This is a genomic window from Streptomyces sp. NPDC055955 (assembly GCF_042270245.1).
Lineage (GTDB): Bacteria > Actinomycetota > Actinomycetes > Streptomycetales > Streptomycetaceae > Streptomyces.
In genome coordinates, this window is the sequence record NZ_JBHJYS010000013.1 from 102,205 (window position 1) to 159,875 (window position 57,671).

General features: G+C 70.4%; 47 protein-coding genes (1 of these 47 running past the window's edge). 32 read left to right on the top strand and 15 right to left on the bottom strand.

From position 1 onward, the window contains the following. Positions 1-142: 142 nt before the first annotated feature. A complete protein-coding gene (locus ACFC96_RS25590) occupies positions 143-1,822 on the bottom strand; it encodes a fumarate hydratase (RefSeq protein ID WP_376257785.1) in 1,680 nt (559 codons plus the stop codon). A 154-nt stretch (positions 1,823-1,976) separates the two neighbouring features. Here ACFC96_RS25590 and ACFC96_RS25595 point away from each other — a divergent pair, with 154 nt between their 5' ends. Next, positions 1,977-2,645: a DUF1707 domain-containing protein gene (locus ACFC96_RS25595; protein ID WP_376257787.1), complete on the top strand. Its 669-nt coding sequence runs from the start codon at positions 1,977-1,979 to the stop codon at positions 2,643-2,645. Between the two features lie 153 nt (positions 2,646-2,798). After that, positions 2,799-3,176 (top strand): WhiB family transcriptional regulator, encoded by a 378-nt coding sequence (locus tag ACFC96_RS25600; protein WP_266560609.1) that lies wholly within the window; start codon positions 2,799-2,801, stop codon positions 3,174-3,176. A gap of 87 nt (positions 3,177-3,263) precedes the next feature. Here the strand turns inward: ACFC96_RS25600 and glpX are convergent, their stop codons facing one another. Next, entirely contained in the window at positions 3,264-4,298 is a 1,035-nt protein-coding gene (gene glpX, locus ACFC96_RS25605) for a class II fructose-bisphosphatase (RefSeq protein ID WP_375997715.1), read from the bottom strand. A gap of 149 nt (positions 4,299-4,447) precedes the next feature. Between glpX and ACFC96_RS25610 the strand changes: the two genes are divergently transcribed. After that, positions 4,448-4,969, top strand: a complete 522-nt coding sequence (locus tag ACFC96_RS25610; protein ID WP_376257791.1) for a DUF4245 domain-containing protein — start codon at positions 4,448-4,450, stop codon at positions 4,967-4,969. Between the two features lie 132 nt (positions 4,970-5,101). Here the strand turns inward: ACFC96_RS25610 and ACFC96_RS25615 are convergent, their stop codons facing one another. The 4 genes from ACFC96_RS25615 to ACFC96_RS25630 all read right to left on the bottom strand — a co-directional run bounded on the left by ACFC96_RS25615 (position 5,102) and on the right by ACFC96_RS25630 (position 8,873). After that, positions 5,102-5,692, bottom strand: coding sequence for a malonic semialdehyde reductase (locus ACFC96_RS25615; RefSeq protein ID WP_376614280.1), 591 nt, complete (start codon positions 5,690-5,692; stop codon positions 5,102-5,104). A 211-nt stretch (positions 5,693-5,903) separates the two neighbouring features. Beyond that, positions 5,904-6,140: an exodeoxyribonuclease VII small subunit gene (locus tag ACFC96_RS25620; RefSeq protein WP_376257795.1), complete on the bottom strand. Its 237-nt coding sequence runs from the start codon at positions 6,138-6,140 to the stop codon at positions 5,904-5,906. After that, positions 6,137-7,384, bottom strand: a complete 1,248-nt coding sequence (gene xseA / locus ACFC96_RS25625; RefSeq protein WP_376614282.1) for an exodeoxyribonuclease VII large subunit — start codon at positions 7,382-7,384, stop codon at positions 6,137-6,139. The genes ACFC96_RS25620 and xseA overlap by 4 nt, the downstream gene beginning before the upstream one ends. Before the next feature lie 100 nt (positions 7,385-7,484). Continuing rightward, positions 7,485-8,873, bottom strand: coding sequence for an APC family permease (locus ACFC96_RS25630; protein ID WP_376614284.1), 1,389 nt, complete (start codon positions 8,871-8,873; stop codon positions 7,485-7,487). A gap of 98 nt (positions 8,874-8,971) precedes the next feature. Here ACFC96_RS25630 and ACFC96_RS25635 point away from each other — a divergent pair, with 98 nt between their 5' ends. After that, positions 8,972-9,970, top strand: coding sequence for a 4-hydroxy-3-methylbut-2-enyl diphosphate reductase (locus ACFC96_RS25635; RefSeq protein WP_376614286.1), 999 nt, complete (start codon positions 8,972-8,974; stop codon positions 9,968-9,970). Between the two features lie 30 nt (positions 9,971-10,000). Further along, positions 10,001-10,750, top strand: a complete 750-nt coding sequence (gene ppgK / locus ACFC96_RS25640; protein ID WP_376614288.1) for a polyphosphate--glucose phosphotransferase — start codon at positions 10,001-10,003, stop codon at positions 10,748-10,750. Between the two features lie 78 nt (positions 10,751-10,828). Here ppgK and ACFC96_RS25645 read toward each other — a convergent pair whose 3' ends face one another. Next, positions 10,829-11,500, bottom strand: coding sequence for a DUF6542 domain-containing protein (locus tag ACFC96_RS25645; RefSeq protein WP_376614290.1), 672 nt, complete (start codon positions 11,498-11,500; stop codon positions 10,829-10,831). Positions 11,501-11,649: 149 nt separating this feature from the next. On the opposite strand from ACFC96_RS25645, the gene ychF reads away from it, so the two are divergent. The 6 genes from ychF to ACFC96_RS25675 all read left to right on the top strand — a co-directional run bounded on the left by ychF (position 11,650) and on the right by ACFC96_RS25675 (position 17,981). Continuing rightward, positions 11,650-12,738: a redox-regulated ATPase YchF gene (ychF, locus tag ACFC96_RS25650; RefSeq protein WP_100596562.1), complete on the top strand. Its 1,089-nt coding sequence runs from the start codon at positions 11,650-11,652 to the stop codon at positions 12,736-12,738. A 251-nt stretch (positions 12,739-12,989) separates the two neighbouring features. Continuing rightward, positions 12,990-13,388, top strand: a complete 399-nt coding sequence (locus ACFC96_RS25655) for an Imm7 family immunity protein (RefSeq protein ID WP_376614292.1) — start codon at positions 12,990-12,992, stop codon at positions 13,386-13,388. 293 nt (positions 13,389-13,681) lie between these two features. Continuing rightward, positions 13,682-14,674, top strand: coding sequence for an Lrp/AsnC family transcriptional regulator (locus tag ACFC96_RS25660; protein WP_376614294.1), 993 nt, complete (start codon positions 13,682-13,684; stop codon positions 14,672-14,674). Between the two features lie 170 nt (positions 14,675-14,844). Continuing rightward, a complete protein-coding gene (locus ACFC96_RS25665; RefSeq protein ID WP_376614296.1) occupies positions 14,845-16,296 on the top strand; it encodes an amidase in 1,452 nt (483 codons plus the stop codon). A 30-nt stretch (positions 16,297-16,326) separates the two neighbouring features. Next, a complete protein-coding gene (locus ACFC96_RS25670) occupies positions 16,327-16,557 on the top strand; it encodes a hypothetical protein (protein WP_376257813.1) in 231 nt (76 codons plus the stop codon). Further along, positions 16,554-17,981, top strand: a complete 1,428-nt coding sequence (locus ACFC96_RS25675; protein WP_376257815.1) for a sodium:solute symporter — start codon at positions 16,554-16,556, stop codon at positions 17,979-17,981. Before ACFC96_RS25670 ends, ACFC96_RS25675 begins: the two co-directional genes overlap by 4 nt. 81 nt (positions 17,982-18,062) lie before the next feature. Here the strand turns inward: ACFC96_RS25675 and ACFC96_RS25680 are convergent, their stop codons facing one another. Continuing rightward, positions 18,063-20,717 carry a glycosyl hydrolase family 65 protein gene (locus tag ACFC96_RS25680; protein ID WP_376614298.1) on the bottom strand — a complete coding sequence of 885 codons (2,655 nt, stop codon included), beginning with the start codon at positions 20,715-20,717 and terminating at the stop codon, positions 18,063-18,065. 273 nt (positions 20,718-20,990) lie between these two features. Here ACFC96_RS25680 and ACFC96_RS25685 point away from each other — a divergent pair, with 273 nt between their 5' ends. From ACFC96_RS25685 to ACFC96_RS25710, 6 genes are all read left to right on the top strand, one after another. Then, on the top strand, positions 20,991-21,743 hold the full coding sequence (locus ACFC96_RS25685) for a GntR family transcriptional regulator (protein ID WP_376257819.1): 753 nt from the start codon (positions 20,991-20,993) through the stop codon (positions 21,741-21,743). 154 nt (positions 21,744-21,897) lie between these two features. After that, on the top strand, positions 21,898-23,583 hold the full coding sequence (locus ACFC96_RS25690; protein ID WP_376614300.1) for a purine-cytosine permease family protein: 1,686 nt from the start codon (positions 21,898-21,900) through the stop codon (positions 23,581-23,583). Positions 23,584-23,778: 195 nt separating this feature from the next. Beyond that, the gene (locus ACFC96_RS25695) at positions 23,779-23,970 is read left to right on the top strand and encodes an SPOR domain-containing protein (protein WP_376614302.1); all 192 of its coding nucleotides are present in this window, start codon (positions 23,779-23,781) and stop codon (positions 23,968-23,970) included. A gap of 30 nt (positions 23,971-24,000) precedes the next feature. Then, on the top strand, positions 24,001-24,396 hold the full coding sequence (locus tag ACFC96_RS25700) for a (deoxy)nucleoside triphosphate pyrophosphohydrolase (protein ID WP_376257824.1): 396 nt from the start codon (positions 24,001-24,003) through the stop codon (positions 24,394-24,396). A gap of 185 nt (positions 24,397-24,581) precedes the next feature. Continuing rightward, on the top strand, positions 24,582-25,070 hold the full coding sequence (locus ACFC96_RS25705) for an ATP-binding protein (protein WP_376614304.1): 489 nt from the start codon (positions 24,582-24,584) through the stop codon (positions 25,068-25,070). A gap of 300 nt (positions 25,071-25,370) precedes the next feature. Next, positions 25,371-28,079, top strand: a complete 2,709-nt coding sequence (locus ACFC96_RS25710; RefSeq protein WP_376614306.1) for a SpoIIE family protein phosphatase — start codon at positions 25,371-25,373, stop codon at positions 28,077-28,079. Between the two features lie 22 nt (positions 28,080-28,101). Here ACFC96_RS25710 and ACFC96_RS25715 read toward each other — a convergent pair whose 3' ends face one another. Next, on the bottom strand, positions 28,102-28,815 hold the full coding sequence (locus tag ACFC96_RS25715; RefSeq protein WP_376257830.1) for a PspA/IM30 family protein: 714 nt from the start codon (positions 28,813-28,815) through the stop codon (positions 28,102-28,104). 55 nt (positions 28,816-28,870) lie between these two features. Beyond that, entirely contained in the window at positions 28,871-30,970 is a 2,100-nt protein-coding gene (locus tag ACFC96_RS25720; protein WP_376614308.1) for a TPM domain-containing protein, read from the bottom strand. Between the two features lie 124 nt (positions 30,971-31,094). On the opposite strand from ACFC96_RS25720, the gene ACFC96_RS25725 reads away from it, so the two are divergent. Further along, the gene (locus tag ACFC96_RS25725; protein WP_376614309.1) at positions 31,095-31,778 is read left to right on the top strand and encodes a hypothetical protein; all 684 of its coding nucleotides are present in this window, start codon (positions 31,095-31,097) and stop codon (positions 31,776-31,778) included. Positions 31,779-31,790: 12 nt separating this feature from the next. Here ACFC96_RS25725 and ACFC96_RS25730 read toward each other — a convergent pair whose 3' ends face one another. Genes ACFC96_RS25730 through ACFC96_RS25745 form a run of 4 tightly spaced genes read right to left on the bottom strand, consistent with a single transcriptional unit; the run spans position 31,791 to position 35,642 of the window. Further along, entirely contained in the window at positions 31,791-32,564 is a 774-nt protein-coding gene (locus ACFC96_RS25730) for a succinate dehydrogenase/fumarate reductase iron-sulfur subunit (RefSeq protein WP_376257835.1), read from the bottom strand. Further along, on the bottom strand, positions 32,561-34,489 hold the full coding sequence (locus ACFC96_RS25735; RefSeq protein ID WP_376257837.1) for a fumarate reductase/succinate dehydrogenase flavoprotein subunit: 1,929 nt from the start codon (positions 34,487-34,489) through the stop codon (positions 32,561-32,563). Before ACFC96_RS25735 ends, ACFC96_RS25730 begins: the two co-directional genes overlap by 4 nt. 17 nt (positions 34,490-34,506) lie before the next feature. Further along, positions 34,507-35,334 carry a hypothetical protein gene (locus tag ACFC96_RS25740; RefSeq protein ID WP_376614311.1) on the bottom strand — a complete coding sequence of 276 codons (828 nt, stop codon included), beginning with the start codon at positions 35,332-35,334 and terminating at the stop codon, positions 34,507-34,509. A 20-nt stretch (positions 35,335-35,354) separates the two neighbouring features. Beyond that, positions 35,355-35,642 (bottom strand): hypothetical protein, encoded by a 288-nt coding sequence (locus tag ACFC96_RS25745; RefSeq protein WP_376257841.1) that lies wholly within the window; start codon positions 35,640-35,642, stop codon positions 35,355-35,357. Positions 35,643-36,043: 401 nt separating this feature from the next. On the opposite strand from ACFC96_RS25745, the gene ACFC96_RS25750 reads away from it, so the two are divergent. The 13 genes from ACFC96_RS25750 (at position 36,044) to ACFC96_RS25810 (ending at position 55,092) form a co-directional block, all read left to right on the top strand. After that, positions 36,044-38,476 carry an ABC transporter family substrate-binding protein gene (locus tag ACFC96_RS25750; RefSeq protein ID WP_376614313.1) on the top strand — a complete coding sequence of 811 codons (2,433 nt, stop codon included), beginning with the start codon at positions 36,044-36,046 and terminating at the stop codon, positions 38,474-38,476. Between the two features lie 327 nt (positions 38,477-38,803). Further along, positions 38,804-40,711, top strand: coding sequence for a translational GTPase TypA (typA, locus tag ACFC96_RS25755; protein ID WP_376257845.1), 1,908 nt, complete (start codon positions 38,804-38,806; stop codon positions 40,709-40,711). 914 nt (positions 40,712-41,625) lie between these two features. Further along, positions 41,626-42,657 carry an ABC transporter permease gene (locus ACFC96_RS25760; protein WP_376614315.1) on the top strand — a complete coding sequence of 344 codons (1,032 nt, stop codon included), beginning with the start codon at positions 41,626-41,628 and terminating at the stop codon, positions 42,655-42,657. Between the two features lie 102 nt (positions 42,658-42,759). Next, a complete protein-coding gene (locus ACFC96_RS25765) occupies positions 42,760-44,556 on the top strand; it encodes an ABC transporter substrate-binding protein (RefSeq protein ID WP_376257849.1) in 1,797 nt (598 codons plus the stop codon). Positions 44,557-44,665: 109 nt separating this feature from the next. Beyond that, positions 44,666-45,643 carry an ABC transporter permease gene (locus tag ACFC96_RS25770; RefSeq protein WP_376257851.1) on the top strand — a complete coding sequence of 326 codons (978 nt, stop codon included), beginning with the start codon at positions 44,666-44,668 and terminating at the stop codon, positions 45,641-45,643. Positions 45,644-45,653: 10 nt separating this feature from the next. Beyond that, the gene (locus ACFC96_RS25775) at positions 45,654-46,715 is read left to right on the top strand and encodes an ABC transporter ATP-binding protein (RefSeq protein WP_376257853.1); all 1,062 of its coding nucleotides are present in this window, start codon (positions 45,654-45,656) and stop codon (positions 46,713-46,715) included. 27 nt (positions 46,716-46,742) lie between these two features. Then, the gene (locus ACFC96_RS25780; RefSeq protein ID WP_376614317.1) at positions 46,743-47,873 is read left to right on the top strand and encodes an ABC transporter ATP-binding protein; all 1,131 of its coding nucleotides are present in this window, start codon (positions 46,743-46,745) and stop codon (positions 47,871-47,873) included. Between the two features lie 102 nt (positions 47,874-47,975). Beyond that, a complete protein-coding gene (locus tag ACFC96_RS25785; protein ID WP_376614319.1) occupies positions 47,976-49,331 on the top strand; it encodes a serine hydrolase domain-containing protein in 1,356 nt (451 codons plus the stop codon). A gap of 84 nt (positions 49,332-49,415) precedes the next feature. Then, a complete protein-coding gene (locus ACFC96_RS25790) occupies positions 49,416-51,050 on the top strand; it encodes an ABC transporter substrate-binding protein (protein WP_376257859.1) in 1,635 nt (544 codons plus the stop codon). Positions 51,051-51,112: 62 nt separating this feature from the next. Then, the gene (locus tag ACFC96_RS25795) at positions 51,113-52,036 is read left to right on the top strand and encodes an ABC transporter permease (protein ID WP_376257861.1); all 924 of its coding nucleotides are present in this window, start codon (positions 51,113-51,115) and stop codon (positions 52,034-52,036) included. After that, the gene (locus ACFC96_RS25800; protein ID WP_376257863.1) at positions 52,029-53,045 is read left to right on the top strand and encodes an ABC transporter permease; all 1,017 of its coding nucleotides are present in this window, start codon (positions 52,029-52,031) and stop codon (positions 53,043-53,045) included. The genes ACFC96_RS25795 and ACFC96_RS25800 overlap by 8 nt, the downstream gene beginning before the upstream one ends. A 6-nt stretch (positions 53,046-53,051) precedes the next feature. After that, complete coding sequence (locus tag ACFC96_RS25805; protein WP_376257865.1) at positions 53,052-54,026, top strand: ABC transporter ATP-binding protein; 975 nt, start codon at positions 53,052-53,054, stop codon at positions 54,024-54,026. Continuing rightward, positions 54,019-55,092 carry an ABC transporter ATP-binding protein gene (locus tag ACFC96_RS25810; RefSeq protein ID WP_376614321.1) on the top strand — a complete coding sequence of 358 codons (1,074 nt, stop codon included), beginning with the start codon at positions 54,019-54,021 and terminating at the stop codon, positions 55,090-55,092. The genes ACFC96_RS25805 and ACFC96_RS25810 overlap by 8 nt, the downstream gene beginning before the upstream one ends. 159 nt (positions 55,093-55,251) lie before the next feature. Here ACFC96_RS25810 and ACFC96_RS25815 read toward each other — a convergent pair whose 3' ends face one another. Beyond that, positions 55,252-57,384 carry a prolyl oligopeptidase family serine peptidase gene (locus ACFC96_RS25815; protein ID WP_376614323.1) on the bottom strand — a complete coding sequence of 711 codons (2,133 nt, stop codon included), beginning with the start codon at positions 57,382-57,384 and terminating at the stop codon, positions 55,252-55,254. A 165-nt stretch (positions 57,385-57,549) separates the two neighbouring features. Here ACFC96_RS25815 and ACFC96_RS25820 point away from each other — a divergent pair, with 165 nt between their 5' ends. Then, positions 57,550-57,671: the 5' portion of a hypothetical protein gene (locus tag ACFC96_RS25820; protein WP_376257871.1), read on the top strand. The gene runs 73 nt beyond the window's last position; the window shows 122 of its 195 coding nt (coding positions 1-122); it begins with the start codon at positions 57,550-57,552; its stop codon lies beyond the right edge, outside the window.

Here is a 57,671-nt window from a genome sequence, read left to right on the forward strand (position 1 = left end):
GCGCCGCCGCGTAGGACCCGCTACGCCACCCCCCGGGCGCGGGCTCGGCGGGGCAGCGGTTCGCGTGATGTGTTCGGGGCCAGCGCTCAGCCCGCCGGGCGCGGTCCGGCGGCCGGGCGGCCTCTGCGGCGCGCTCCAGGTGTTACGCGAGGCCGGGGCCGCGCACCGGGATGCTGGTGAACGTGGGCGCCGGGGCCGGGTCCTTGAAGAAGTCGTTGCCCTTGTCGTCCACGACGACGAACGCCGGGAAGTCCTCGACCTCGATCTTCCAGACCGCCTCCATGCCGAGCTCCTCGTACTCGACGACCTCGACCTTCTTGATGCAGTCCTGCGCGAGACGGGCGGCCGGGCCGCCGATCGAGCCGAGGTAGAAGCCGCCGTGCGCGTTGCACGCGTCGGTGACCTGCTGTGAGCGGTTGCCCTTGGCCAGCATGACCTTCGAGCCGCCCGCCGCCTGGAACTGCTCGACGTAGGAGTCCATGCGGCCGGCCGTCGTCGGACCGAAGGAACCGGACGCGTAACCCTCCGGGGTCTTCGCCGGGCCCGCGTAGTACACCGGGTGGTCCTTCAGGTACTGCGGCATCTCCTCGCCCGCGTCCAGGCGCTCCTTGATCTTGGCGTGCGCGATGTCGCGGGCCACGACCAGGGGGCCGGTCAGGGAGAGGCGGGTCTTGACCGGGTACTTCGTCAGCGCGGCGAGGATGTCGTCCATCGGCTGGTTCAGGTCGATCTTCACGACGTCGCCGGCCTCGGCGCCCTCGCTGAGGGTCTCCTCCGTCGTGTCCGGCAGGAAGCGCGCCGGGTCCGTCTCCAGCTGCTCCAGGAACACACCCTCGGCGGTGATCTTCGCGACGGCCTGGCGGTCGGCCGAGCAGGACACGGCGATCGCGACCGGGCAGGACGCGCCGTGCCGCGGCAGACGCACCACGCGCACGTCGTGGCAGAAGTACTTGCCGCCGAACTGCGCGCCGATGCCGATCTTCTGCGTCAGCTCGAAGACCTTCTCCTCCAGCTCCTTGTCGCGGAAGCCGTGGCCGAGCTCGGAGCCCTCGGCGGGGATCTCGTCCAGGTAGTGCGCGGAGGCGTACTTCGCGGTCTTCAGCGCGTACTCGGCGGACGTGCCGCCGACGACGATCGCCAGGTGGTACGGCGGGCAGGCCGCCGTGCCGAGCGAACGGATCTTCTCCTCCAGGAACTTCATCATCGAGTCCTCGTTGAGGACCGCCTTCGTCTCCTGGTAGAGGAAGGACTTGTTGGCCGAGCCGCCGCCCTTGGCCATGATCAGGAACTTGTAGGCGCCGCCGTCGGTCGCGTACAGCTCGATCTGCGCCGGCAGGTTCGAGCCGGTGTTCTTCTCGTCCCACATGTTCAGCGGGGCCATCTGCGAGTAGCGCAGGTTCAGGTTCTTGTACGCGTCGTAGATGCCGCGCGAGAGGGCCGCCTCGTCGCCGCCCTCCGTGAGCACGTTCTGGCCGCGCTTGCCCATGACGATCGCCGTGCCGGTGTCCTGGCACATGGGAAGCACGCCGGCCGCCGCGATGTTCGCGTTCTTCAGCAGGTCGAGCGCGACGAACTTGTCGTTGCCCGACGCCTCCGGGTCGTCGATGATGCGGCGCAGCTGGGCGAGGTGGGCCGGGCGCAGGTAGTGCTGGATGTCGTGGATCGCCTCTTCGGCGAGCTTGCGCAGCGCCTCCGGCTCGACCTTGAGGAACGTACGGCCGTCCGGCCCCTCGGCGGTCGAGACACCCTCCGTGGTCACCAGGCGATAGGGGGTGGTGTCCTCGCCCTGGGGGAGCAGATCGGTGTACGCGAACTCAGGCATCTCGCCCATTCCTCTTTCGGCCGTTAGCAGCTGGCATCCATTGGCAGCGCCAACCAGCGTAGAACCTGACGGTGCGGGCGGGCCTGTGAGGTAAGGCTCAGTTCCCACCGTCGCCCCCTAGTCGCGATCTATCGCGTTTGGGTACGCTGACCCGGTGGACCTTGAGAAGCGCCCCGAGCAGCCCGCGCCGCAGACCGATCTGCGTGCCTCCGACGCCGACCGCGACCGCACCGCGGACATCCTGCGCGAGGCCCTCGCCGAGGGCCGGCTCACGGCGGAGGAGCACGCCGAACGGATCGACGGGGTGTACCGCGCCAAGACCCACGCCGAGCTCGAGCCGCTCGTCAGGGACCTGCCCGGTGCCCACACCCAGCCCCGGCCCGCGGCCTTCGAGCCGGCTCCGAACCGCCCCGCCATGGGCGCGGTCCCGCCGGTCGCCGACGAGAACCTGGTCGCCGTCTTCAGCACCTCGGCCCGCAAGGGCCGCTGGCGCGTGGGCCGCAGGACCCACGCGTACGCGGTCTTCGGCAACATCGAGATCGACCTCAGCGAGGCGATCTTCGAGTACCGGCAGGTCGTGATCAAGGCGGTCTCCGTCTTCGGGAACGTGGAGGTCCGCGTCCCGGAGAACGTCTCGCTGCGCGGCAGCGGCGGCGGCGTCCTCGGCAACTTCGAGGTGGACACCCTCGACTCGGCCGACCCGGACGCGCCCGTGGTCTACGTCGACGGCATCGCGGTCCTCGGCAACATCGAGGCCAAGCCCAAGCGCGGCAAGCGCCTGCGCGATCTGCACGACCGCATGCGCAAACACCTCGACGGCTGACCCGCCTTCGGGGCGGCGGACGCACGGCACGGGCGCGGCGGCCCGGGACCGGGGGAACTTCCGTCCTTCGGAACTCAGTGCATAGGCGCGCACACAGCGGGTAGAGGTTGCTGCATCGTCGCTCGCTCGCGAAGCCGTCGTCAGGAGTAGACCGTGCTGCATCCGCCGCATCAGTCCCTGCAGGTCGCCGCCGTCCCCCCGCAGCGGGGGCCAGTGCGAGATCGGGACCAGGACGACCCGTGGCACACGGAGGCCGTGTGCAGGCGCGACGAAGCCGGCCTTTTCTTCGCCCCTTCCAAGGAGCCGACCGCGGCCCGCCTGTCCCGTGAGGAGGCGGCCAAGCGCGTCTGCGCCCGCTGTCCCGTGATGGTCGAGTGCCGCGAGCACGCGCTCCTTCAGCCCGAGCCGTACGGGGTGTGGGGAGGCCTCACCGCCGCCGAGCGCCGCGTGGTCCTCGCCCGCAGGCGCCGGCGCGAGGTCGAGCTCCAGAAGGCGACGAGCTCGGTCGACCAGATCCGCGCGGCCGGCTGACGACCCTCCCGCTACGCGAACGGGGCGCCCCTCCGCACAAAGGGGCGCCCCGTTCGCGTAGCGGGAGAAGAACCTGCCGGCCGCGACCTACTTGGCGCGGTCGAAGTCGATCGCGCTGTACGCGCGCAGCTTCGACAGCCGGTGCTGCGAGTCGATCTGACGGATCGTGCCCGACTTGGAGCGCATCACCAGCGAGGACGTCGTGGCGCTCTCGGCGCGGTAGCGGACGCCGCGCAGCAGCTCGCCGTCCGTGATGCCGGTGGCGACGAAGAACACGTTCTCGCCGGAGACCAGGTCGTTCGTCGACAGGACCCGGTCCAGGTCGTGGCCCGCGTCGATCGCCCGCCGGCGCTCCTCGTCGTCCTTGGGCCACAGCTTGCCCTGGATGACACCGCCCAGGCACTTGATGGCGCACGCCGAGATGATGCCCTCGGGGGTGCCGCCGATGCCCAGGAGCAGGTCGACGCCGCTGTCCTCGCGCACCGCGAGCACGGAGCCCGCGACATCGCCGTCGGAGATCAGCTTGATCCGGGCGCCGGCCTCGCGGACCTCCTTGATGATGCCCTCGTGGCGCGGCCGGTCCAGGATGACGACTGTGACGTCCTCGGGAGCGGCCCTCTTGGCCTTGGCGATACGGCGGATGTTCACCGCGACCGGGGCGTTGATGTCCACGTAGTCGGCGGCCTCGGGGCCCGCGACCAGCTTGTCCATGTAGAAGACGGCGGACGGGTCGAACATGGTGCCGCGGTCGGCGGCGGCCAGGACGGCGATGGCGTTCGGCATGCCCTTGGCGCAGAGCGTCGTGCCGTCGATCGGGTCCACGGCGATGTCGACCTCGGCGCTCGTGCCGTCGCCGACGCGCTCCCCGTTGTAGAGCATCGGGGCTTCGTCCTTCTCGCCCTCGCCGATGACGACGACGCCGTTCATCGAGACGGTGGAGACGAGGGTGCGCATGGCGCGCACGGCGGCGCCGTCCGCCCCGTTCTTGTCGCCGCGGCCGACCCAGCGGCCCGCGGCCATGGCCGCGGCCTCCGTGACGCGGACGAGCTCCAGGGCGAGGTTCCGGTCGGGAGCCTCCGCGGGGACTTCGAGTTCGGACGGAAGCTGGTGATGCTCGGTCATCGAGACGCACCTTTCTGATACGACGACGGCCGGATGAGGGTGATGGCCCCGACTCTATCGTCAGGCCGACAAAATGAGCAGAGGGCCCCACGTATGAGCAGACCGGGCCCACGTGCGGTGATCGCTCACGTACCTGCGACGATGGGGGCGTGGCAGGTACCAAAGGCAAGAAGACCGTGGGCAGTCTGGTCCTCTCGATGGGCGCGACCGTCATCGCGGCGGCAGGCATCTACGTGTTCGTCCCGCACGACGGCTCCGGCACGCCGCCGGTGAAGCGCGTGGACTACCGCGTGGAGCTGCTGACGGCTCGACGCGCCGCTCCGTACCCGGTGGCGGCGCCCGAGGGACTGGCGAAGTCCTGGAAGCCGACGTCGGTGCGATACCAGGACTCGAACTTCGACGCCTGGCACCTCGGCTTCCACGACGCCGACGGCCAGTACGTGGCCGTCGAGCAGTCCACCGAGAAGCCGTCGGCCTTCATCGACCGGTCGAGCCAGGGCGCCACCGAGACCAGCGTGACGCAGCGCATCGGCGGCGAGACCTGGCGGCGCTACAAGGGTGACCAGTACGACGCCCTGGTGCTCAAGGCCGACAAGTCGACAACCGTCGTGACCGGTACGGCGTCGTTCGCGCAGCTGACGAAGATGGCCGAGGCGCTGCGGACGAAGTAGGCGCTTGCGGGATCTCCGCGCAGGAGGTCTCAGGGATTTCGGCGGAGGGATCCCCGGGACTCCGGCGCACGGGAAAGGCCCCCCGGCTGCTGCCGGGGGGCCTTTCTTGTCCCGTGAAGTGTGCGGGAGCGCTCAGATCGTGGTGATGACCTGGTCGTGCTCCAGGCGCGGGGAGCGCGGGAACCAGGCGTCCTCGCCCGGCTTGCCGATGTTGATGACCATCAGCGGGGTGTGGTCGTCGTCCAGGAACTCCTTCTGGACGCCGGCGAAGTCGAGGCCGGTCATCGGGCCCGCGGCCAGGCCGGCGGCGCGGACGCCGATGATGAAGTACGCGGCCTGGAGGGTGGCGTTCAGCGCGGCGGCACCCTCACGGGCGGGGCGCTCGGCGAAGAAGACGTCCTTGGCCTGCGGGAAGTGCGGGAACAGCGCCGGGAGCTCCTCGTGGAACTCGTTGTCGGCGGAGAGGATCGCGACCAGCGGGGCGGACGCCGTCTTCGGGCGGTTGCCCTCGGCCATGTGCTGCACGAGGCGCTCGCGGGCCTCGGGGGAGCGGACCAGTGTGATGCGCAGCGGCGACTGGTTGAACGCCGTCGGGCCGAACTTGACCAGGTCGTAGATCGCCTGGACCTGCTCGTCGGTCACCGGCTCGTCGGTGAAGGTGTTCGCGGTGCGGGCCTCGCGGAACAGCAGGTCCTGGGCGGCGGGGTCAAGAACGAGAGACATGGATCAACCTTCTCGATACGTACGTGCTGGGGGGTGGCCGGTCCGTCGCGACGCTGCGAACGGATCATCCGATGCACACGACAGTACGTCAGTGCCGTTTAACATTCAACCAAAACTGGAAGCTCGTGACCTGCTTCACAAGGTCCGGACTGCTTCCGCCCGGCGCCGATCACCGCTTCTCGCCCCGCCGGGCGTGCGCAGGCCCCGCAGCTCACTCGTCCTCGTCCGCGCCCCCGTCCGGACCTGACTCCGCCAGCGCCGCGTCCAGGCGCGCCCGCGCCCCGTCCAGCCAGCGCCGGCACACCTTCGCCAGCTCCTCGCCCCGCTCCCACAGTGCGAGCGACTCCTCCAGTGACGTGCCGCCCGCCTCGAGCCGCCGGACGACCTCGATCAGCTCGTCCCGCGCCTGCTCGTAGCCGAGCCCGGCCTCGTCGGTCTTCGTGGTCATGCGTTCTCCTGGTTCCCGGTCTCGACCCGTACGTTCCCGTGCTCGACCCGTACGGTGAATTCGCCCTCGGCGACCCGCGCCCGCAGCACCTCGTCCGCCGCCACGTCGTCCGCGGCGCGCACGACGTCCCCGTCGCTCTTCTGCAGCACCGCGTAACCCCGCTTGAGGGTCGCTGCGGGGGACAGGGCCACCACGCGCGCGTGTGTGTGCGACAGCTCCGACTCGGCGCGGTCGAGGAGGTGACCGAGCGTGCGCCGGCCGCGCTCGGCCAGCGACGTCACCTGCTCCTCGCGCACCTCGATCATGCGGTGCGGGTCCTCCATGACCGGCCGGGCGAGGGCATGTCTGAGCCCGCGCTCCTCCCGGTCCACGAACGACTCGACGCTGCGCCGGGCCCGGTCCCGCAGCCACTGCACCCGCTCGTACTCCTCGCCGACGTCCGGCACGACCTTCTTCGCCGCGTCGGTCGGAGTGGAGGCGCGCAGGTCCGCCACGTGGTCGAGGAGCGGGTTGTCCGGCTCGTGGCCGATCGCCGAGACCACCGGCGTGCGGCAGGCGGCGACGGCCCGTACCAACTGTTCGTCCGAGAACGGCAGGAGGTCCTCGACGCTGCCGCCGCCGCGCGCCACGATGATCACGTCGACGTCGTCGAGCGCGTCCAGCTCCTTGACCGCCTGCACCACCTGCGGCACGGCGTGCACGCCCTGGACCGGCACGTTGCGCACCTCGAAGCGGACGGCGGGCCAGCGGTGCCGCGCGTTCTCCAGGACGTCCCGCTCGGCGGCCGAAGCGCGCCCGCACACGAGGCCGATGAGCTGCGGCAGGAACGGCAGCGCCTTCTTGCGCTCGGGCGCGAAGAGTCCTTCGCCGGCCAGGGACTTCTTCAGCTGCTCCAGCCTGGCGAGCAGCTCACCGACGCCCACCGGTCTGATCTCGGAGGCGCGCAGCGACAGCTGGCCGCGCGGCGCGTACCACTCCGGCTTCGCCTGGACGACGACGCGCGCGCCCTCGCTGACGACGTCCGCGACCGCGTCGAACACCTGCCGGTAGCAGGTGACGCCGACCGAGATGTCGTGCGACGGATCGCGCAGCGTCAGGAACACGACGCCGGCACCGGGGCGCCGGGACAGCTGGGTGATCTGTCCCTCGACCCAGACGGCACCGAGCCGGTCGATCCACCGCCCGATGAGCCGCGACACCTCCCCGACGGGCAGCGGGGCGTCCGCGGACGTATTCACAGCCATGCCGGTGAGCGTAGCCGCACCCACCGACAACGCTCCGTGACACGAAGGGGGTACGGGAACGGGGCGTGCGCCGGTGCGTGTGCCGCAGCCGGACGCCCCGTCAGACCGCCCGCCCGCCCCGCCGCCCCCTCTGCGCCACCAGCACCACGAGCCCCACCGCCAACCAGATCGCGCCCACCACCTGGGCCGTGCCCGACGCCTCCACGATCACCGCGACCGTGATGGCCGCGCCGAGCACCGGCACGAGCAGATGCCGCCACCAGCTGAAGGTCCCCCCTCCGCGGCGCACCACGAACCAGCCCACCACGCTCGCGTGCAGCAGCACGAACGCCGTAAGAGCGCCGATGTCCACCACGGAGACCAGATGGTCCAGGCCGTCGGCCCGGCGGGCGGCCCAGACAGCCGCGACCAGCGTCACCACCGCCGCGCACAGCAGCGCGACCCGCGGCACCCCGGAGTCCGTCCGCGCCAGCGCCTTCGGCAGCCGCCGGTCGCGGGCCATCGCGAACAGCAGCCGCCCGGCCGCCGCCTGCCCGGCCAGGGCCGCGAACGCCGCGCCGATCGCCTTGCTGACCGCGACCAGGTCGTGCAGCCACCCGCCGACCGAGACGTCGATCGCGTCGTAGAAGGCCGACCCCTGCTTCGCCGGGTCCGCGGCGAGCTCCGCCGACGGCACCGGTTCGAGGAGCGCCACGAGATACGTCTGGGCGATGAACAGCACACCCGCGAGCGCCAGACAGAAGAGCACCGCCCGCGCCACCTTCGCCGAGCCGCCCGTGACCTCCTCCGCGAACGACACGATCGCGTCGAAGCCCAGATACGAGAGCACGGCCACGGACACCGCGCCGACGACCGCCGACAGCGCGAAAGCGCCCTGCGACCCGTCCCCGGTCAGCGGCGACAGCCAGCCGCGCTCCGCCCCGTCACGCACGAGTACGACGACGGCCGACCCGAGGAACACGAGCAGCACGGCGATCTCCATCGCCAGGACCGCGAAGCCGACCCGGGCCGCCGCCCGCACGCCCCACAGGTTGAGGAGCGTGGTGATGATCACGGCCAGCGCCGTCCACACCCAGCGCGACACGGACGGCACCAGGGCGTTCATCGCGATCCCGGAGAAGAGGTAGGCGACCGCCGGGATGAGGAGGTAGTCGAGCATCGCCATCCACCCGGCGATGAACCCCGGCGCCTCACCGAGCCCCACGCGCGCGTAGGTGAAGACGGAGCCGGCCTGCGGGGCGACCCGCACCATCTGCGCGTAGCTGAACGCGGTGAACGCCATCGCGACCGTCGCGACGACGTACACCAGCGCGACGGCGCCGTGCGACCTGGCGTCGAGCGTGCCGAAGACGCCGACCGGGGCCATCGGGGCGATGAACAGGAGCCCGTAGACGACGAGGTCGCGGAAGCCGAGGCTGCGCCGCAGCGCTTCTTCCCCGGCGGGCGGCGGCCCGTCTTCCCCGGCTGGTGGAGCGGTGTGGGCGGACATCGGGCCTCCGTTTGTCGCGCACGGTGTCGCGCACGGGCCTTCAGTCTCGCCAAGCGGTGGATCTTTGACCTGTTGGACACGGCCTTACGATGGTGGGCATGACTGCTACGACTGGCCCCCGCCGCGTCCTGCTCGCCGCCCCCCGGGGCTACTGCGCCGGTGTGGACCGTGCCGTGATCGCCGTCGAGAAGGCCCTCGAGCAGTACGGGGCCCCGATCTATGTCCGCCACGAGATCGTCCACAACAAGTACGTCGTGCAGACCCTGGAGAAGAAGGGCGCGATCTTCGTCGAGCAGACCCAGGAGGTCCCCGAGGGCTCCATCGTGATGTTCTCGGCGCACGGCGTCGCGCCCGTCGTCCACGACGAGGCCGCGGCGGGCAAGCTCGCCACCATCGACGCGACCTGCCCGCTCGTCACCAAGGTCCACAAGGAAGCCGTCCGCTTCGCCAAGGAGGACTACGACATCCTCCTGATCGGCCACGAGGGCCACGAAGAGGTCATCGGCACCTCGGGCGAGGCCCCCGACCACATCACGCTGGTCGACGGCCCCGAGGACGTGGCGAACGTGGAGGTGCGGGACGAGTCGAAGGTCGTCTGGCTCTCCCAGACCACGCTCTCCGTCGACGAGACCATGGAGACGGTCGACGCCCTCAAGAACAAGTTCCCGAACCTGCTCTCGCCGCCCAGCGACGACATCTGCTACGCCACGCAGAACCGCCAGATCGCGGTGAAGAAGCTGGCCGAGGACGCCGAGCTCGTCATCGTCGTCGGCTCCAAGAACTCCTCCAACTCGATCCGCATGGTCGAGGTCGCCCTGGACGCCGGCGCGCCCGCCGCCCACCTGGTGGACTTTGCCGCCGAGATCGACGAGGCCTGGCTCGAGGGCGTCACCACCGTCGGCCTCACCTCCGGAGCCTCGGTCCCCGACGTCCTGGTGGACGGCGTACTGGAGTGGCTGGCCGAGCGCGGTTACGGCGACGTGGAGACCGTGAAGACCGCCGACGAGTCGATCACCTTCTCGCTGCCGAAGGAACTCCGCCGTGACCTGCGCGCGGAGGCCGCGGCGCTCGCGGGGAACGACTCGTCCGAGAAGTGACGCTGAGCCACTCGTCGTAACGTGGTGCCCATGCAGATCTTCGGCGTGGACATCGGCGGATCAGGGATCAAGGGCGCACCGGTCGACCTGGACCGCGGAGACCTGGCACAGGAGCGGTTCAAGGTCCTCACCCCGCACCCGGCCACGCCCGACGGCGTGGCCGACGGGGTGAAGCAGGTCGTGGAGCACTTCGGCACGCGGCCCGACCGGGTCGGCATCACCTTCCCCGGCGTCGTCACGGGCGGTGCCATGATCCGTACGGCGGCCAACGTCGACAAGTCGTGGATCGACGTCGACGCCCGCGCCCTCCTCGGGGAGCGGCTCGACGGGCTCCCCGTGACGGTCCTCAACGACGCGGACGCGGCCGGCGTCGCCGAGATGCACTTCGGCGCGGGCCGCGGCCGCAAGGGCGTGGTGCTGCTCCTCACCTTCGGCACCGGCATCGGCAGCGCCCTGTTCATCGACGGACAGCTCGTCCCGAACACCGAGCTCGGTCACCTGGAGCTGCACGGCCACGACGCCGAGAAGCACGCCTCGACGAAGGCGAAGGAGGACCACGACCTGAGCTGGGAACACTGGGCACACCGGGTCCGGAAGTACCTGGCGCACGTCGAGATGCTGTTCTCCCCCGAACTGTTCATCATCGGCGGCGGCGTGAGCCGCAAGGCCGACAAGTTCCTGCCCCTGATCAAGGGCATCAAGGCGGAGATCGTCCCGGCGCAGCTGCAGAACAACGCGGGGATCGTGGGGGCGGCGATGGCGGCGGCGCAGCAGAAGTAGCGGCGGCGCCGGGCGCCGGGAACGGACCGTGCGGCGCGGAGAAGGGCGCTCTGAGCCGTACTCCGCCGCAGGAGGCCCTCAGGCCGTACGCCGCCGGGGGCGCGGGGCCGACGTCACCTGTCGTCCTGCCACGCCCGGGGAGCCGGCGCGGGCCTGCGCGAGGGCTCGTCGGCGCGCCGCGCGCCGGGTCATGTGGCGGATGCCGCGCACGGTCACGACGAGTCCGGCGACGAGCGTGCCGCCGTAGAGCCAGCCGGCGTGCATCGCGAGGGCCGTCACCAGCCCCATCACCTGCCCGCCGAACCCGCCCGAGCCCCCGGCCACCGGCAGGATCCCGACGGCGAACCCGATCGGCACGGCGACGGGCGCGCTCACCAGGTCGGCGCGCCGCACCCACATCGCCGTGAGCGCGCTGACCAGCAGGAACAGCACCCCGTACACGGTGACCGAGCCGGTGAACAGCAGCGCGTCCAGGCAGGCGAGCGCGAACATCGTGGCCGTACAGAACAGCCCGCTGCCCAGGCCGGTGAGGCGCGGATCGGGGAAGCGGCGCAGCGCGAGGACGACCGGCGGCACGGGGCGCGGCGCCTTGCCGCCGCCCTTGCCCGACGCCCGGTACACCGTGCCCGAACCGGACCCGGAGGGCCCGTTGCGTCCGTCGCTGCCGCCCTGCGCCTGTGGAGGGAGCGGGGGCGTGCGGCGGGGCCGGTTGTGCGGGGCGCGCGGCGGAGTGCGACTGGGTTGATCCACCACACCAACTTAGGTCGGGTTATGTGTGGAATCAGCTCCGGGACACGCGGTTTCGCCGACCTTGGCCAAGCGTTCGATACGGCGCCGGGGGGTTGCGCGGCACGCCGTAGACTAGGGGTCCTCCATCCTCACGTACGGGAAGTCGCAACGTGTCGCTCACGATCGGAATCGTCGGTCTGCCGAATGTCGGCAAGTCGACCCTGTTCAACGCCCTGACCAAGAACGACGTGCTGGCGGCCAACTACCCGTTCGCCACGATCGAGCCGAACGTGGGCGTGGTCGGTGTCCCCGACCCCCGCCTCGCCAAGCTCGCCGAGGTCTTCAGCTCCCAGAAGACCCTCCCGGCGACGGTCGACTTCGTCGACATCGCGGGCATCGTGCGCGGTGCCTCCGAGGGGGAGGGCCTGGGCAACAAGTTCCTCGCGAACATCCGCGAGTCGGACGCGATCTGCCAGGTCATCCGCGCCTTCAAGGACGAGAACGTCGTACACGTCGACGGCAAGGTCTCGCCCAAGGACGACATCGAGACGATCAACACGGAACTGATCCTCGCGGACCTCCAGTCCGTCGAGAAGCAGGTCCCGCGTCTCCAGAAGGAGTCCCGTCTCCAGAAGGAGAAGGTCGCGGTGCTCGCCGCGGTCGAGGAGGCGCAGAAGATCCTCGAGTCCGGCACGACGCTCTTCGCCGCGGGCATCACCGCCGGCACGGAGAAGGGCCGCCTGCTCCACGAGCTGCACCTCCTCACCACCAAGCCCTTCCTCTACGTGTTCAACGTGGACGAGGACGAGCTGGTCGACGAGGACTTCAAGAACGAGCAGCGCGCCCTGGTCGCCCCCGCCGAGGCGATCTTCCTGAACGCCAAGATCGAGTCGGAGCTGATCGAGCTCGACGACGACGAGGCGCTCGAACTCCTCCAGTCGATGGGCCAGGAAGAGCCCGGCCTGGCCACGCTCGGCCGCGTCGGCTTCGACACCCTCGGCCTCCAGACGTACCTGACGGCAGGTCCGAAGGAAACGCGCGCCTGGACCATCAAGAAGGGCGCCACGGCCCCCGAGGCGGCCGGCGTCATCCACACCGACTTCCAGAAGGGCTTCATCAAGGCGGAGGTCATCTCCTTCGACGACCTGATGGAGACGGGCTCGGTCGCGGAGGCCCGCGCCAAGGGCAAGGCCCGCATGGAGGGCAAGGACTATGTGATGCAGGACGGGGACGTGGTGGAGTTCCGCTTCAACGTCTGAGCGGGGTGAGACAACACCACGTCGAAGACCTGGCGGACATGCAGGTCAAATGGGGTCGGCTCTTGCGGGAGCCGGCCCCTTGCCGTTTCCGTGCCGGGATGGTGTTGGGTGTCCTGATGGGCCGTCATCCATCGGGCTTCGCTGGTGGCGCTGCGAGCGAAGCCGGGGCGGGCTGTGGACGAGGCGTCCGGTATACGGACGCCGGTACGGCGTCGAGCCGGTGATCGACACGACTCCGCTGGAGTGAGGGCATGTACGAGTTCCATGGCTGGTTCGGTATCTCCGAGGACCCGTACGAGGACGACGCACAGTCTCTGAGGTCGGGTGTCGAGGAACTGCGCGCACGGATCGACGCGGTGCAGTGGTCCTCCAGCTGCAAGGTCGTGCTCGACGTCTTCAACGGGCTGCCCGTCGTCACCGCCGCCGGCCAGACCAACCACAAGGGCTACGAAGCCGAGCAGCTGGACGAACTGGTGGCGTACATAGCGCGCCGCTTCCCCGGCGCATGGGGGCTGCTCCACGACCGCTCCGACGAGAACGACATCCCGGACGCAGACAACGCGTTCCGGGTGCGCGTCGTGCGCAGGGGGGCCGTCGAGGAGCGGCTCGATCCCTTCCTGTCGCCGTGCAATCCGGTGATCGAGGACTGAACCCCGCGAGGCGCGCCGGGAGCCTTTCGGGCGAGGGGCCGGACCATCGCACACGGTCCGGCCCCTCACGCTTCTCCGGCGTCCGCGCCTTCTCCGGCGCATGGTCCGCTCCGCCGTCCCGAGGCCGTCCAGCGGCGCAGCGACGTGCTCACCCGCAGGTCGTCCAGGGTCCGCCTCTTCCGGGAGGCGGGCCCTGGTTCGTTGTCCGGGTGGGTGTGAGGGCCGGGCCCCGGCTCCGGTTCGCCGCGCGGTCCCGGCCCGCCTCGTCACCCCCGCTCGTTATGGTCAGTCCTGTGACGCACCCAGTACCGGCCACCCCGACCGCTCCCGCCCCCCTGGACCCCCTCGACCGGCGCATCGTCGCCGCGCTGCAGATCGACGGGCGGGCGTCGTGGCGGCGGATCGCGGCCGCGATCGGGGAGCCCGAGCGGAAGGTGGCGCGGCGGGGGCTGCGGTTGCTGGAGAGCGGGGACGTGGCCGTGCGGGGGCTCGTCGTACGGGGCGAGACCGTGATCCTGCGGATGACCTGCCGGCCGGGGTCGGTGCGCGACGCGGCCGTGGCGGCCGCCCGGCGGGCGGACTGCATCTTCTCGTACGCGCTCGCGGGCCCCGTCGACTGTGTGGCCGAACTCCAGTTTCCGCAAGGGCAGTTGGGGCCGCTGATGCTCGACGAGGTGCCCGCGCTGCCCGGCCTCTTCTCGCAGAGCGTTTCGCCGGTGCTGCGGTACTTCAGGACCGTGCACGAGTGGTCGCCGGGGATCCTCGACGCCGGGGAGATCGAGGCGCTCGGCGGGCCGTCCGGGATCGTCGACGAGATCGGGCTGCCCGAGGTCGAGGTCGGGCCCGAGGAGCGGGCGATCCTGGGGGCGCTCGCCGAGGACGGGCGGCGCACCCACGAGGACCTGGCCGCCGTCGCCGGCGTCTCCGTGGCGACCGCCCGCCGTCGCGTCGAGACGCTGACCCGCGACGGGCACGTGAGCATCCGGGCCGCCGTCGAGCCCGCGCTGCTCGGCCTCCCGGTCGAGGCGCTCCTGTGGATCAGGACCCGGCCCGACGAGGTCGAGAAGGTGGGCCGGCTGCTCGTCGAGTCGCCGCTCGTGCGGTACGCCGCCGTGGTCATGGGTGAGCACCAGCTCCTGGTCGACGTGACGCAGCCGTCGAAGGCCGCGCTGTACCAGTTCCTGACGGCCTCGCCCTGGGTGCGGCATGTGGAGGCCGTGCAGTCGCATCTGGTGGTCGACGCGTTCAAGCGCAGCGGCGTGGAGTTTCCGACGTCCAGTCGCTGACGTTCGTAATGCGACTGAAATCTTCATAGTCGCGAGGATGGCGTCTTAAAAGTTCATACATCTTTAGGTGTTGACTGAAAACGTCAGCACCTTCAGTGTGGTGCAGCACACGCGTCGCCGATTCCGCCCCTGGCCGGCCGCGCCTCTCTGCCCGCTGCCCTAGGACTGCCATGCCCGTTTCCACAGGTCCCGCCGATTCCGCTCCCGCCCGGGACGAGCTCTGCGCCCTCGACGCCGTCGACCTCGCGGCGCGCGTCCGTCGTGGTGAGCTGTCGTCCCGCGAGGTCGTCCAGGCCCACCTCGACCGCATCGAACGCCACAACCCCGCCGTCAACGCGATCGTGACCCTGGACCCCGAGGGCGCCCTCGCCGCGGCCGCCGCCGCGGACGAGCGCCAGGCGCGCGGTGAGGAACTCGGGCCGCTGCACGGCCTGCCCATCGCGTTCAAGGACACCCACCTCACCCGGGGCATGCGCACCACGCACGGCTCGCCCCTCTTCGCCGAGCACGTCCCCGACGAGGACGAGCTGCTCGTGCGGCGCATCCAGGACGCGGGCGCCATCCGCATCGGCAAGACCAACGTCCCCGAGTTCGCGGCCGGTTCGCACACGTTCAACCCCGTCTTCGGCGCGACCAGGAACCCGTACGACACGAAGCGGTCGGCGGGCGGCAGCAGTGGCGGGGCCGCGGCCGCGCTCGCCGCCGGGTTCCAGCCGCTCGCCGACGGCAGCGACATGGGCGGCTCCCTGCGCAACCCGGCGTCCTTCTGCAACGTCGTCGGTCTGCGTCCCACCCCCGGCCGCGTCCCCTCGCACCCGGCCGGCAACCTGTGGGAGACCCTCGCCGTCGCCGGGCCCATGGGGCGCACCGTCGCCGACACCGCGCTGCTGCTGTCCGTCATGGCCGGGCCCGACCCGCGCGTCCCGATCTCCCTGGAGGAGCCGGGCGCCGCCTTCCGCGCGCCGCTCGGGCGGGGCGCGGCCGGGCTGCGGGTGGCATTCGCGCCCGACCTCGGCGGGCGGGTCGCCGTCGACCGTGACGTGCGCGACGTGTTCGAGCGGCAGGCCGAGGTCTTCGAGGACCTCGGCTGCGTCGTCACCGAGGACTGCCCGGACCTGGACGGCGCCGAGGACGTCTTCCGCACGCTGCGCGCCCAGGAGTTCAACCAGGGCCTCGGCGCGCTCCTCGACAGCGACCGCGCCTCTCTGAAGGGCAGCCTCGTCTGGAACATCGAGGAGGGTCGGCGCCTGACCGGCGCCGACCTCGCCCGCGCGACCGCCGAGCACGCCCGCATCCACCTCGCGGCCGTCGGCTTCTTCCAGCGCTACGACGTACTGGTCGCGCCCGTCAGCCAGGTCACCCCCTTCGACGTGGAGGCGGAGTACCCGACCCTCATCGACGGGCAGCCGCAGCACACCTATCTCGACTGGATGCGTTCGGCGTACTTCGTCTCCGTCCTGGGCGCACCCGCCCTCTCCGTACCGGCCGGCTTCACCGGAGCCGGGCTCCCCGTCGGGCTGCAGATCGTCGGCCCGCCCCGCGCCGAGCGGACCGTGCTCGAGGTCGGCGCCGCCTACGAGGCCGCCACCGGGCACGGACGACGTCGCCCCTCCCTCCCGTAGCCGTACCTCCCGCAGCCGTATGGAGCCCTGATGAGAAAACCGCACGTGCTCTGGGCCCTCGTGCCCGTACTGGCTTTCCTCAGCACCCCGTTCCTGCCTTTCGTCAACGGTCCGTACCTCTGGTTCGGCATCCCCTCCGTCCTGGCCTGGTGCCTGCTGTGGACGGCCGGCACGACGGCGTCGCTCGCCCTCGTCGAACACTTCGCGCGCACCGACAACGACCGCGCCGACCGCGACGAGGCCGAGGAGGCCGCCGCATGAACACCACCATGGCCATCACTCTCATCGGCATGGTCTCCATCGCCGTCGTCGGCGTGAGCGGGCGCAGACCGCGCAAGGGGGAACTCGGTGAATGGACCGTGGGGAAACGGAAGTTCTCCACCTTCACCACCTGGTTCCTCCAGGCGGGCGAGGCGTTCACGACCTTCAGCTTCCTCGGCCTCGCCGGCATCGCCTTCGGCGGAGGCGTCGCCGCCGCGTTCGCCCTGTGTTACCTCGCGATCAACTTCGTCCTGCAGTACTTCACGGCGCCCCGGATGCGTGAACTCGGCCGCAAGGGCGGCTATCTGACGCAGGCCGACTTCTTCGCCGACCGCTACCGCAGCCCCCTGCTCGGCAAGGTCGTCGCCGTCGTCGGTGCCGTCTTCCTGCTGCCGTACCTCCAGCTCCAGATCACCGGGCTCGGCATGATCGTCCAGCTCGCCACCGGGAGCCGCACGGGCGGCAACCTCAGCATGGTCCTCGCGACCGTCCTCACCGTCGCCTTCGTCCTGTGGTCCGGGATCCGCGGCATCGCCCGCGTCGCCTACCTCAAGGACGCGCTGATGATCTTGGGGCTCGTGGTGCTGCTCATCGGCGTCGCGGTCTCCGTGCGGGGCGGCATCGGAGGCCTCTTCGAGACCGTACGGGACAGCCACCCGCAGCTTTTGACGTTTCATCAGGAAGGCTATGACGCGACGTTCTTCGTCACCGCCGTCATCATCTCGGGCATCGGCGGCGGGCTCGGCACCATGGCCCACCTGTGGCCGCCGGTCCTCGCCGCCGTCAGCGGGCGCGCCCTGCGCAAGAACGCCATCTGGCTGCCGCTCTACCAGATAGCGCTCGGCATCCCGATCATCGTCGGCTTCGCCGGAATCCTCATGGTGAAGCCGGGCTCGCCCGCGAACTCCGTCGCCCTCACGCTCGCGGGCCAGACCCTTCCCGGCTGGCTCGTCGGCCTCGTCGCGGTCGCCGCGGCCTCGGCCGCCATGGTCCCCTCGGCGGCCATCGTCGTGGGCATCTCCAGCCTGCTGTCCCGCAACCTCCTGAGCGCGCGCAACGAACGTACGCAGCTGCGTACCAACCACCTCTGCGTGGTCGCGGCCGCCGCTCTCGCCCTCGTGCTGGGCCTGACCAGGCCCGGACTCCTGTCCGACCTGCTGCTGCTCACCTACGGCGGCCTCACCCAGCTCGCCCCGGCGATCGTCATGGGCCTGGCCAGGAAGGTGCGTCTGGACGCCGTGCCCGCGCTGCTCGGCATCCTGGCCGGCGTCGGCGTCCTGATCTGGCTCACCTTCGGGGGCGTGGACGTCGGCACGGTCGACACCGGGCTCATCGCGCTCGTCCCGAACCTGGTGGTGACGGCGGTCGCCCAGCTCGTGGTGCGGTCCCGCTCCCTGGCTGCCGTGCCGGCCGAGGCCAACTGACCGGCCGCCGGGCGCCGTCGCGCGGTGTGGGGCCGCGCGCGGCGCCCGGCGGTCCGGGGCCTGCCGGTCGGGCGGCAGGCCCTACCTCACTCTCAACTCCTGCAGGGGCTCCGGCTTTTCGCCGTTCTCGGTGATACGGACGTACCGGGCCGTTCGCCCCGGCGCGAAGGCCCGCCAGGACGCCCCGTCGGCCGACGTCGTCACCGCGTACGCGCGCGTGCCGGTGACGTCCACCCCGGAGACCTGCACCGTCCGGCCGAGGTCGACCGTGAGGGAGGCGTGTGCGGTCGCCGGCTGCCAGGGGGTGACGGGATTGCCGTCCACCGCCGCCTCCGCGTACAGGCCGGGCTCCTCGGACGTCGCCGTCGCGGTGCGGCAGCGGGCCAGGTCCGAGGTGGGTTCGAGGTCGGGGCGCCGGGTGCGCAGGACGAGCCCGCCGCGGTCGACCGTGGCGCGCCCGGCGGGCGAGACGACGGGGAACGGCTCGCCCGCGGTCAGCCTGACCGTCGTACGCTCCGGCCCGATCGCGATGTCGTACGTGCGTCCGCGCCAGGTCAGTCCGCGCAGCGTCACGCCCCTGCCGAGCTGCGGCGGCAGCGACGGGTCCAGGCGCAGGGCGTCCTCCTCCAGCCGCAGGCCGGTCAGGCCGTGCGTGAACACCTGGAGGAAGCCCCCCTTCCCGGTCAGGAAGTCCTGCGCGGGCGTGCCCGCGAGCGGGTCGCTGGACCCCGCCTTCGTGCCGCGCGCCTCCGAGAAGAGCCCGAACGGCTCCCGGAAGAACGGCTTCGAGGCGCGCCGCAGGAACGTGTACGTGGCGCAGCCCGGCTCCCCGATCGACGCGGCGGCCACCGCGTTCACGGAGTCCGTCATCGCGGGCCCGTCCGGGTCGGTGTGCGCGACGTAGTAGTCCAGGGTCGCCGCCGCCGCGCCCTTCGGCATCGGCTGCCAGTCCAGCGGATACAGCAGCAGGACGGCGTCGGCCTGTTTGATCGTCGAGCCGTTGTATCCCTCGTACTGGAGGAAGATCTTGCGCCTGGGGTCGTACGGGATGCGGAGTCCGCCCGCGATCGCCGTCCACGCGGCCGGGGGTGCGGCGCCCACGAGCCGGGCGGCGCGGGCGGCGGAGCGCAGGGCCGTGGCCGCGACGGCGTTCGTGTAGACGCCGTCATCGACGCCGTTGCTGTACTCGTCGGGGCCCGCGACGTCCTTGATGGAGTACGAGCCGTCGGCGTTCTTCGTGACGCGTGAAGTCCAGTACTGCGCAAGGCCCTTGAGCAGCGGCCAGCCGCGTGAGCGCAGCCAGGCGCGGTCGCCCGTGGCCAGGTAGTACTGCCAGGCGGCGAGCGCGATGTCGCCCTGGAGGTGGTTCTGGGTGACGCAGTGCGGCGGGTACCAGCTCTGGCACTCCGTCCACAGGGCGCCGCGGCTCGCGCTGGTCCACGGGTACATGAGGCCCTCGACCGACGTCTTGAGGGCGTTGTCGGCGGCCGCCTCGCGTGTGCGGTAGCGGTATTCGAGGACGGGTCGCGCCAGTTCGGGCCGGTCGGCGAGCAGCGCGGGGAACATCCACGTCTCGGCGTCCCAGAAGATCATGCCCGCGTAGGCGTCGCCGGTGAGCCCGGCGGGCGCGACGCTGTCGCGACCGCCGGCGCGCACCGCGGTGAGGAGCCCGTACCGCGCGGCCCGCACCTGCTGCTGGAGCTCGGGCCGGTCGGGCACCTCGATGTCCGAGGTCCACAACTTCCGCCAGGAAGCGGAGTGTCGGCGGAACACCGCGTCCCATCCGGCGCCGGCCGCCTGCTGCGCGGCGCCGACGGCCGAGTCGTGCGGGGTGCGGGAGGTGAGAGCCGTGTCCACGCCGACGTACTTGGTGACGGTGTACGTGCTGCCCGTGGCGACGGAGAAAGTGGCGGACTGACTGTTCGTCAACGTATCGGTGCGGCCCGCCGCGCGGGTGCGGCCGGGGGCGCGCAGGGTGGAGGCGACGACGCCGTCCTCGCGGGTGCCGTCGGTGCGGAAGCCCACCGCCATCGTGCGCTTGCCCGCGGGGCCGCCGCCGGTGGGCGCGATCCGGCGGGCGCCGCGGCCGTCGATCCGGTCGGTGACGGTCGCCTCGCCGCTCCAGTGCGGCGTGACCCGCAGCCGCACGGCTCCGGTGTGCGGGTGGGAGCGGTCGGTCAGCACGTCGTACGTCAGGTCGGTGCGCCGGCCGTCCCTGTGCGTCCAGGTCAGCGACGTGCGGACGAACCCGCACCGCAGGCTGAGGGTCTGCCGGTAGTGCGAGATCCGGCTGCCGGGGCCGTACGTCTCGTCGCCCACCGTCAGATCGAGCGCCGTCCAGTTCGGCAGTGCGGCGACGGCCTCGCGGCGCGCGGTGTTCTCGGGGCCGCGCGCGTAGAGCCCGGCGGCGAACGCCCCGTCGTAGCGCGGTGTGTAGAGCGGCCAGCCGGTCCTGTCGCCGGGTTCGGCGTAGCCGGCGCCGGACGGCGGGACGCGCACGCCGAGATATCCGTTGCCGGTGTACGCGTGATAGGTGTTCGCGGGGTCGACGCGGGTGGTGGCCGGGGCCCAGGCGGGGTCGCCGGCGCAGGCCGCGGAGGCCCGGGCGGGGGAGCCCGCGCGCACGGGGGCGGGCGCGGGGGCGGGCGCCGCCAGGGCTGCACCCGGTGAGGCACCGAGCACCGCGAGCGCGAGGAGGGCGGTGAGGCGGGCGGGGGATCGGCGGGGTCGGGTCACGATCCGACGATGCGGGCGGTTGCGGACGGGAGCCGGGCAACCCGCGCCGGGGGTCCCACGGATGGCGGGGGTGTCCCCGCCGCCACCGGTCTCGACGGCCTGGCGTAAGGATTCCCTTACCCGGGAAAAGTCCCTGCGTGAAGGCGTGCGCTCGCGCATGTCATCACTTCGAGTGATTCTCTGGCCCTCGCTTGCGGCACACAACCCAGGGTTGCGACGCTGTTGCTGTCTGTCAATCTGACGGGTCGCCATGGGTCTGAGGGAGTGCAGCCAGTGACATTCGGTGAGCAGCCGGCGTATCTGCGCGTCGCGGGTGATCTTCGCAGGAAGATCGTCAATGGATCGCTGCCTCCGCACACCCGGCTCCCGTCACAGGCCAGGATCCGCGAGGAGTACGGCGTCTCGGACACCGTCGCCCTCGAAGCCCGCAAGGTGCTGATGGCCGAAGGGCTCGTCGAGGGGCGCTCGGGCTCGGGCACGTATGTGCGCGAGACGCCGGTGCCGCGCCGTGTCGCCCGCTCCGGCTACCGGCCGAGCAGCGGCTCCACCCCTTTCAAGCAGGAGCAGGCCGACGAGACGGCGCGCGGCACGTGGGACTCCCGCAGCGAGCAGGTCGAGGCGAGCAGCGTCATCGCCGAGCGCCTCGGTGTCCGCGCCGGTGACCGCGTGATGTGCACGAAGTACGTCTACCGGGACGCGGGGGAGGCCATGATGCTCTCCACTTCCTGGGAACCTCTCGCGGTCACGGGACGCACCCCCGTGATGCTCCCGGAGGAGGGCCCCCTCGGCGGCTGCGGTGTCGTCGAGCGCATGGCCGCGATCGACGTGATCGTGGACAACGTGACGGAGGAGGTCGGCGCCCGCCCCGGCCTCGCCGAGGAGCTCATGGCGCTCGGCGGAGTGCCCGGCCATGTCGTCCTCGTCATCCAGCGCACGTACTTCGCGTCGGGCAGACCGGTCGAGACGGCGGACGTCGTCGTCCCCGCCGACCGGTACCGGATCGCATACCACCTGCCCGTGAGGTGACCGATACGCGAACGCTCTGTCCGGGGCGCGTGACGGCGACTTAACCCCCGGCCGCCTCCCGTAACGCCGGGGCAATCACCGGCGGCCCCGCATTGTCATGCACGGCTCCTAACTTCCGTCCGTACCCGCAATCGGCCGGACGACAGGAACCCTCATGACGGACACGGTCACCCGTGACACAGAGGCAGCCCCGCCGCGGCGCAGCTACGCCAAGCTCGCCGCGGACGAGAGCCGCGAGGACTTCTCGCTGCGCTACGCGCCCCACTCCTACCGGCGCTGGTCCCCGACCATGGTCGCGTCCACCGCGCTCGGCGGCATCGCCTACCTCGCCGACTTCGCGATCGGCGCCTCCATCGTCTTCACCTACGGCTTCACGAGCGGGCTCGCCTCGATCCTGTGCGCGGCGACGATCATCTTCCTGACCGGCATCCCCATCGCCCGCGCCTGCGCCAAGTACGGCCTGGACATGGACCTCATCACCCGGGGCGCGGGCTTCGGCTACTTCGGCTCGACGCTCACGTCGCTCATCTACGCCTCGTTCACCTTCATCTTCTTCGCGCTCGAAGGCTCGATCATGGCGCAGGCCATGCACGAGGTCGTCGGACTGCCGCTGCCCGTCGGCTACTTGCTGACCACACTCATCGTCATCCCGATCGTCTTCCGCGGCATGGGAGCCCTCGCCAAGGTGCAGGCGTGGACACAGCCGGTCTGGCTCATCGGACTCGTGCTGCCCTTCGTGATCCTGGCCTTCCACTCGCCGGGCTCCTTCGGCGACTTCACCCACTTCGGCGGCACGGAGGGTGCGGGCAGCGGCTTCTCCTGGCTCGGCTTCGGTCTGGGCACCGGCGTCGCGCTCTCCCTCATCGCGCAGATCGGCGAGCAGGCCGACTACCTCCGCTTCATGCCGGCCAGGACCGAGGCGAACCGGAAGCGGTGGAATCTGGCCGTTCTCGCGGCGGGCCCCGGCTGGGTGATCATCGGCGCGGCCAAGCAGCTCGGCGGCGCGCTCCTCGCCTTCGTGGCCCTCGAAGCCGTCGGCAGGACCCATGCCCTGGAGCCCATCGCCCCGCAGGTCGAGGCGCTCAAGCCGTGGCTCGGCTCGGTTGCCCTGCCCGCCGCCGCGCTCTTCGTGGTCGTTTCCCAGATCAAGATCAACGTGACCAACGCCTACAGCGGCTCGCTGTCCTGGTCGAACTTCTTCTCCCGCATCACCCACCGCCACCCGGGGCGTGTCTGGTACATCTTCCTCAACCTCGCCATCGCGCTGACGCTGATGGAGATGAACATGTTCGCGGCCCTGAACAAGCTGCTGGGCTTCTACTCGAACGTGGGCATCGCCTGGATCGCGGCCGTCGCCGCCGACCTCGTCATCAACAAGCGGATCGGCTGGAGCCCGAAGTACATCGAGTTCAAGCGGGCCTATCTGTACGCCGTGAACCCGGCCGGTTTCGGCGCCATGGTGATCGCGTCGGCCGTCTCGATCGTCGCGTTCTTCGGGGTGTTCGGTGACTACGCGGAGGCCTTCTCGACGTTCATCGCGGCCGGACTCGCCCTGACGCTCTGCCCGTTGATCGCCTGGGCCACCAAGGGCAAGTACTACCTGGCCAGGCCCAACCCGGTGAACGGCCCCGGTGTCGAGATCGCCGACATCGCGGCGACCCACACGTGCAGTGTCTGCGAGACGGCGTACGAACTCCCGGACATCGCGGACTGTCCCGTCCTGTCGGGCCCGATCTGCTCGCTGTGCTGCTCGCTCGACGCGGGGTGCGGCGACGTCTGCCGCAAGGAGCCGCAGGCGGGTCCGGTGCTGATGCCCGTGCCGACGGTGCGTACCGGCTGACCGCCCGGGCCGGCGAACGTCCAGGGGGCGCACTCTTCACAGTGCGCCCCCTGCGTATTGGCTGGTTGCGTATCTCTTTGTGCCAATGCGTATCCGCTGCGTGAAGGTCAGGCGTACGCTCGGGCATATGCGGAGTGGGGTTTCCTCAGAAAGCGGGGCGCTGTGCGAGCCGGGGTCGGGGAGTGGAGGGGCGCGATGAACGAGGGCACGACCACACTTGTGTGGCTCGTCATACGCCAGGACGACAACGGCAACCGCTATCGCGTCGGCAGGTACGCGACCAGGGCGGAAGCCCAGAAGATCGCCGACAGTCTCGACGACCGCGGCCACAAGCAGCTCTACTGGGTCGAGCGCCTCGGCCAGGCGCAGAACGGCACCGGGCGCTGACGTTCCCGCCCGCGCCGTAGGCTCCGGCACATGACTGAACCGACCGTCGTCGTCGCCGCGGCCCTTCACGAGGGCGGCCGTCTGCTCGCCGCGCGACGCAGTGCGCCCCCCGAGCTCGCGGGCCGCTGGGAACTCCCCGGCGGCAAGGTCGAGCCCGGTGAGGACCCGCAGCGCGCTCTCGTACGGGAGCTGCGCGAGGAACTCGGGATCGGCGCGGAGCTCGTGGCGCCCGTCCCGGGGGAGTGGCCCCTGAAGCCCGGATATGTGCTGCGGGTGTGGACCGCGCGCCTGCTGTCCGGCCGCCCCCGCCCCCTGGAGGACCACGACGAGCTGCGCTGGCTCGGGCCGGACGAGGTCTGGTCCGTGGACTGGCTCGACCAGGACGTCCCCGCGGTGAAGGCGGTGCTCGCGGCGCAGCGGCCGTGATCCGTCCGCCGGCGGTCCTGTCCGCGGCGCCGGTCGTCGTGCCGCGGGTCGCCGCCGCCGTGCCGTCGGCCGGCGCCGTCGTGCTGCCGGTTGTGTCACCCGTCCCCTCGTCCGAAGTGCTCCGTTCGTGCCGCCCTTCGCGGAGTGTGCGTGTGAGACGGTAGCGCTCATGGCCGCCCGGGTATATGCCGATTAACCCTATGAAATCGGACGTGATCCGAAGGGGTGGACGGGGTTCTACTGCTGCCTGGGAAGTGATCGGCGTGTTCGACACCGACGGCGACGGGGAGTGCGCCGAGTGGGTCTTCCCCGAGGAACCGGGCACAGTCCGTTCCGCTCGCGCCGCGGTCCGCGGCCAGCTCGGTGTCTGGGACCTCGATTCGCTCGGAGATGTCACCGAACTGCTCGTCAGTGAGCTGGTGACCAACGCGCTCCGGCACGCTTCCGGCCCCATCGGTGTACGTCTCCTGCGGTCGGCGGAGCCGGCCGACACCCTGCGGGTGGAGGTCTCCGATCCCCTTCCGGATCCGCCGTTGGAGCGCGTCGCGGGTCCGGAGGAGGAAAGCGGGCGGGGGCTCCAGCTGGTCGCGGGGGCGGCGCGGCGATGGGGCACGCGGCCCGGTGACGCGGGCAAGACGGTCTGGTTCGAACTCTCGCTGCCGGGACAGCACTGACCGCGGCCGTCAGGGGTGGCCGGAACCTGCGGCCGGAACCGGTGGCATCGCGCCGGTTAAGAGCAACCCTCCCTGGTTAGGAGACAGGGAGCATGCTGATCGGCGAAGGGGCCGACCAGGAAAAGGCGCGGGACAGCCGCGGATCTGGTTGTCGTCCTGTTACGTGAGGACGGGCCAAAAAGCGTCGGGACCGTGGTGTGATCGTGAACACCGTGTTGCGCGGCTCCGTAGTGCTGGATACTGCGGGCAGCCGCTCCGGTGACCGGTGCCGGACGCGGTGAGCTGGAGGGGACGGTTCGCGTGAGCGAGATACCAGCGAAGGCCACGTCGTCCGAGGACACCTCGGGCGGGACGGCCGCGCGCGATGCGGCAGGCCCGCTCCGGGCCGAGACGTGGCAGAGCAGTCCGCCCGGCTCCATGTACGACTACATCAAGGTCGCCTCCTTCTCCATCGGACCGGACGGGCTGGTCGACCAGTGGAGCCGGCGCGCGGAGCAGCTCTTCGGTGTCCGTGCGCAGGAGGCCGTGGGCAAGGACCCCATCGAGGCCTTCGTCTCCACGGAACTGCGCGAGCGCGGCCACCGCAAGATGGCGGAGATCCTCGACGGCCGCGAGTGGACGGGCGTCGTCCCCTTCCGGATGCCCAGGGACCGGACGGCGGACGCGGGCGGAGCGGCGCCCGGCGAGCGCGATCCGCACGCCCCCGATCAGTCCGTCCCCGGTCAGCGGGGCCCCGCTCCGTATACGGAGGGCATAGCCGAGGTCTACGTCATGCCGACGGAGACGGAGTCCGGCGAGCGCGCCGCCGTCTGCATCGTCGTCGACGTCCGCGCCCTGCGCCGCATCGAGACGGACCTCGCCGCGTCGCAGGCCATTTTCGGCCAATCTCCTTTCGGCTTCCTGCTGTTCGGCACCGATCTGAAGGTGCAGCGGGCCAACCGGCCCTTCGCCGCCGTCTTCGGCGGCCGGGCCGACGACCACCGCGGCCGCACCGTCCACGACTATCTGCCCCGGGGCGAGGCCGAGCGCGTACAGGCAGCGCTGCGCCGCGTCCTGGAGAGCGGCGAGTCCGTCACCGACATGCAACTGGTCGGGCCCGCGCCCGACTCCGCCGAGCGCCGGCACTGGTCGATCAACCTCTACCGCGTGCACAGCGGCAGCGGCCGGCCCATCGGCGTCGCCGGGCTCGCCACCGACGTCACCCGGCGGCACGCCGCCGCCCGCGAGGCCGCTCACGCCCGCCGCAACCTCGCCCTCCTCAACGAGGCGGGGTCCCGCATAGGCAACTCGCTCGACCTGGAGACCACCGCCCGCGAGCTCCTCGACGTCGTCGTCCCCGGCTTCTGCGACCTCGCCTCCGTGGACCTCTACCAGGGGCTCCTCGCGGGCGACGAGTCGGCGCTCAACAGCCGCAGCCTCGCCGACGGCAGCGCCGAGCTGCGCAGGGTCGCCGCCGCGAGCGCCGTCGCCGACGTGCCGTACCTCGAAGCATCCGGTGGCGACGGGGTCGTCGAGGTCGGAGCCGTCCACCGCTACTCCTTCAACTCGCCCTGCGCGGACGCCCTGCGCACCGCCCGCCCCCAGTTCGTCCCCGCTGCGTCCGGCGGCCTCATCCAGTCGACGCTGGCCGTGCCGATGGTCGCCCACGACACCGTCGTCGGCCTCGCGCGCTTCGCCCGCACGAAGGGCAGCGAGCCCTTCAACGACCGCGACCGCGCCCTCGCCGTCGAACTCGCCGCCCGCGCCGCCGTCTGCATCGACAACGCCCGCCTCTACCGGCGCGAGCACGAGCGCGCCCTGATACTCCAGCGGTCGCTGCTCCCGCCGGACGACCCCGAGGCGTCCGGCCTCGACATCGCCTGCCGGTATCTGCCGGGCAACGCGGCCACCGAGGTCGGCGGCGACTGGTTCGACGTCATCGAGCTGCCGGGGCACAGGACCGCGCTCGTCGTCGGCGACGTCATGGGCCGTGGCCTGCGCGCCGCCGTCGCCATGGGCGAACTGCGCACCGCCGTAAGGACCCTGGCCCTCCTCGACCTCGAACCCGCGGAGGTCCTCTCCGCGCTCGACGAGATCGCCCGCGGCCTCGGCGCGCCCGGCAGCCCGTCGTCCCCGGCGCCCGGCCCCGGCCGCGGCGTCCAGCAGGCCACCCGCGCCGCCCGCAGAACCGGCGACGCCGACCTCTCCGAGGTCTACCTCGCCACCTGCGTGTACGCGGTCTACGACGCCGTGACCCGGCGCTGCACCTTCGCCAACGCGGGTCATCTGCCGCCCGTCCTGGTCGAGCCCGGCGAAGGGGCGCTCATGCTCGACGTACCCCCGGGCATGCCGCTCGGCGTCGGCGGGGAACCCTTCGAGGAGGTCGAGGTCGAACTGCCCGAGGGCTCACTCCTCGCCCTCTACACCGACGGGCTCGTCGAGTCCCGCGACCATCCCCTCGACGAGGGCCTCTCCGCGTTCCGCAGGGCCCTGGACGATCCCTCGCCCGCGCTCGAAGACGTCTGCGACCACGTGCTGACCACGCTCGACACCCACCACGGCGAGGACGACATCGCGCTGCTGATGGCCCGCGTGCAGGGCCTGCCGGCCGACGCCGTGGGCGACTGGACGCTGCCGCGCGAGCCGCGCTCGGTGGGCCGCGCCCGCGAGTTCGCCCGTGCCCAGCTGACCCAATGGGACCTGGAGCCGCTCGTCGACACGACGGAACTGCTGGTCAGCGAGCTGGTCACCAATGCCCTGCGGTACGGCGAGGGCGAGATCAGGCTGCGCCTGCTGCTCGACCGCACCCTCGTGTGCGAGGTGTGGGACGCGGGCCTCGTCCAGCCGCGCCGCCGCCGCGCGCGCGACACGGACGAGGGTGGCCGCGGGCTTCAGCTCGTCGGCCTGCTCAGCGCCTCCTGGGGCTCGCGCAGGACGCCGCGCGGCAAGACCGTCTGGTTCGAACTCCCGCTGCCGGACGGCGACTCGGCGGCCGTGGACCCGACGGAGGCGCTGCTCAGCCTGTACTGACCGGGCACGCCGCCTCCTCGCTCTAGGCGGACGTCTTGAGCGCCGCCAGGCGCGCCTCGATCTCCGCCGTGTCGCCGAGGCCCTCCAGCCGCTCGAACTGGGCGTCGAGCGACGAGTCGGCGAGCTCCTGCTTGCCCAGCGCCTTGGCCTCCTCGCGGCGCACCTTCTCCTCGAAGCGGCTCAGCTCGCTCGTCGGGTCGAGGACGTCGATGTTCCTGGCGGCGTCCAGCATCTGGTTCTGGGCCTGCGCCGTCTTGGCGCGCGCCACCAACTGGTCCCGCTTCGAACGGAGTTCGACCAGCTTCGTCCTCATCTGGTCGAGGCCGGACTTCAGCTTTCCGACGACCTCGCTCTGCGCGGCGATCGTCGGCTCGGCGTCCTTCGCCTCCTTCTCCGCGTTCAGCTGCCGCCCGAGCGCCACCTTGGCGAGGTTGTCGAACCTGTCGGCCTCCGCGGCACCGCCCGCCGCCCGCAGTTCGTCGGCCTTCTTGCTCGCGGCGAGCGCCTTGCCGCCCCACTCGGCGGCCGCCTCGACGTCCTCCTTGTGGTCCTGCTCCATCATCCGCAGATTGCCGATGGTCGTCGCGACGGCCTGCTCGGCCTCGGTGATGTTGTTCGAGTAGTCGCGGATCAGCTGGTCGAGCATCTTCTGCGGGTCCTCGGCTCCGTCCAGAAGGGCGTTGATGTTCGCCTTCGCCAGCTGGGTGACGCGGCCGAGAACGGTCTGCTTGGTCATGAGAGTGCTCCTTGTACGAGGGAGATACGTGGGGAACCGGGTGGATGCCGCCGGGTCAGAACCGTCCGCCGCCGCCCCTGCGGCCACGGGTGTCGCCCCCGCCGAAACTCCCCGGACCGCCGCCGCCGAACCCGCCCCCGAAGCCACCGCCCCCGCCGAACCCCCCGCCGGACCGCCCGCCGCCCAGGAGTTCGCCGAGGATGATCCCGCCGAGCACGGCGCCGCCCACGCCCCCTCCGCCGCGCCCGCCCCCGCCGCCGTACGGATTCCCGAAGGACCGCACGTCCTGCTCGGCGAGCTGCTGTGCCTGCCGGGCCAGCGCGTCGGCCCGCTGGGCGCCGGCCAGGGCGGCGGCGGGATCGGCCTGCGCCGCCGTCCGCACGTACTCCAGATGCCGCTGGGCCTCGGCCAGGCGCGTGCGGGCCTGGCTGCCCACCGCCCCGCGGTGCGTGGTGATGAAGTCCGACGCGGCGCCGACGCTGCTGCGGGCCGTGAGTTCCGTCTGGTCGAGCAGGGAGCGCGCGCGGGCGGTGCCGGACTCGCGTGCGCGGGCCTCGGCCAGGGACGCGTCGAGCGCCGAGTCGGCCTCCTCCACACGGCGCAGCGCGTCGATCGGGTCGTAGGGGCCGGCGGCCATCTCCTTGCGCACGCCGGCGGTGACGGTCTCCACGCGCGCGACGCGCCCGCGCAGACCGGCCGTGGACGCGCCCTCGGTCATGCTCATGCCGTCCAGGAGTCCGTGCGCGTCCGCGAGGTCGGTGTCGGACTCGGTGAGCGCGGCCGGCAGTTTCCCGGCGGCCTCGGCCAGTTCCCGGCCGCGCCGGTCGACCGCGTCCACGAAGGTGCCCGCCTGGTCGACGGCCGACTCGGCGGCCCGCAGGAACACCGCGGCCCTGCCGTTGTCGCCCGCGTCGACGCAGCTTCGCGCCTGTCCGAGGTTCGTCGTGGCGAACACCAGCCGGTCCTTGGCCTGCTCGATGTGGCCCGCCACGGGAAGCAGGGCGGACGGCGCGTAGCGGGAGCCGAGCGCCGCCAGCGTCTCTTCGGCCGTCGTCGTGCGGGCGGCCAGGTCGCGGGAGGTGAGCTCCACGTGCGCGAGGGCCTCGGGCGCGGTGCGCTCCAGGGCCCGCAGCCGGTCGAAGCCCGCGGCCTCGGCGTCGAGCCTGCGCCCCGCCTCGGTGCAGCGGGTGATGATCTCGTCCAGCATCTGCCGCTTCGTCGCGTCGTCCTCGGGGCGCTCGTCGTCGAGCTGCTGGCGTAGCCGGAAGGCCGCCGTCAACTCCGACCGGGCATACTCCACCGCCTCGGTGAACGGCTTGACGGCCTCGTCGCCGAACTGTGCGGTGGCGAAGCCGAGTTCCTCCGTACTCGTGCGGATCGCGTCGTCGCTCTCCACCAGCATCTGCCGGGCCCGCCTGTCCAGCTCGGGCAGCGGCGTGACCTTCGGTCCCGTGCGCCCGCCCCAGCCGCCGCCGGGCGTGGTCCGGGTCCGCGCACGCCTCTTGCGACGGGTGTACGTGAACGCCGCGAGGGCGCCCGCGCCGCCGACCGCGATGAGGGGCAGGGCGAGGTCGGCCGCGCTGGGCCTGGTGTCCGAGCCGCCGGGGTCGGCCGGACCCGGGGTGACGGTGGGGACGGGGACGGGGCGGCCCGCGAGCGTGGCGGCGATGCCGTCGGCCGCTCCGATCCCGGCGCCCGCCCAGTCGTTCCTGCGCAGCGGCGGTTCGATCGCGGTCTGCGCGACATTCTTGAGCTGCGCGTCGGTGAGCTGGGAGTCCTGGTCGACGGAGTAGGCGTACTGCCGGTCGTGCGTGGCGACGGCGAGGAGCACGTCGTCGAGGCCGAGGCCGTTCTTGGCGGAAGTGTCATCGGCCCAGTCCTGGGGGGAGCGGCCGGAGAAGTCGCGTACGTAGACCACGAAGAGCTGAGTGTGGTGCCGGCTGTCGAGCGAGTCGAGGGCCGAGGCGACGTCGGGCTCACGGTCGCGCAGAGCATCCACCTTGTCGGTGATCTGGCCGGTCCTCGACAGAGTGACGGGGTCGTCGGCCCCGGCGGTCGTGGCGGGCAGAAGCGCCCAGCAGAGCGCGAGCACGGCGGCCACGGCCGGCCGCGCGGCTATCCGTACCGGACGGGGGCGACTCGGAGGCGGCGTCACAGTTGGGAGCGTATGACCGGATCTGGGGTACCGCGACCGGGATCGACACGATCCGGTTGTGCCGAATCCGCATTGTTATCGCCGGGCCTTCCGGCAAAACCGCTGCTCACCATAGGTTTCCGGGATGGAGAACGGACCCTGGGCCGCAGGCGGAGCGATCAGCGAACCGGAGCTTGTCGGGTCCGGCCCCGCGGCCGCCGCGCACCGCCCCGAGCTCCTGCCCGTCTCACGGCGGCGGCGCCCCCTCGGCGCGCTGCTCGTCGGCGCGCTCGCCGCGTCCGCCGTCTGGGGCGCCGGACTGTACGCGTTCGGCGCGCAGGGCCCCGACCTGAGGGGCTACCGGGTCAGCGACCGCCTGTGCTCCCTCCTCGCGATGCCCCACCTCGCCACGGTCTTCGACCGCGGATCGCGCTGGCAGTCCACGCGGAGCAGCAGTGGGGCGGTGGACACGGCGGACTGTTCGGGGGAGCTGGAACGGAAGGAGGGCACCGGGCGGGCCGCCACGATCACGGTGTCCATGGTCCTGCACAAGCGGACGGACCCCGGCGCGGAGTTCGACGCGGCGCGCACGACGGCCGCCGAGCGGATCCCGGGCCGCACCGAGGTGCGGACGGCGAAGGGCCTGGGCGACCGGGCGTACACGGTCGTCCACGGCCGGACGGCCACGGTCCATGTCCTGGACGGCGACGCGGAGTTCACTCTGAGCGTCAGCACCGCACCGGCCGGCGGTCGCGTCACACCGGAGCGGCTGCGGCCGCTCGTGGCGGGCGACATGGGCGCGCTGATGCGCCGGGTGAGCGCTCCGTAGCGCCGCGCGGTCTCACGAGGGCGACCTGCGCCGGATCTTGTTCCCCAGCCACACCACCGGGTCGTACTTGCGGTCGACCGCCCGTTCCTTCAAGGGGATCAGGGCGTTGTCGGTGATGTGGATGCCCTCCGGGCAGACCTCCGTGCAGCACTTCGTGATGTTGCAGTAGCCGAGCCCGTGGTCCTCCTGGGCCGTGCGCTTGCGGTCGAGGCCGGAGTCCGAGGCCGCGTCGAGGGGGTGCATGTCCAGCTCGGCGACCCGCATCAGGAAGCGCGGGCCCGCGAAGGCCGCCTTGTTCTCCTCGTGGTCGCGCACCGCGTGGCACGTGTCCTGGCACAGGAAGCACTCGATGCACTTACGGAACTCCTGCGAGCGGTCCACGTCCTCCTGCTGCATGCGGTACTCGCCCGGGCCGACCCCCGCCGGCGGGACGAACGCGGGGATCTCGCGGGCCTTCGTGTAGTTGAAGCCGACGTCCGTGACCAGGTCGCGGACCACGGGGAAGGCGCGCAGCGGCGTCACCGTGATGACGTCCTCACGGTCGAAGACCGACATGCGGGTCATGCACATCAGGCGGGGCCGGCCGTTGATCTCCGCCGAGCACGAACCGCACTTGCCCGCCTTGCAGTTCCAGCGGACCGCGAGGTCGGAGGCCTGGGTCGCCTGGATCCTGTGGATGATGTCGAGGACGACCTCGCCGTCGTTCACCTCCACGGAGAAGTCCGTCAGGTCGCCGCCCTCGGCGTCCCCGCGCCAGACCCTGAATCGCGCTTCGTACGAACTCACTCGTACAGCTCCTCTTCGGCGAGGTACTTGACCAGCTCTTCCTTCTCGAAGAGGGCGAGCAGGTCCGGGCGGATGGGCTCGGTGGTGTCGCGCACGAGGTCGATCTGGCCCCGGACCGGGTCCGTGGCCGCGAGGCCGCCGGTCGGATCGACGAGGCGGCACAGCAGGTTCGTCCGGCGCCAGCGGCGGTCCATCGTCGGATGGTCCTCGCGTGTGTGACCGCCGCGCGACTCCGTGCGCTCCAGGGCGGCCCGCGCGATGCACTCGCTGACGAGCAGCATGTTGCGCAGGTCGAGCGAGAGGTGCCAGCCGGGGTTGAACTGGCGGTGCCCCTCCACCCCGGCCCGCCGCGCCCGCGTCCGCAGCCCGGCGAGCCGGTCGAGCGCCTCGGCCATCTCCTCCTCGCGGCGGATGATGCCGACCAGGTCGTTCATCGCCTGCTGGAGTTCCTGGTGGAGCGTGTACGGGTTCTCGGCGACGCCCCCGTCCGCGGGACCCTCCGCGGAGAACGGCCGCAGTGCCTCCGCCGCCGCCGTGTCGACCTGGTCCGCGTCGATGGCCGGGCGCTCGTCGAGCCCGGCCGCGTACTCGGCCGCGTGCAGCCCGGCGCGGCGGCCGAAGACGAGGAGGTCGGAGAGCGAGTTGCCGCCGAGACGGTTCGAGCCGTGCATGCCGCCCGCCACCTCGCCGGCCGCGAACAGGCCGGGGACACCGCGCGCCGCCGCCGTGTCCGAGTCGACGGCGATGCCGCCCATCACGTAGTGGCAGGTCGGACCGACCTCCATCGGCTCGGCCGTGATGTCGACGTCCGCCAGCTCCTTGAACTGGTGGTACATCGACGGCAGCCGGCGCCGGATGCGCTCGGCCGGCATGCGCGTGGAGACGTCGAGGAAGACACCGCCGTGCGGGGAGCCGCGGCCCGCCTTCACCTCGGAGTTGATGGCGCGCGCCACCTCGTCGCGGGGCAGCAGCTCCGGCGGGCGCCGGTTGTGGTCCGGGTCGTCGTACCAGCGGTCGCCCTCGTCCTCCGACTCGGCGTACTTCTCCTTGAAGACGTCGGGGACGTAGTCGAACATGAACCGCTTGCCCTCGGAGTTGCGCAGGACCCCGCCGTCGCCGCGCACCGACTCCGTGACGAGGATGCCCTTCACCGACGGCGGCCAGACCATTCCCGTCGGATGGAACTGCACGAACTCCATGTTCAGCAGCGGCGCCCCGGCGAGCAGCGCCAGCGCGTGGCCGTCGCCCGTGTACTCCCACGAGTTCGACGTCACCTTGAACGACTTGCCGATCCCGCCCGTCGCCAGCACCACGCTCGGCGCCTCCAGGACGAAGAAGCGGCCGCTCTCGCGCTCGTAGCAGAACGCGCCGGAGACGCGGTCACCGTCCTTGAGCACGCGGGTGACCGTGCACTCCTGGAAGACCTTGAGGCGCGCCTCGTAGTCGCCGAACTCCTTGTGGTCCTCCTGCTGGAGCGCCACGATCTTCTGCTGGAGCGTGCGGATCAGCTCCAGGCCCGTGCGGTCACCGACGTGCGCGAGGCGCGGGTACTCGTGGCCTCCGAAGTTGCGCTGCGAGATCCGGCCGTCCGCCGTCCGGTCGAACAGGGCGCCCCAGGTCTCCAACTCCCATACGCGGTCCGGTGCTTCGCGTGCGTGCAGCTCGGCCATCCGCCACTGGTTGAGGAACTTGCCACCGCGCAGCGTGTCGCGGAAGTGGACCTGCCAGCTGTCGCCGGAGTTCACGTTCCCCATGGCCGCGGCGATGCCGCCCTCGGCCATCACGGTGTGCGCCTTGCCGAAGAGGGACTTGCAGATCACGGCCGTACGCGCGCCGCGCTCGCGCGCCTCGATCGCCGCGCGCAGGCCGGCGCCACCCGCCCCCACCACGACGACGTCCCACTGCTGCCGCTCCACTTGAGACATCAGAAGTGCCACCCCATCTAGAAGAAGCGCGGATCGTCGAAGGCGCCGGACGCCAGCAGGAACACGTAGAAGTCGGCGAGCGCGACGCTAATCAACGACGCCCAGGCGAGCAGCATGTGACGGCTGTTCAATTTTCCGACCCACTGCCACATCCGGTAGCGCACCGGATGCTTGGAGAAGTGCTTGAGCTTGCCGCCGACGATGTGCCGGCACGAGTGGCAGGACAGGGTGTACGCCCAGATCAGCGTGATGTTCAGAAGGAAGACGAGCGTGCCGAGACCCATGTGACCCCACTCGTACTGCTCGTTGCGGAACGAGAGCACCGTGTCGTAGGTCAGGATTCCCGCCACGAGGATCGCCGCGTAGAAGAAGTAGCGGTGGATGTTCTGCAGGATCAGCGGGAAGCGGGTCTCGCCCGTGTACTTCTTGTGCGGCTCGGCGACCGCGCAGGCGGGCGGTGACGCCCAGAACCCGCGGTAGTAGGCCTTCCGGTAGTAGTAGCAGGTCAGCCGGAAGCCGAGCGGGAAGATCAGGATGAGCAGCGCGGGGGACAGGCCCCACCAGCTGCCGAATATCTCCCAGTTGGGGCCCGCGTGCATCGGCTTGCAGTTCTCCGCGATGCACGGGGAGTAGAACGGCGAGACGTACGGCGCGTGGTAGTAGTCCGCGTTCGCGAAGGCCCGCCACGTCGAGTAGACGATGAAGGCGAGCAGCCCCGCGGCGGTACTGGCGGGCGCCAGCCACCAGCGGTCGGTGCGCAGGTGCCCGGACGCGATCGCGGCGCGCGTCCTGTCCCGGACGCCGTGCGCGCCCGCTTGGTGATGGGGTTCCGTGCCGGTGGCCAACGAAGCCTCCGCTCAGAGGGTCAGGGGGCGTGCCGGTCCCGGGCGCCGAGTCCTTCGTCGTCCGAGTCGGTCCAGAGCGTGCTGTCGTACGGGGTGTCGGGGACGGGCACGAGTTCGGGGCGGCGCGGTGGCGGCGGAGCGGCGGCGGCCGACCGCAGCAGCGCGACGCTCTCGCGCAGATGGTCGGCGTCGGTGCGTACGCGCCGTACGTCGAGGCCGCCGTCGAGCTGCCGCTCCAGGCGCCCCACGGTCCGGCACAGCTCGTCGAGGCAGCGCTCGGCTGCCGCCAAGTCGTCGTTCAGGGACATGACTTGCCCTCGCTTCCGCTGGTGCGGCGGAGATGCTCATGCGCCTGCGAGTGTCGCGCGTCACATCACGCCTTGTGAAGGGATCTGCGCGGATTGCTGGAGTGCGGGGCTCCGTGCGCCCCCCTTCGGGGGTGGCGCATCGGAGGGTGGGGCGCTGGGGTTTCGCCGCCGGGCGCGGGGCCGTGAGGCCTGTCGCGCGGTTCCCCGCGCCCCTGACGGGGCCGTCATTGGGCCGCACGAGTGGGGTTCCGGCACCGCAGCGCCGTGTCTGCGACCGCCTGCTCGCCCCGTCCCCTTCAGTGGGGCGATAGATGTGATCAGCTCCATATACCGCCATACGTGATCAAACCCGGCCCGGTCCTGGCAAGCGGGCGGCCGGGCTAGCCCCGGAGGTACCCGTGATGTCCCATGACGGCGCCACATCTCGCCCCGCCAGGCGTCCGGCGCGGCGTCCCGTCCTGCGCTCGGCCGCGTTCCTCGTCTCGGGGGCGCTCGCGGTGACGGCCCTGGCCGGCTGCAGCTCGGACGACGACCAAGCAGAGTCCAGCAGTCCGGCCGCCGCCCAGGACATCGCACCCGCGGCCCGCGGCGACATCGCCGACGGCGGAACTCTGCGCTGGGCGCTGGACACGCTGCCGGGGACTCTCAACTCCTTCCAGGCCGACGCCGACGCGGGCACGTCCCGCGTCGCCGGCGCCGTGCTGCCCTCGATGTACCGGCTCGACAACCAGGGCAGGGCGGTGCGCGACCCGGACTTCCTGGAGAAGGCCGAGGTCATCCAGCGCGAGCCCAAGCAGGTCGTCCTGTACAAGCTGAACCAGCAGGCGGTGTGGAGCGACGGCCGCGAGATCGGCGCCGCCGACTTCGCCGCCCAGTGGCGCGCGCTGTCCGGCAAGAACTCCGCGTACTGGACGGCCCACAACGCGGGCTACGACCGCATCGAGAAGATCGAGCGGGGCAAGAACAACCTGGAGGTGCGGGTCACCTTCGCGAAGCCGTACGCGGACTGGCGCTCGCTGTTCTCGCCGCTGTACCCCAAGGAGGTCATGGGGACTCCGGACGCCTTCAACGAGGAGGCCAGGCGCACGCTCAAGGTCACCGCCGGTCCCTTCTCGATCAAGGGGATCGACCGCGGCGCCAAGGACATCACGCTGGTGCGCAACCCGCGCTGGTGGGGCCGCCAGGCCAAGCTGGAGCAGCTCGTCCTGCGGGCCGTGCCCCGCGAGGACCGCGCCGACGCGCTCGTCGCGGGGAAGGTCGACCTCGCCGCCGTCGACCCGGAAGAGGCCTCCCGCATCACCCTCGCCGACCGTGACAAGGGTGCCTCGGGCCCGCTCGCCCACGGCCCCGGCGCGCTCACGCCCGCCCAGGCGATGCGGTCCTGGGCCGTCGCGCACGGCGAGGACGAGGACGCGGCCGACGCGGAACTCGACGCCCGCGCGAAGACCCGCAAGGCCGCGGGCAAGTACGAGAAGGAACAGTCGCGCCTGGAGGGCTACGTCCTCCGCAAGTCCCTCGAGCCCGCGTTCACGCAGCTCGCGCTGAACGGCTCCGTAGGTCCCCTGGCCGACGAGCGGGTGCGTCGCGCCGTCGCCCGCGCCATCGACCGCAAGAAGCTCGCCGAGGTCGTCCTCAAGCCGCTCGGACTGCCCGCGAACCCCGTCGGCAGCCACCTCGCCCTCGCCGGGCAGCAGGCGTACGCCGACAGCAGTGGTGCGCTCGGCAGCCAGGACACCAACGAGGCCCGGGCGCTGCTCGCGGACGCGGGCTGGGTGTCGGGCGGTCCCCTGAAGAAGGAGACCGCGACGACCAAGCCGAAGACGGCCGGCAGCGAGGCCGACAGCGAGGCCGGCAGCGAGGGCGAGAAGAGCAGGACGGGCGCGGAGGACAAGAAGGCCGAGGACAAGAAGGGCGCCGGCTCCGACTCGGACGACGGCACGTACATCGTCGGCGAGAGCGACCAGAAGCCGGGCGACCGGCAGCCCCCGCTGCTCGACCCCGGGCGCACCGCCGCCTACCAGTACGCCGCGCTCCTGCGCCAGGCCGACGCGCGGAAGCTGCGCGGGGCCGACAAGGAGAGGAAGCACGCGGATCAGTACGCGAAGGAGGCCGCTCGGGGTGGCGCCCCGGGCGCGTACGCCCCGAAGGGGACGGCCGCGCCCGCCGGCGCCCCCGCCGGGCCGCTCGCCAAGGACGGCAAGCCGCTGACGCTGCGCTTCGTGCTCCCGTCGGGCCCCGGCTCGGACTCGCTGCGCGCGGTCGCCGACCGGATCTCGCAGATGCTGGAGAAGATCGGTATCCGCACGGAGACGTCGAAGGTCACCGACGCCAGCTACTTCAAGGACCACATCGCGTCCGGGCAGTACGACATGGCGCTCTACTCGTGGCCCGCGTCGGCCTTCCCGGCCACCGACGCCCGCCCGATCTACGCCAAGCCGGTGCCGGCGGCGGACGGCACGCTCACGGTCGAGCAGAACTACACCCGGGTCGGTACGGACCACATCGACCAGCTCTTCGACCAGGCGATCGGTGAGCTCGACGAGGGGGAGGAGCGCTCCCTGGTCAAGCAGGCCGACGCCCGTATCTGGGCCGCAGCAGGATCGATTCCTCTCTACCAGCGCCCGGAGCTCGTGGCCGCCCGTCGCAACATCGCCAACGCGGGAGCCTTCGGCTTCCAGACGCCCGACTACGAGGACATCGGCTTCCTGAAGGCGGGTGCGCGGCCGGGAGCCGAGCCGAACGCCTCCGGCAAGGCGCACTCCTCCGCGAGCCCGGCCGGGAAATCGTCCGAGGAGCCGTCCGGGAAGCCGTCCGAGGAGACGTCCGACGAGTGACGCACATCGCACCCTGAGCGACTCCGAGAGCCCCTGGGGGATCGCGTGGAAGATCACCCAGCTCAGATCTCGCTCAAGTCCCTTGCCCGCCGCTCCCTCCGGCGGGCAAGGTTCGTACCACCACTGACCTGCGGTTTCTCAGAGGCGCCCCCCACGCCTCTCCGCGACGTTCACTCACTGTGCATCCTTGACCCCAGGGCCCCAGAAGGCCTACCCGGCCGAAGCCACGTACGATGGGGTGAGGCCGTGGCGTGTCCAGCCCGGCAGGGCGCGTGTACGAAGAGACGTACGCGCAGCCGTCCACTCACTCCGGGAGTACGCCGCAATATGGCCACGCGCCACGACATCCGAAACGTCGCCATCGTCGCTCACGTCGACCACGGCAAGACGACCATCGTCGACGCCATGCTCAAGCAGGCCGGCTCGTTCGCCGCGCACGCCGCCGAGTCGCTCGACGATCGCATGATGGACTCGAATGACCTGGAGCGTGAGAAGGGCATCACGATCCTGGCCAAGAACACGGCGGTGAAGTACCACCCGAAGGATGGCGGCGACGTCATCACGATCAACATCATCGACACCCCGGGCCACGCCGACTTCGGTGGCGAGGTCGAGCGTGGTCTGTCGATGGTCGACGCCGTGGTCCTGCTCGTGGACGCCTCCGAGGGCCCGCTCCCGCAGACCCGCTTCGTGCTGCGCAAGGCCCTCCAGCAGCGCCTGCCCGTCATCCTGTGCATCAACAAGACGGACCGTCCCGACTCGCGCATCGACGAGGTCGTCAACGAGACGTACGACCTCTTCCTCGACCTGGACGCCGACGAGGACCAGATCGAGTTCCCGATCGTCTACGCGTGCGGCCGTGACGGCATCGCCTCGCTGACCAAGCCGGAGAACGGCACTGTCCCCTCGGACTCCACCAACCTGGAGCCGTTCTTCTCCACGATCCTGGAGCACGTCCCGGCTCCGACGTACGAGGAGGAGGCCCCCCTCCAGGCGCACGTCACCAACCTGGACGCCGACAACTTCCTCGGCCGTATCGCGCTGCTGCGCGTCGAGCAGGGCGAGCTGCGCAAGGGCCAGACCGTGGCCTGGATCAAGCGCGACGGCACGATCTCGAACGTCCGCATCACCGAGCTGATGATGACCGAGGCGCTCACCCGCAAGCCCGCCGAGGTCGCGGGCCCCGGTGACATCTGCGCCGTCGCCGGTATCCCCGACATCATGATCGGCGAGACCCTGGCCGACCCGGAGAACCCGGTCGCGCTGCCGCTCATCACGGTGGACGAGCCGGCCATCTCCATGGTCATCGGCACGAACACCTCGCCGCTGGTCGGCCGTGGCGGCACCGGCAAGGGCGCCCAGGCCAAGTCCGCGGTCAAGGACCGCAAGGTCACCGCCCGCCAGGTGAAGGACCGCCTGGACCGCGAGCTGATCGGTAACGTCTCGCTCCGCGTCCTCGACACCGAGCGTCCCGACGCCTGGGAGGTCCAGGGCCGTGGTGAGCTCGCGCTCGCCATCCTGGTCGAGCAGATGCGCCGCGAGGGCTTCGAGCTGACCATCGGCAAGCCGCAGGTCGTCACCCGTGAGGTCGACGGCAAGACGCACGAGCCGGTCGAGCGCCTCACGGTCGACGTGCCCGAGGAGCACATGGGCGCGGTCACGCAGCTCATGGGCGTCCGCAAGGGCCGCATGGACAACATGTCGAACCACGGCTCCGGCTGGGTCCGCATGGAGTTCGTCGTGCCGTCGCGCGGTCTCATCGGCTTCCGTACGGAGTTCCTGACGAACACCCGCGGTACGGGTATCGCCCACTCCATCCACGAGGGCCACGAGCCGTGGTTCGGCACGCTGACGACCCGTAACAACGGCTCGCTGGTCGCCGACCGCGCCGGTGCCGTCACCGCGTTCGCGATGACGAACCTGCAGGAGCGTGGCGTGCTGTTCACCGACCCCGGCACCGAGGTGTACGAGGGCATGATCGTCGGCGAGAACTCGCGCGCCGACGACATGGACGTGAACATCACCAAGGAGAAGAAGCTCACCAACATGCGCTCCTCCTCCGCCGACTCCTTCGAGGCGATCGTCCCGCCGCGCAAGCTCTCCCTGGAGCAGTCCCTGGAGTTCTGCCGCGACGACGAGTGCGTCGAGGTGACCCCGGAGGCCGTCCGCATCCGCAAGGTCGTCCTGGACCAGAAGGAGCGCGGCCGCACGGCCTCGCGCGCCAAGCACGGCTGATCCCGAGACAGTTGGGCCCGGGCTCCCCTTCAGGGGGGCCCGGGCCTTTGTCGTATGTCCTGCGCCGGGAGGTCCCCGCAGGAGTTTTTACAGGATCGTCGCCCGCACCAGGTGGTACTTCACTACCCTCGTGGCATCCTGGACGCGTTCCCGCGCGATCCACGCGCGTTGATCCGCCTGCCGAGAGTCTTCCCACAGCCCTGCGCAAGGGCTCGTGATGTGCAACTCGTTTTCCCGAGGCGACGTCCGGAATCCGGACACCTCTGACCGATAGATGTGTAACGAGTCCGTTTCGCAGGGATCTATCTAGGATCAGTTTGTCCGGATTTTGGGCTAAGTACGCATCAGGTGTGATCGAACCGAGACCAAAAGACTGTGGTCGGTCCGATTCTGATGCCAGATAGTTGAGCGCGTAGAGCTCGGGTCAATGGGTCACGCACTGTGGGGAGTGCCGACTCGCGAGCACACTGAGGCACTTTCAATCCTCGCCGTCAGGGGTGTCGGCCAGGTGGCATGTGCCTCCACTTGTAGTGAACAAAAGTGGACTCATGAGGAGGAACCCATGCGAGGTGCCACAAGCGCCATATGGGTCGCGTCGCCCCGGATGGCAGGTACAGGACTCGCGGGCAGTGGCTCCGTGGTCGGCACGGCGCTCAAGCGCCGCGACAGTCTCTGACGGCACGGCCTGCCCGGTCGGGTCAGGTTCCCCCGGGGTGAGTTCACCCCAGTCGTAGCTCAACCGCGCGCATCCGGCCTCGGGTTGCCGTGTACCGCCCGTAGGTCGTCGTACCCCCTGGTGGCAATCCAGCTGGAGTGGCGTACGCCGTGCGACGGCCGTCGGTCCGGTGCTCCGTCCCACAGGGAGGAGCCCGCCGTGTGCCGACGACCTCCAACACCTGTGAAATGGACGAATCATGACGAGTCCAATCGAGATTGAGGGCGCCGAGACCTCTTCCGCCTTGGACAAGGACAGCGCGCCGCAGGCTGACGCGAAGGAGCCCAAGAAGCTCGAGGGGCGCAGCCCCGGACAGCTGATGTGGCGTCGCTTCAAACGGGACAAGACGGGCGTCGTCTCCGCCTTCGTCGTCCTGTTCTTCTTCCTGATAGCCGCGCTCGCGCCGGTCATCGCGAAGGTGTACGGCAAGGACCCGTACACCTTCTACGGGCAGGACGACCCCACACTCCTCAACGAGTTCAACCTGCCGGCCGGTCCCAACGGCGGTATCTCGCCCGAGCATTGGTTCGGCATCGACCCGAACTACGGCCGCGACGTGTTCTCGTACCTGCTCTACGGCATGCGTACGTCGCTCTACACGGCGCTGCTGGCCACGATCGGCATCGTCATCGTGGGCGTGCTCATCGGTCTCGTCTCCGGGTACTTCGGCGGCAAGATCGACTACTGGCTCGGGCGGCTGACCGACTTCATGCTCGCCCTGCCCAGCCAGCTGTTCATGGTCGCGGTGATGCCCGTCGTGGTCACGGTGTTCGTGGCGCCCGACGAGGAGACCCCGGTCTACATCCGCTTCCTCGCCATCCTCGGCGTGATGTGGCTCCTCACCTGGATGAGCCTGTCCCGTCTGGTGCGCGCCGTCACGCTCTCGCTGCGTGAGCGCGAGTTCGTGGAGGCGGCGAAGGTCGCGGGCGCCTCGCCCTGGCGGATCATCCGCAAGGAGCTGCTGCCCAACCTGATCACGCCGATCATCGTGCAGGGCACGTACCTGCTCCCCAGCACCATCCTCTCGGTCGCCTTCCTGTCCTTCGTCGGCGTCGGGTATCAGGACCCGACCCCCGACTGGGGCCTGATGTTCGCCACCGGCGCGAACATCTACGAGCAGGACCCGACCTACATGTTCTTCCCGGGTGTCGCCATGGTCGTCTTCTTCGTGGCGTTCAACCTCCTCGGGGACTCCGTCCGGGATGCGTTCGATCCCAAGACGGGTCGCTGAACCCAGCCCCCGAGGGGGAGCTGCCACCCGGGCGCCGGCCCACACCGGATGCGCCAGGCAGCACCAAAGGATCACTACTCACAGGCAGGTGGATCTAACTCCATGAGCATCCTTCGTACGCGCACGGCGCAGGCAACGGTCGTCGCGGTGACCGCCGGCGCGCTGGCACTCACCGGCTGCAGCAGTGGCAGCAAGAGCTCCGACAAGCCCGCGGGCAAGTCCCAGAAGGACGCCCTCGCGCAGGCCAAGCCGGTCGTCATGGGCACCGCCCAGCAGTCCGTCGGCCCCGCCAAGGAGGTCCCGGGCGCCCGTAAGGGCGGCACGATCCAGGTCTACCAGGAGACGGACTTCTCCCACCTGGACCCGGGGCAGATCTACGTCTCCGACGGTGGTCTCCTGTCCAAGCTCCTCTACCGTGGCCTGACCACGTACGTCGAGGACGACAAGGGCAACTCGACGGTCGTCGGTGACCTCGCCACCGACGCCGGCAAGTCCTCGGACGGCGGCAAGACCTGGACCTACACGCTGAAGGACGGCGTGAAGGACCAGAACGGCAACGTCATCACGTCGGGCGACATCCGCCACACGTTCGAGCGCCTGTACGCCTCCTTCGAGACGGACGGCCCGACCTACGTCCAGCAGTGGCTGTCCGGCACGGGCACCAAGTACCGCAAGGCGTACGCCGGTCCGTACAAGGGCAAGCACCTGCCGGACTCGGTCATCGCGACCCCGGACGACAAGACGATCGTCTTCCACTTCCTGAAGCCGCAGACGGACACGCCGCAGGCGATGGCGATGGCCGCCTACTCGGTCGTTCCCGAGAAGACGGACACCAAGGAGAAGTACGACCAGGCGCCCGTCGCGACCGGTCCGTACAAGATCTCGGACTACAAGTCCGGCAAGAGCATGAAGCTGGTCCGCAACACCAACTGGGACCCGAAGACGGACCCGATGCGTCACCAGTACGTCGATGGCTTCAACATCGACTACAACCAGGACAAGGCCACGCAGACCAAGACGATCCTGGCCGACCGTGCCGAGGCCAAGAACGCCATCATGTTCACCGGCCAGATCGACGCCACCCAGCTGCAGAAGATCACCACCGACAAGGCGGTCATGAAGCGCACGGTGCAGGGCTACGCCCCGTACGTGTGGCAGCTGAACTTCAACATGGACCGCGTGAAGGACAAGCGCATCCGTGACGCCATCGCCCTGGCGATGCCGGCCACCGCGGCCGGCCGCGCCGACGGTGGTGCCTACGGCGGCGAGCCCGCGACCAGCCTCATGTCGCCCACCACGCCGGGCTACGACAAGACCTTCGACCCGTTCAACCGGATCAAGAAGCCGAACGGTGACATCGCCGCGGCGAAGAAGCTGATCGACGAGGCCGGCGCCAAGGGCAAGAAGCTCGTCTACGCGTACGCCAACACCCCGGTGCGTACCACCCAGGCGAACCTCATCATCAACAACCTGAAGCGCATCGGTCTCGACATCCAGAAGAAGGAAGTCGACGCCGCGACCTGGTACGAGCAGATGGGCAAGGTCAAGAACGGCTTTGACCTCTACATGACCGGCTGGGGTCAGGACTGGGCGTCCGGCAACACCGTCTTCCCGCCGTCCTTCGACGGTGCGCAGATCCAGGACGGCGCGTCGAACTACTCGCACACGAACGACAAGCACGTGAACGCCGAGATCGCGCGCATCCAGACGATCACGGACACGGCCGAGGCGGCCAAGGAGTGGGAGAAGCTCTCCCAGTACATCAGCACCAAGATCAACCCGGCTGCCCCGATCTACTACACCAAGGTGTTCCAGATCGCCGGCTCCAACGTCGGTGGCCTGCGGTACTCGACGGTGACGAGCTACACCGACCCGACCGCGGTCTACCTCAAGAAGTAGTCAGTACAAGGCAGTTCCCGGGGATGAGGGCGCGGCGGTGCCCTCATCCCCGGGTCGCCGGCTCCCTCCTGGCCTCCCACCGCCGCCGTCCTGAGAGCAGCTCATTGCCATGCTTCGATTTCTCATACGCCGGACGCTCGGCGCAGCACTCATCCTCCTGCTGATCAGCGCCTTCACGTACTTCATGTACTTCGCCATCCCACAGGACCCGGCGACGCTCGCATGTGGCAAGAACTGCACCCCGGATGCGCTGGCGCTCATTCACAAGAACCTCGGCCTCGACAAGCCGGTCCCCGTGCAGTACTGGGACTACCTCACCGGCATCTTCGCCGGACGTGACTTCGCGGTGGGCCACTGCTCCGCGCCCTGCTTCGGCGTCTCGTTCCGCAACAACCAGATGGTGTGGGACACCATGATGGACCGTCTCCCGCTGACGGTCTCCCTCACCTTCGGCTCCCTCATCGTCTTCCTGGTCGCCGGTCTCGGCGCCGGCCTGCTGGCCGCCCGCTTCCGCGGCACCTGGCTCGACAAGACCTTCAGCGGCGCCTCGCTGGTCACCAGCTCGTTCCAGATCTACTTCATCGGCCCGGTCGTCATGGGCCTCCTGGTCTTCAGCACCGGCTGGCTGGACAAGCCCAAGTACGTGCCGATCAGCGAGAATCCGTGGGGCTGGTTCATGGGCCTGCTGATCCCCTGGATCGTCATGGCGACCATCTTCACGGCCAACTACACCCGTATGGCCCGCTCCTCGATGATCGAGCAGTTGCAGGAAGAGCACGTCCGAGCTGCCAAGGCCAAGGGCATGAGCAGCCGTTACGCCTTCTTCCGCTACGCCTGGCGCGGCTCGCTCATCCCGATCATCACCATCCTGGGCATGGACATCGGCGGTCTGCTCAGCGGTGGCATGGTCACCGAGCTGACCTTCGGCCTCGCCGGCATCGGCCGTCTCGCCCGTGACTCGGTGATCGGCAAGGACCTTCCCGTCCTCATGGGCGTCATGATCCTCAGCGCCGCTTTCATCATCGTCTGCAACATCGTCGTGGACGCTCTGTACGCCGTCGTCGACCCGCGCGTGCGTCTGTCCTAGGAGAACGACCGTGACCACACACACCAAGACCGAGGACGCCCCGGCCACCACCGGCGGCGACGCGTTCCTCTCGGTACGCGACCTGAAGGTGCAGTTCTCCACCGAGGACGGCATCGTCAAGGCTGTGGACGGGCTCTCCTTCGACATCGAGCGCGGCAAGACGCTCGGCATCGTCGGCGAGTCGGGCTCCGGCAAGTCGGTGACGAACCTGACCGTGCTCGGCCTGCACAACCGCAAGAGCACCCACGTCGAGGGCGAGATCCTCCTCGACGGCAAGGAACTGATCACCGCCACCGAGCCCGAGCTCGAACAGCTCCGCGGCAACAAGATGGCGATGATCTTCCAGGACTCGCTGACCGCCCTGTCCCCGTACTACACGGTGGGCCGGCAGATCTCCGAGCCGTTCCGCAAGCACACCGGGGCCAGCAAGAAGGAGGCCCGGGACCGGGCCATCCAGATGCTGGAGAAGGTGGGCATCCCCCACCCCAAGCAGCGGGTGGACGACTACCCGCACCAGTTCTCCGGCGGTATGCGCCAGCGCGCCATGATCGCCATGTCCCTGGTCTGCAACCCCGACCTGCTGATCGCCGACGAGCCGACCACCGCGCTCGACGTGACCGTCCAGGCGCAGATCCTCGACCTGCTCAAGGACCTCCAGCAGGAGTTCGGCTCCGCGATCATCATGATCACCCACGACCTCGGCGTCGTGGCGAACATGGCCGACGACCTGCTCGTGATGTACGCGGGCCGGGCCGTGGAGCGCGGCTCCGTGCGCGAGGTGCTCAAGTCGCCCGAACACCCCTACACCTGGGGGCTGCTCGGCTCCATGCCGCGCCTCAACTCGGACGTCGACGAACCGCTGCTGCCGATTCCCGGCTCGCCGCCGTCGCTGCTGAACCCGCCGAGCGGCTGCCCCTTCCACCCCCGGTGCGCGTTCACCGACAAGGTGGCGGGCGGCAAGTGCAAGGGCGACAGGCCCACGCTGCCGGCCGACCGCGGCTCTGCCTGCCACCTGACGGCAGATCAGAAGCAGCAGGTGTTCATCGAGACGATTCAGCCCCGGCTGGGCTGAGCTGAAACCGGCGACTGGGGCATGACCATGAGCGAGAACAACCAGACCACCACGGCGGTCGCGGAAGCGATCCCGCAGCAGCGGGACGCGGACAGCGCACCGCTCCTCCAGGTCAAGGACCTGACGAAGCACTTCCCGATCAAGGGCGGCTTCCCGATCCGGCGGACCATCGGCGCCGTCAAGGCCGTCGACGGCGTCTCCTTCGACGTCTTCCGGGGCGAGGCCCTCGGTCTCGTCGGCGAGTCCGGCTGCGGCAAGTCGACGACGGGCCGTCTGCTGACCCGCCTGTACGAGCCGACCAACGGCACGATCACGTACAACGGCCAGGACATCAGCACGGCCAACCGCAAGCAGCTGGCGCCCATCAGGTCCGAGATCCAGATGATCTTCCAGGACCCGTACGCGTCGCTGAACCCGCGTCAGACGGTCGGCTCGATCATCTCCGGGCCGATGGAGATCAACGGCATCAACCCGCCCGGCGGCCGCGAGGCGCGCGTGCGGGAGCTGCTGGAGATCGTCGGCCTGAACCCGGAGCACTACAACCGCTTCCCGCACGAGTTCTCGGGCGGCCAGCGGCAGCGCATCGGCGTGGCCAGGGCCGTGGCCCTCGAGCCGAAGCTGATCGTCGCGGACGAGCCGGTCTCCGCGCTCGACGTGTCGATCCAGGCCCAGGTCGTCAACCTGCTGCAGAAGGTGCAGCGGGAGATGGGCATCGCGTTCGTCTTCATCGCCCACGACCTGGCCATCGTGCGGCACTTCTCGCAGCGCGTCGCGGTGATGTACCTGGGCAAGATCGTGGAGATCGCCGACCGCGACTCGCTCTACAACCGCCCCCGTCACCCGTACACGCACGCGCTGATGTCGGCCGTGCCGGACGCGGACATCGACGCGGCGAAGAAGGAGCGGATCCGCCTGGAGGGCGACGTCCCCTCGCCGATCTCGCCGCCGTCCGGCTGCCGCTTCCGCACCCGGTGCTGGAAGGCGCAGGACAAGTGCGCCACGGAGGAGCCGCCGCTCGTCCAGATCTCCGGCAGCCGAGAGGGCCACCTCACGGCCTGCCACTTCCCGGAGGACCCGACGACCGAGGACCGCGGCGAGGACATCGTGCTCGACCCGGCCCTCGCGGCCCTCGAGGACGAGTCCGGCCAGGACGCCTGACCGTCCGCGCCACAGCCGACCACGGCCCGTCACCGGTGACACACCGGTGACGGGCCGTCGGCGTGTTCCGGGCCGGTGGCCGTGGCGGTCACGGCGTGGGCGATGATCCAGGAACGAGCGGGCGAGGGAGAGGGGCGGCACATGCTGGACGACCTCGGTGAGCGGTGCGCACGGGCGATGGCGGAGCACGGGTGCCCGTCCGTCTCGGTCGCGGTCGCGGTGCGCGGCGAGGTGATCCTCGCCCAGGCGTACGGGCTTGCCGACACCGGCGGCACGGGGATCCCCGCCACCGCGCACACCCCGTACGCCCTCGCCTCCGTCACCAAGCCGGTCACGGCCGCGGCGGTCTGCGTCGCGGCCGACGAGGGGCTGCTCGGACTGGACACACCGGGACCGCTCGGCGCGACCCCTCGTCAGCTCCTGCGGCACCGGGGCGGGCTCGGCGCGCACTACGACTTCCACTACGGCGAGGAGGGCGAGCCGACCGTGGACGCGGAGCCGTACACGAGGCTCCACCGCGCGCCCGGCTCCGGCTTCGAGTACGCGAACCTCGGCTACCGGCTCCTCGGCCGGCTCCTGGAGGAAGCCACCGGACAGGACCTCGCGACATACGCCCGGGAGCGGGTCCTCGGGCCGCTCGGGCTCGACGGCTTCCGCATCGCCACGGCCTGTCCGGCAGCCGCGACCCGCTACACCTCCGACGGGCGCCCGTACCCGGAAGGCCTGCGCACCAGCCATCCCGGCGCCACGCTCGGCTGGGCGACGGCCCCTCAGCTCGCCCTCTTCGCCCAGTCGTGGCCGCGGCTCCTGAAGCGGGGGACGGCCGCCGAGGTCCTCGACGCCGTCCCGATCGGCGAGCACCTCGGCTACGGCCTCGGCTGGTGCGTCTCGCGCGGCGAAGGACCCCTGCTGGTCAGCCACGGCGGCGGCATGGGCGGCGTGGCGGCGATGGCGGTGTCCGCGCCGGAACTCGGTCTGTCCGTGGCGGTCCTGACGAACACGACGGCGAAGGCGGCCCGCGACGCGGTCGTCGACCACGTCCTCGGCGAGCTGGTGCCCGGCTTCGCTCCCGAACTGATCTCCCCGGTGTTCTCCGTGCCCGCGCTCCCCTTGACCCTGGAGGAGGGGGAGTGGGCGGGCCACGCCTCGACTCCGGAGGGCGAGGTCCCGCTGCGGCTGCGGATCCTGCCGGGCGCCCGCGCCGCACTCACCACCGGTGGGGAGAGCGCCACCGCGCCCGTCGAAGCCACGGCCACGCTCGCGCTGCGCGGCTCCTTCCCCGTGCAACTGCCGACCGCCGACGCCCGGGTCGGCAGTCCCGTGCTCGGTCTGGAACTGCGTCCGGACGGGCAGCGGCTGACCGGAGTGGCCCGCGCATACAAGGAGGGTGACCGAGAGGGACTGCTCGGCAATCTGCTGACCCACCCGTGCGAACTGGGGCTCGTACGGGCGGGCTGAAAGTGCGTTATGTCTCCGTACGGACGATATTTGGGCCTAAGTGTCGTAAGGCGCCGACCCAGAAGCACTCCGAGGAGGCACTCCATGCGTGGAGCCACGCACGCCAAGTGGGCCGTATGCGCGGTGGCCGTCGCTCTCGCCGCGACGGCCTGTGGCGGTGGGGGCGGCAGTGGCGGCGGTGGCGGCGACGGCTCGGGGGTCGTCCGTTCGTCCTGGGGTGACCCGCAGAACCCGCTGGAGCCCGCGAACACGAACGAGGTCCAGGGCGGCAAGGTCATGGACATGATCTTCCGTGGCCTGAAGCGCTACAACTCGAAGACGGGCGCCGCCGAGAACATGCTCGCGGACAAGATCGAGACCACGGACTCGGTCAACTTCAAGATCACGATCAAGGACGGCTGGACGTTCTCCAACGGGGAGAAGGTCACCGCGCAGTCCTTCGTGGACGCCTGGAACTACGGCGCGAACCTGAGGAACAACCAGAAGAACGCCTACTTCTTCGGCCAGATCGACGGTTACGACAAGGTCCACCCCGACTCCGGCAGCCCGAGCGCCACCAACCTGTCCGGGCTCAAGGTCACCGGCCCCCTCACCTTCTCGGTCAAGCTCAACCAGAAGTTCTCGCTGTGGCCCGACACGCTCGGCTACGCGGCCTTCGCCCCGCTCCCCAAGGCCTTCTTCGAGCACCACGACGCGTGGGTGAGCAAGCCGGTCGGCAACGGCCCGTACACGATCGAGAACTACACCAAGGGTTCCCAGATGTCCCTGCGCAAGTGGGACGCCTACCCGGGCACCGACAAGGCGCAGAACGGCGGCGTGGACCTGAAGGTCTACACCGACAACAACACGGCGTACACCGACCTGACGGCCGGCAACCTCGACCTCGTCGACGACGTCCCGGCCTCGCAGCTCAAGAACGTCAACGCCGACCTCAGCGGCCGGTACATCAACACCCCCGCCGGCATCATCCAGACGCTCGCCTTCCCCTTCTACGACCCCGCGTGGAACAAGGCGGACAGCGACAAGGTCCGCAAGGGCCTGTCGATGGCGATCAACCGCAAGCAGATCACCGAGACGATCTTCCAGAAGACCCGCACCCCGGCCACGGACTGGACCTCGCCGGTCCTCGGCAAGGACGGCGGCTTCCAGGACGGCCTGTGCGGCGCCGGCTGCGACTACAACCCCACCGAGGCCAAGAAGCTGATCCAGGAGGGCGGCGGCATCCCCGGCGGCCAGGTGAAGATCGGCTACAACGCCGACACCGGCAGCCACAAGGAGTGGGTCGACGCCGTCTGCAACAGCATCAACAACGCGCTGGGCAACGACAAGGCCTGCGTCGGCCTGCCCACCGGCACCTTCGCCGACTTCCGCAACAAGATCACGCAGAAGAAGATGACGGGCCCCTTCCGCGCCGGCTGGCAGATGGACTACCCGCTCATCCAGAACTTCCTGCAGCCGCTGTACTACACCAACGCCTCGTCCAACGACGGCAAGTGGTCCAACAAGGAGTTCGACAAGCTCGTCGACCAGGCCAACGCCGAGTCCGACCGCGCCAAGGCCGTCAAGATCTTCCAGCAGGCCGAAGGCGTCGTCAGGGACAACATGGCGGCCATCCCGCTCTGGTACCAGAACGGCAGCGCCGGCTACTCCGACAGGGTCTCCCACGTCGCCCTCAACCCGTTCAGCGTTCCGGTCTACAACGAGATCAAGGTCAGCTGACGCCCGGGGAGCGGCGGTCCGGCGCCTGAAGGGCGGCCGCTCCCCCCGATTCGGGAGCCCGTATGGGACGTTATGTGATCAGGCGTCTGCTGCAGATGATCCCCGTCTTCTTCGGCGCGACGCTGCTCATCTTCCTGATGGTCAACGTGATGGGCGACCCCATCGCGGGACTGTGCGGCGACAAGCAGTGCGACCCCGCCACGGCCGCCCAGCTGGAGAAGGAGTTCGGCCTCGACAAGCCCGTCTGGCAGCAATACCTGACCTACATGGGGAACGTCTTCACCGGCGACTTCGGCACCGCGTTCAACGGCCAGAAGGTCACCGAACTGATGGCGACCGCCTTCCCCGTGACGATCCGCCTGACCATCGTGGCGATCCTCTTCGAGATCGTCATCGGCATCTCGCTCGGCGTCGTCACCGGCCTGCGCCGCGGACGTCCCGTCGACACCACCGTGCTGCTGCTCACCCTGGTCGTCATCTCCGTCCCGACCTTCGTCACCGGTCTGCTCCTCCAGCTCCTGCTCGGCGTCGAGTGGGGGATCATCAAACCCGCGGTGTCCACGGAGGCGACGTTCTCCGAGCTGATCGTCCCCGGCCTCGTGCTCGCCTCGGTCTCCCTCGCGTACGTCACCCGGCTCACCAGGACCTCGATCGCCGAGAACCGCCGCGCCGACTACGTCCGTACGGCCATCGCCAAGGGCCTGCCGCGCCGTCGCGTCATCGTCCGGCACCTGCTGCGCAACTCGCTGATCCCGGTCGTCACCTTCATCGGCACCGACATCGGGGCCCTGATGGGAGGCGCCATCGTCACGGAGCGGATCTTCAACATCCACGGCGTCGGCTACCAGCTCTACCAGGGCATCGTCCGGCAGAACACCCAGACCGTCGTCGGCTTCGTGACCGTGCTCGTCCTCGTCTTCCTGGCGGCCAACCTGATCGTCGACCTCCTGTACGCCGTACTCGACCCGAGGATCCGCTATGCCTGAACCCGAGCCGCCGGAGCCCTACACATCCGGCGGGGGACGTGTCCCGGAGGACGGAGGAGCCATCGCCGCGACGGGCGCGGGCGGCGCCATGGACCTCGCCACCAGTGAGGGGACGACCTTGGAGAAGACTCCGGGCGGCCCCGAAGGCACGGGACCCGCGGGCAGGCCGAGAAGCCTCTGGTCGGACGCCTGGCGCGATCTGCGGCGCAACCCCGTCTTCATCATCTCGGGCCTGGTCATCGTCTTCCTCGTGATCATCTCGATCTGGCCCTCGCTGATCGCCTCCGGCAACCCGCTCTCCTGCGATCTCGCCAAGGCCCAGGAGGGCTCCCAGCCCGGCCATCCGTTCGGCTTCAACGGCCAGGGCTGCGACGTCTACACGCGCACCGTGTACGGCGCCCGCGCCTCCGTCACCGTCGGCGTCTGCGCCACCGTCGGCGTCGCCCTGCTCGGCAGCGTCCTCGGCGGACTCGCCGGGTTCTTCGGCGGGGCGTGGGACGCGATCCTGTCCCGCATCACCGACATCTTCTTCGCCATCCCCGTCGTCCTCGGTGGCCTGGTGCTCCTGTCCGTGGTCACCAGTTCCACCGTCTGGCCGGTCATCGGGTTCATGGTGCTGCTCGGCTGGCCGCAGCTCTCCCGCATCGCCCGCGGCTCCGTCATCACGGCCAAACAGAACGACTACGTGCAGGCGGCGCGGGCGCTCGGCGCCTCCAACTCCCGGATGATGCTGCGGCACATCCTGCCCAACGCGATCGCGCCGGTCATCGTCGTCGCCACCATCGCGCTCGGCACGTACATCTCCCTCGAAGCGACGCTCTCGTACCTCGGCGTCGGTCTGAAGCCGCCCACCGTGAGCTGGGGCATCGACATCTCCTCGGCGTCGCAGTACATCCGCAACGCCCCGCACATGCTGCTCTGGCCCGCCGGCGCCCTCGCGATCACCGTGCTCGCGTTCATCATGCTCGGCGACGCGGTGCGCGACGCCCTCGACCCCAAGCTGAGGTAGGCGCCCATGCTGCTCGAAGTGCGCGATCTGCACGTGGAGTTCCGGATGCGGGACGGGGTCGCCAACGCCGTCAACGGCGTCAGCTACACCGTCGACGAGGGCGAGACCCTGGCCGTGCTCGGTGAGTCGGGGTCCGGCAAGTCCGTGACCGCGCAGGCGATCATGGGCATCCTCGACGTCCCGCCCGGAAAGATCACCGGCGGCGAGATCCTCTTCCAGGGCGCGGACCTCCTCAAGCTCAAGGAGGACGAGCGGCGCAAGGTCCGCGGCGCGAAGATGGCGATGATCTTCCAGGACGCGCTCAGCTCCCTCAACCCCGTGCTGTCCGTGGGCGAGCAGCTCGGCGAGATGTTCACCGTCCACCGGGGGATGTCCCGCAAGGACGCCAAGGCCAAGGCCGTCGAGCTGATGGACCGCGTCAGGATCCCCGCCGCCAAGGAGCGGGTCGGCCAGTACCCGCACCAGTTCAGCGGCGGTATGCGCCAGCGCATCATGATCGCGATGGCGCTCGCCCTGGAACCGGACCTGATCATCGCCGACGAGCCCACCACCGCCCTCGACGTCACCGTCCAGGCCCAGGTCATGGAGCTGCTCGCCGAACTCCAGCGCGAGCTCAGGATGGGCCTCATCCTCATCACGCACGACCTCGGCGTGGTCGCCGACGTCGCCGACAAGATCGCCGTCATGTACGCGGGCCGCATCGTCGAGACGGCGCCCGTGCACACGATCTACAAGGCGCCCGCCCACCCGTACACCAAGGGCCTGCTCGAATCGATCCCGCGCCTGGACCAGAAGGGCCAGGAGCTGTACGCGATCAAGGGCCTGCCGCCCAACCTGATGCGGATCCCGCCCGGCTGCGCCTTCAACCCGCGCTGCCCGATGGCCCAGGACGTGTGCCGCGCGGACGTTCCCCCGCTCTTCGAGGTGAGCCCGACGCGCCGGAGCGCCTGCTACTTCTGGAAGGAGACGCTCGATGGCTGACCTGGCGAAAGAGGCGCACGCCGCCGCCCCCGTGCCGGCCCGCGAGCCGATCCTGGAGGTCAGCGGGCTGGTCAAGCACTATCCGCTCACTCAGGGGATCCTGTTCAAGAAGCAGGTCGGCGCGGTCAGGGCCGTCGACGGCGTCGACTTCGTGCTCGGCCGGGGCGAGACCCTCGGCATCGTCGGCGAGTCCGGCTGCGGCAAGTCGACCGTCGCCAAGATGCTGGTCAACCTGGAGCGGCCGACCGCCGGGGAGATCAAGTACAGGGGCGAGGACATCACCAAGCTGTCCGGGCGTGCCCTCAAGGCCGTCCGCCGCAACATCCAGATGGTGTTCCAGGACCCGTACACGTCCCTCAACCCGCGCATGACGGTCGGCGACATCATCGGGGAGCCGTACGAGATCCATCCCGAGGTCGCGCCCAAGGGCGACCGGCGCCGCAAGGTGCAGGACCTCCTGGACGTCGTCGGGCTCAACCCGGAGTACATCAACCGGTACCCGCACCAGTTCTCCGGCGGCCAGCGCCAGCGCATCGGCATCGCGCGCGGCCTCGCCCTGCGCCCCGAGATCATCGTCGCCGACGAGCCGGTCTCCGCGCTCGACGTCTCCGTGCAGGCGCAGGTCATCAACCTGCTCGACAGCCTCCAGAACGAGTTCGACCTCAGCTACGTCTTCATCGCCCACGACCTGTCGATCGTGCGGCACATCTCCGACCGGGTCGGCGTCATGTACCTCGGGCGGATCGTCGAGATCGGCACCGACGAGCAGATCTACGAACACCCCACGCACCCCTACACGCAGGCGCTCCTGTCCGCCGTGCCCGTCCCCGACCCGGAGGCGCGCGAGCACCGCGAGCGGATCATCCTCACCGGCGACGTGCCGTCCCCGGCCAACGTGCCCTCGGGCTGCCGGTTCCGCACCCGCTGCTGGAAGGCGCAGGAGCGGTGCGCACTGGAGGTGCCGGCGCTCGCGGTGCCCGCCGTGTTCCGCATCGGGGACTCACCGGCGAAGCACGACTCGGCCTGCCACTTCGCCGAGGAGAAGCACGTCGTCCCCACCGAATAGGCGTCCGTGTCACGACAAATACACATCAACTTCGTTAACACACAGGCAACTTGGCCGTCGCGGCACCGATATACGAACGCGTCAGGCTGAACAGCGTACGGCCGTGCGGGTGCCGTGGACCGGCCGGGGCGCGCCATGTCGCCCCGGCCGGTCGCCTGTCTAGGCCGGCCCCAGCGAGCGCTTCAGGAAGTCCACCTGGAGCAGCAGCAGGTTCTCCGCGACCTGCTCCTGCGGCGTCATGTGCGTCACGCCCGACAGGGGCAGCACCTCGTGCGGGCGGCCCGCGGCGAGCAGCGCCGACGACAGCCGCAGACTGTGCGCCACCACGACGTTGTCGTCGGCCAGGCCGTGCACGATCATCAGCGGCCGGTGCTGCCCCGCCGCCGCGGCCAGACCGTCGTCGGTGACCAGCGAGTTCTTCTCGTACACCTGTGGCGAGGCCTTCGGGTCGCCCAGATAGCGCTCCGTGTAGTGGGTGTCGTAGAGCCGCCAGTCCGTGACCGGGGCGCCCGCGATGCCCGCGTGGAAGACGTCCGGGCGGCGCAGGACCGCGAGCCCCGCCAGATACCCGCCGTACGACCAGCCGCGGATCGCCACCCGGTTCAGGTCGAGCGGGAAGGCGTCGGCCAGCGCGTGCAGCGCCGTGATCTGGTCGTCGAGCGTGAGCGTGAGGTCGTCGCGGATCGCCTTCTCCCGGGCGGGGGAGTGGCCGGGAGTGCCGCGGCCGTCCGCGACGACGACCGCGAAGCCCTGGTCGGCGAACCACTGCGACGTCAGATGCGGATTGTGCGCGGCGAGCACCCGCTGCCCGTGCGGGCCGCCGTACGGGTCGAGCAGTACGGGCAGTGGCCCGTCCCCCTCCTCGTACGAGGAAGGGAGCAGGACGGCGCACGGGATGCCGGCCGCCTCCGTGAGCGTCAGGCGAGGGCTCAGCGAGGGGCGCTCGGCGTGCGAGGCGACGGTCGCGATCTGCTTGCCGTCCCGCATCACCCGCACCCGGGTGCCCGGCTCGTCGGTGCGCGCGGACGCCAGGACGGTCACGCCGCCCGCGCGCACCGCGGAGTGCACGCCCGGCCCGTCCGAGACGCGTTCCACGCCCAGCTCGTTGACCCGGTACACATGCACCTCACCGGTCTCCCGGTCCGGCGCCGCCGAGCCCGCCGAAGCCGAGACGAGCACATCGCTCTCCCCCACGTCCAGGACCGCTCGCACATGCAACTGCGGCCCGGTCAGCGGCCGTTCGCCGACCGCGAGGACCCGCGCCCCGCCCTCGTCCGCGATCCGCACGAGCTGCCCGCTCGGCGACCACGACGGCACACCGGGGAACAGCTCCAGCCACTGCCCGTCCTCGTCGGCGTGCACCATGCGCGTCGAACCGTCCTCGACGTTCACCGCGAGATACAGCTCACTGAGCTGGTCACGGGCCTGTACGAGGATCAGCGGCGCCCCGTCGGCCGACCAGTGCACCCGCGCCAGATACGGGTACCTCGCCCGGTCCCACGACACCTCGGTGCGCGACCCGTCCAGGCCGATGACGAAGAGCCGCACCTCGGCGTTGGGCGTGCCCGCTGCCGGGTACGCGTTGCGGGCGGGCTTGCGGTCCGGGTGCGCCGGATCCGCGATCCACCAACGCCGCACCGCCGCGTCGTCCGCCCGGGCCACCAGGAGCCGGTCCGAGTCGGGCGACCACCAAAAGCCCCGCGAGCGGCCCATCTCCTCGGCCGCGATGAACTCCGCGAGCCCGTACGTGACGGTCGACGCCTCGTCCTGGCCCGGACCGGCGAGCGCCCGGTCGCCCTCGCCGTCGGCGCCGACGACGCGCAGGGCGCCCCCGGACACGTACGCGACCTGGCGGCCGTCCGGCGAGGGGCGCGGGTCGATCAGCGGACCGTGACGGGCGGGCTCGCGGAGTTCACGGGTCGTGCCCGCGCGCAGCTCCGCGGTGAACAGCCGACCCGACAGCGCGAACGCGGCCAGCTCCACGGCCGCGTCCGTCGCATACGCGACGATGCCCGCCGCGCCCTCGCGGCTGCGCTCGCGGCGCGAGCGCTCCTCGTCCGAGAGGTCCTCCTCGGCGCCGCCGAGGAGGACCCGCGGATCGGCGGCGATCCGCTCCTCGCCGGACGTCACGTCCAGGACCCACAGCGCGTTCGCCCGATCGGTACCGGACCCGGACCGCAGGAAGGCGACGCGCTCGCCGTCGGGCGCCACCGTGAACGCCCGTGGTGCGCCGAGCGTGAAGCGCTGGGTGCGGGCGTGCTGGCGCGGAAAGGAGAGAGGCTCGGTGGTCATCCCCCGACCTTATGGGGCCGTGCGACCGTGCGCCCCCCTTGCTGCCGTGCACCGACTCATGCGTCCGGACGGATAGTTATGATCCATAGCGCTGCGTGGGTAAGAAATGCTCGGCTACCGCGTGGCGTACGGCAGTTGGACTCGGATCAAGGGAGGTGGACCGCTGTGGCACTCTCGATCTCGGCAGTGGTGCTGTTCGCGATCATCGTCTTCATCCTGATCAGGAAATCGGGTCTGAAGGCCGGGCACGCGATCATCTGCGTCCTCCTCGGGTTCTACCTCGCCAG

Bases quoted from the DNA above. Each gene is read 5' to 3' on its own strand.
- ACFC96_RS25590 (WP_376257785.1), bottom strand. From the start codon at position 1,822: ATGCCTGAGTTCGCGTACACCGATCTGCTCCCCCAGGGCGAGGACACC.
- glpX (WP_375997715.1), bottom strand. From the start codon at position 4,298: ATGACCGAGCATCACCAGCTTCCGTCCGAACTCGAAGTCCCCGCGGAG.
- ACFC96_RS25615 (WP_376614280.1), bottom strand. From the start codon at position 5,692: ATGTCTCTCGTTCTTGACCCCGCCGCCCAGGACCTGCTGTTCCGCGAG.
- ACFC96_RS25620 (WP_376257795.1), bottom strand. From the start codon at position 6,140: ATGACCACGAAGACCGACGAGGCCGGGCTCGGCTACGAGCAGGCGCGG.
- xseA (WP_376614282.1), bottom strand. From the start codon at position 7,384: ATGGCTGTGAATACGTCCGCGGACGCCCCGCTGCCCGTCGGGGAGGTG.
- ACFC96_RS25630 (WP_376614284.1), bottom strand. From the start codon at position 8,873: ATGTCCGCCCACACCGCTCCACCAGCCGGGGAAGACGGGCCGCCGCCC.
- ACFC96_RS25635 (WP_376614286.1), top strand. From the start codon at position 8,972: ATGACTGCTACGACTGGCCCCCGCCGCGTCCTGCTCGCCGCCCCCCGG.
- ppgK (WP_376614288.1), top strand. From the start codon at position 10,001: ATGCAGATCTTCGGCGTGGACATCGGCGGATCAGGGATCAAGGGCGCA.
- ACFC96_RS25655 (WP_376614292.1), top strand. From the start codon at position 12,990: ATGTACGAGTTCCATGGCTGGTTCGGTATCTCCGAGGACCCGTACGAG.
- ACFC96_RS25665 (WP_376614296.1), top strand. From the start codon at position 14,845: ATGCCCGTTTCCACAGGTCCCGCCGATTCCGCTCCCGCCCGGGACGAG.
- ACFC96_RS25670 (WP_376257813.1), top strand. From the start codon at position 16,327: ATGAGAAAACCGCACGTGCTCTGGGCCCTCGTGCCCGTACTGGCTTTC.
- ACFC96_RS25675 (WP_376257815.1), top strand. From the start codon at position 16,554: ATGAACACCACCATGGCCATCACTCTCATCGGCATGGTCTCCATCGCC.
- ACFC96_RS25690 (WP_376614300.1), top strand. From the start codon at position 21,898: ATGACGGACACGGTCACCCGTGACACAGAGGCAGCCCCGCCGCGGCGC.
- ACFC96_RS25695 (WP_376614302.1), top strand. From the start codon at position 23,779: ATGAACGAGGGCACGACCACACTTGTGTGGCTCGTCATACGCCAGGAC.
- ACFC96_RS25700 (WP_376257824.1), top strand. From the start codon at position 24,001: ATGACTGAACCGACCGTCGTCGTCGCCGCGGCCCTTCACGAGGGCGGC.
- ACFC96_RS25705 (WP_376614304.1), top strand. From the start codon at position 24,582: ATGCCGATTAACCCTATGAAATCGGACGTGATCCGAAGGGGTGGACGG.
- ACFC96_RS25715 (WP_376257830.1), bottom strand. From the start codon at position 28,815: ATGACCAAGCAGACCGTTCTCGGCCGCGTCACCCAGCTGGCGAAGGCG.
- ACFC96_RS25725 (WP_376614309.1), top strand. From the start codon at position 31,095: ATGGAGAACGGACCCTGGGCCGCAGGCGGAGCGATCAGCGAACCGGAG.
- ACFC96_RS25735 (WP_376257837.1), bottom strand. From the start codon at position 34,489: ATGTCTCAAGTGGAGCGGCAGCAGTGGGACGTCGTCGTGGTGGGGGCG.
- ACFC96_RS25745 (WP_376257841.1), bottom strand. From the start codon at position 35,642: ATGTCCCTGAACGACGACTTGGCGGCAGCCGAGCGCTGCCTCGACGAG.
- ACFC96_RS25750 (WP_376614313.1), top strand. From the start codon at position 36,044: ATGTCCCATGACGGCGCCACATCTCGCCCCGCCAGGCGTCCGGCGCGG.
- typA (WP_376257845.1), top strand. From the start codon at position 38,804: ATGGCCACGCGCCACGACATCCGAAACGTCGCCATCGTCGCTCACGTC.
- ACFC96_RS25760 (WP_376614315.1), top strand. From the start codon at position 41,626: ATGACGAGTCCAATCGAGATTGAGGGCGCCGAGACCTCTTCCGCCTTG.
- ACFC96_RS25765 (WP_376257849.1), top strand. From the start codon at position 42,760: ATGAGCATCCTTCGTACGCGCACGGCGCAGGCAACGGTCGTCGCGGTG.
- ACFC96_RS25770 (WP_376257851.1), top strand. From the start codon at position 44,666: ATGCTTCGATTTCTCATACGCCGGACGCTCGGCGCAGCACTCATCCTC.
- ACFC96_RS25780 (WP_376614317.1), top strand. From the start codon at position 46,743: ATGAGCGAGAACAACCAGACCACCACGGCGGTCGCGGAAGCGATCCCG.
- ACFC96_RS25785 (WP_376614319.1), top strand. From the start codon at position 47,976: ATGATCCAGGAACGAGCGGGCGAGGGAGAGGGGCGGCACATGCTGGAC.
- ACFC96_RS25790 (WP_376257859.1), top strand. From the start codon at position 49,416: ATGCGTGGAGCCACGCACGCCAAGTGGGCCGTATGCGCGGTGGCCGTC.
- ACFC96_RS25795 (WP_376257861.1), top strand. From the start codon at position 51,113: ATGGGACGTTATGTGATCAGGCGTCTGCTGCAGATGATCCCCGTCTTC.
- ACFC96_RS25800 (WP_376257863.1), top strand. From the start codon at position 52,029: ATGCCTGAACCCGAGCCGCCGGAGCCCTACACATCCGGCGGGGGACGT.
- ACFC96_RS25805 (WP_376257865.1), top strand. From the start codon at position 53,052: ATGCTGCTCGAAGTGCGCGATCTGCACGTGGAGTTCCGGATGCGGGAC.
- ACFC96_RS25810 (WP_376614321.1), top strand. From the start codon at position 54,019: ATGGCTGACCTGGCGAAAGAGGCGCACGCCGCCGCCCCCGTGCCGGCC.
- ACFC96_RS25815 (WP_376614323.1), bottom strand. From the start codon at position 57,384: ATGACCACCGAGCCTCTCTCCTTTCCGCGCCAGCACGCCCGCACCCAG.